This is a genomic window from Brevibacterium sp. UMB1308A, assembly GCF_030230605.1.
Taxonomy (GTDB): Bacteria; Actinomycetota; Actinomycetes; order Actinomycetales; family Brevibacteriaceae; genus Brevibacterium.
The window spans coordinates 1-41,957 of record NZ_JASPDO010000023.1; the positions used below are offsets into that span (position 1 = coordinate 1).

At 58.1% G+C, this 41,957-nt stretch carries 40 protein-coding genes, 3 tRNA genes and 1 pseudogene; 21 read left to right on the top strand and 23 right to left on the bottom strand.

Annotated elements, in window-relative coordinates:
- Positions 1-32: 32 nt before the first annotated feature.
- The 3 genes from QP868_RS09630 to QP868_RS09640 all read right to left on the bottom strand — a co-directional run bounded on the left by QP868_RS09630 (position 33) and on the right by QP868_RS09640 (position 1,202).
- A tRNA-Ser gene (locus tag QP868_RS09630) sits at positions 33-120 on the bottom strand.
- Positions 121-187: 67 nt separating this feature from the next.
- Positions 188-646, bottom strand: a complete 459-nt coding sequence (gene tadA / locus QP868_RS09635) for a tRNA adenosine(34) deaminase TadA (RefSeq protein WP_284926384.1) — start codon at positions 644-646, stop codon at positions 188-190.
- Between the two features lie 16 nt (positions 647-662).
- Positions 663-1,202, bottom strand: coding sequence for a tRNA adenosine deaminase-associated protein (locus QP868_RS09640; protein WP_284926347.1), 540 nt, complete (start codon positions 1,200-1,202; stop codon positions 663-665).
- Positions 1,203-1,287: 85 nt separating this feature from the next.
- Here QP868_RS09640 and upp point away from each other — a divergent pair, with 85 nt between their 5' ends.
- From upp to QP868_RS09655, 3 genes are all read left to right on the top strand, one after another.
- On the top strand, positions 1,288-1,923 hold the full coding sequence (gene upp / locus QP868_RS09645) for a uracil phosphoribosyltransferase (protein WP_102239588.1): 636 nt from the start codon (positions 1,288-1,290) through the stop codon (positions 1,921-1,923).
- Positions 1,924-2,060: 137 nt separating this feature from the next.
- Positions 2,061-2,858 carry a winged helix-turn-helix domain-containing protein gene (locus QP868_RS09650; protein ID WP_284926348.1) on the top strand — a complete coding sequence of 266 codons (798 nt, stop codon included), beginning with the start codon at positions 2,061-2,063 and terminating at the stop codon, positions 2,856-2,858.
- 109 nt (positions 2,859-2,967) lie between these two features.
- Complete coding sequence (locus QP868_RS09655; protein WP_284926349.1) at positions 2,968-3,873, top strand: endonuclease/exonuclease/phosphatase family protein; 906 nt, start codon at positions 2,968-2,970, stop codon at positions 3,871-3,873.
- Positions 3,874-3,947: 74 nt separating this feature from the next.
- Here QP868_RS09655 and QP868_RS09660 read toward each other — a convergent pair whose 3' ends face one another.
- From QP868_RS09660 to QP868_RS09670, 3 genes are all read right to left on the bottom strand, one after another.
- On the bottom strand, positions 3,948-5,147 hold the full coding sequence (locus QP868_RS09660) for a MarP family serine protease (protein WP_284926350.1): 1,200 nt from the start codon (positions 5,145-5,147) through the stop codon (positions 3,948-3,950).
- Between the two features lie 2 nt (positions 5,148-5,149).
- Entirely contained in the window at positions 5,150-6,787 is a 1,638-nt protein-coding gene (locus QP868_RS09665; RefSeq protein ID WP_284926351.1) for a PrsW family glutamic-type intramembrane protease, read from the bottom strand.
- 162 nt (positions 6,788-6,949) lie between these two features.
- Positions 6,950-8,440 (bottom strand): malate:quinone oxidoreductase, encoded by a 1,491-nt coding sequence (locus tag QP868_RS09670; RefSeq protein WP_284926352.1) that lies wholly within the window; start codon positions 8,438-8,440, stop codon positions 6,950-6,952.
- Positions 8,441-8,622: 182 nt separating this feature from the next.
- Here QP868_RS09670 and QP868_RS09675 point away from each other — a divergent pair, with 182 nt between their 5' ends.
- A complete protein-coding gene (locus tag QP868_RS09675) occupies positions 8,623-9,390 on the top strand; it encodes a nuclear transport factor 2 family protein (RefSeq protein WP_284926353.1) in 768 nt (255 codons plus the stop codon).
- A gap of 104 nt (positions 9,391-9,494) precedes the next feature.
- On the opposite strand, the gene QP868_RS09680 is transcribed toward QP868_RS09675, so the two are convergent.
- The 3 genes from QP868_RS09680 to QP868_RS09690 form a co-directional block, all read right to left on the bottom strand.
- Positions 9,495-10,877, bottom strand: coding sequence for an NAD-dependent succinate-semialdehyde dehydrogenase (locus tag QP868_RS09680; RefSeq protein ID WP_284926354.1), 1,383 nt, complete (start codon positions 10,875-10,877; stop codon positions 9,495-9,497).
- A gap of 133 nt (positions 10,878-11,010) precedes the next feature.
- Positions 11,011-12,705: an ABC transporter ATP-binding protein gene (locus tag QP868_RS09685; RefSeq protein ID WP_284926355.1), complete on the bottom strand. Its 1,695-nt coding sequence runs from the start codon at positions 12,703-12,705 to the stop codon at positions 11,011-11,013.
- Complete coding sequence (locus QP868_RS09690; RefSeq protein WP_284926356.1) at positions 12,702-14,390, bottom strand: ABC transporter ATP-binding protein; 1,689 nt, start codon at positions 14,388-14,390, stop codon at positions 12,702-12,704. Before QP868_RS09690 ends, QP868_RS09685 begins: the two co-directional genes overlap by 4 nt.
- 648 nt (positions 14,391-15,038) lie before the next feature.
- Between QP868_RS09690 and QP868_RS09695 the strand changes: the two are divergent.
- Positions 15,039-16,266, top strand: a pseudogene (locus QP868_RS09695) (IS481 family transposase).
- 74 nt (positions 16,267-16,340) lie between these two features.
- Here QP868_RS09695 and QP868_RS09700 read toward each other — a convergent pair.
- Together QP868_RS09700 and bcp are read right to left on the bottom strand one after the other, a co-directional pair.
- Positions 16,341-16,422 (bottom strand) — tRNA-Leu (locus QP868_RS09700).
- 118 nt (positions 16,423-16,540) lie between these two features.
- Positions 16,541-17,011: a thioredoxin-dependent thiol peroxidase gene (gene bcp / locus QP868_RS09705; protein ID WP_284926358.1), complete on the bottom strand. Its 471-nt coding sequence runs from the start codon at positions 17,009-17,011 to the stop codon at positions 16,541-16,543.
- 74 nt (positions 17,012-17,085) lie between these two features.
- Here bcp and QP868_RS09710 point away from each other — a divergent pair, with 74 nt between their 5' ends.
- The 4 genes from QP868_RS09710 (at position 17,086) to QP868_RS09725 (ending at position 18,240) form a co-directional block, all read left to right on the top strand.
- The gene (locus QP868_RS09710; protein WP_284926359.1) at positions 17,086-17,364 is read left to right on the top strand and encodes a DUF3618 domain-containing protein; all 279 of its coding nucleotides are present in this window, start codon (positions 17,086-17,088) and stop codon (positions 17,362-17,364) included.
- 4 nt (positions 17,365-17,368) lie between these two features.
- A complete protein-coding gene (locus QP868_RS09715; RefSeq protein WP_284926360.1) occupies positions 17,369-17,713 on the top strand; it encodes a GroES family chaperonin in 345 nt (114 codons plus the stop codon).
- A gap of 121 nt (positions 17,714-17,834) precedes the next feature.
- Positions 17,835-17,907, top strand: a tRNA-Lys gene (locus QP868_RS09720).
- Positions 17,908-18,018: 111 nt separating this feature from the next.
- On the top strand, positions 18,019-18,240 hold the full coding sequence (locus QP868_RS09725; protein ID WP_284926361.1) for a hypothetical protein: 222 nt from the start codon (positions 18,019-18,021) through the stop codon (positions 18,238-18,240).
- 143 nt (positions 18,241-18,383) lie between these two features.
- Here QP868_RS09725 and QP868_RS09730 read toward each other — a convergent pair whose 3' ends face one another.
- Entirely contained in the window at positions 18,384-19,196 is an 813-nt protein-coding gene (locus QP868_RS09730; RefSeq protein ID WP_284926362.1) for an SDR family oxidoreductase, read from the bottom strand.
- A gap of 128 nt (positions 19,197-19,324) precedes the next feature.
- Between QP868_RS09730 and QP868_RS09735 the strand changes: the two genes are divergently transcribed.
- Positions 19,325-19,726 carry a universal stress protein gene (locus tag QP868_RS09735; RefSeq protein ID WP_284926363.1) on the top strand — a complete coding sequence of 134 codons (402 nt, stop codon included), beginning with the start codon at positions 19,325-19,327 and terminating at the stop codon, positions 19,724-19,726.
- A gap of 95 nt (positions 19,727-19,821) precedes the next feature.
- Here QP868_RS09735 and sucD read toward each other — a convergent pair whose 3' ends face one another.
- Together sucD and sucC are read right to left on the bottom strand one after the other, a co-directional pair.
- Positions 19,822-20,721, bottom strand: coding sequence for a succinate--CoA ligase subunit alpha (sucD, locus tag QP868_RS09740; RefSeq protein ID WP_284926364.1), 900 nt, complete (start codon positions 20,719-20,721; stop codon positions 19,822-19,824).
- Between the two features lie 20 nt (positions 20,722-20,741).
- On the bottom strand, positions 20,742-21,908 hold the full coding sequence (sucC, locus tag QP868_RS09745) for an ADP-forming succinate--CoA ligase subunit beta (RefSeq protein WP_284926365.1): 1,167 nt from the start codon (positions 21,906-21,908) through the stop codon (positions 20,742-20,744).
- A gap of 326 nt (positions 21,909-22,234) precedes the next feature.
- Here sucC and QP868_RS09750 point away from each other — a divergent pair, with 326 nt between their 5' ends.
- Both QP868_RS09750 and QP868_RS09755 read left to right on the top strand, forming a co-directional pair.
- Positions 22,235-22,723, top strand: coding sequence for a MarR family winged helix-turn-helix transcriptional regulator (locus QP868_RS09750; protein ID WP_284926366.1), 489 nt, complete (start codon positions 22,235-22,237; stop codon positions 22,721-22,723).
- Positions 22,724-22,803: 80 nt separating this feature from the next.
- Entirely contained in the window at positions 22,804-23,520 is a 717-nt protein-coding gene (locus QP868_RS09755; protein WP_284926367.1) for a hypothetical protein, read from the top strand.
- Positions 23,521-23,551: 31 nt separating this feature from the next.
- Here QP868_RS09755 and QP868_RS09760 read toward each other — a convergent pair whose 3' ends face one another.
- From QP868_RS09760 to QP868_RS09775, 4 genes are all read right to left on the bottom strand, one after another.
- Positions 23,552-24,013 carry a hypothetical protein gene (locus tag QP868_RS09760; RefSeq protein WP_284926368.1) on the bottom strand — a complete coding sequence of 154 codons (462 nt, stop codon included), beginning with the start codon at positions 24,011-24,013 and terminating at the stop codon, positions 23,552-23,554.
- On the bottom strand, positions 24,010-25,116 hold the full coding sequence (locus QP868_RS09765) for an adenosine deaminase (protein WP_284926369.1): 1,107 nt from the start codon (positions 25,114-25,116) through the stop codon (positions 24,010-24,012). The genes QP868_RS09760 and QP868_RS09765 overlap by 4 nt, the downstream gene beginning before the upstream one ends.
- Before the next feature lie 17 nt (positions 25,117-25,133).
- Positions 25,134-26,285 (bottom strand): amidohydrolase, encoded by a 1,152-nt coding sequence (locus tag QP868_RS09770; RefSeq protein ID WP_473964644.1) that lies wholly within the window; start codon positions 26,283-26,285, stop codon positions 25,134-25,136.
- 140 nt (positions 26,286-26,425) lie between these two features.
- Positions 26,426-27,532: a mannose-1-phosphate guanylyltransferase gene (locus tag QP868_RS09775; protein WP_284926371.1), complete on the bottom strand. Its 1,107-nt coding sequence runs from the start codon at positions 27,530-27,532 to the stop codon at positions 26,426-26,428.
- 234 nt (positions 27,533-27,766) lie between these two features.
- Here QP868_RS09775 and sdhC point away from each other — a divergent pair, with 234 nt between their 5' ends.
- From sdhC to mobA, 6 genes are read left to right on the top strand one after another with little or no spacing between them, the layout of a single operon-like run.
- Entirely contained in the window at positions 27,767-28,144 is a 378-nt protein-coding gene (gene sdhC, locus QP868_RS09780) for a succinate dehydrogenase, cytochrome b556 subunit (protein WP_284926372.1), read from the top strand.
- A 5-nt stretch (positions 28,145-28,149) separates the two neighbouring features.
- Positions 28,150-28,599 (top strand): succinate dehydrogenase hydrophobic membrane anchor subunit, encoded by a 450-nt coding sequence (locus QP868_RS09785; protein ID WP_284926373.1) that lies wholly within the window; start codon positions 28,150-28,152, stop codon positions 28,597-28,599.
- Positions 28,600-28,630: 31 nt separating this feature from the next.
- The gene (gene sdhA, locus QP868_RS09790; RefSeq protein ID WP_284926374.1) at positions 28,631-30,391 is read left to right on the top strand and encodes a succinate dehydrogenase flavoprotein subunit; all 1,761 of its coding nucleotides are present in this window, start codon (positions 28,631-28,633) and stop codon (positions 30,389-30,391) included.
- Positions 30,391-31,185, top strand: a complete 795-nt coding sequence (locus tag QP868_RS09795) for a succinate dehydrogenase iron-sulfur subunit (protein ID WP_284926375.1) — start codon at positions 30,391-30,393, stop codon at positions 31,183-31,185. The genes sdhA and QP868_RS09795 overlap by 1 nt, the downstream gene beginning before the upstream one ends.
- A 1-nt stretch (position 31,186) precedes the next feature.
- Positions 31,187-32,461 carry a D-alanyl-D-alanine carboxypeptidase family protein gene (locus tag QP868_RS09800; RefSeq protein ID WP_284926376.1) on the top strand — a complete coding sequence of 425 codons (1,275 nt, stop codon included), beginning with the start codon at positions 31,187-31,189 and terminating at the stop codon, positions 32,459-32,461.
- Positions 32,458-33,078: a molybdenum cofactor guanylyltransferase gene (gene mobA, locus QP868_RS09805; protein ID WP_284926377.1), complete on the top strand. Its 621-nt coding sequence runs from the start codon at positions 32,458-32,460 to the stop codon at positions 33,076-33,078. The genes QP868_RS09800 and mobA overlap by 4 nt, the downstream gene beginning before the upstream one ends.
- On the opposite strand, the gene QP868_RS09810 is transcribed toward mobA, so the two are convergent.
- Together QP868_RS09810 and trpS are read right to left on the bottom strand one after the other, a co-directional pair.
- On the bottom strand, positions 33,068-34,102 hold the full coding sequence (locus QP868_RS09810; protein ID WP_284926378.1) for an App1 family protein: 1,035 nt from the start codon (positions 34,100-34,102) through the stop codon (positions 33,068-33,070). The two genes, mobA and QP868_RS09810, sit on opposite strands and share 11 nt — an antisense overlap.
- 32 nt (positions 34,103-34,134) lie before the next feature.
- On the bottom strand, positions 34,135-35,148 hold the full coding sequence (gene trpS, locus QP868_RS09815; RefSeq protein WP_284926379.1) for a tryptophan--tRNA ligase: 1,014 nt from the start codon (positions 35,146-35,148) through the stop codon (positions 34,135-34,137).
- 185 nt (positions 35,149-35,333) lie between these two features.
- Between trpS and QP868_RS09820 the strand changes: the two genes are divergently transcribed.
- Positions 35,334-37,571 carry a carbon starvation CstA family protein gene (locus QP868_RS09820; protein ID WP_284926380.1) on the top strand — a complete coding sequence of 746 codons (2,238 nt, stop codon included), beginning with the start codon at positions 35,334-35,336 and terminating at the stop codon, positions 37,569-37,571.
- A complete protein-coding gene (locus tag QP868_RS09825; RefSeq protein WP_005885770.1) occupies positions 37,564-37,767 on the top strand; it encodes a CstA-like transporter-associated (seleno)protein in 204 nt (67 codons plus the stop codon). Before QP868_RS09820 ends, QP868_RS09825 begins: the two co-directional genes overlap by 8 nt.
- Positions 37,768-37,875: 108 nt before the next feature.
- On the opposite strand, the gene QP868_RS09830 is transcribed toward QP868_RS09825, so the two are convergent.
- Positions 37,876-38,694 (bottom strand): exodeoxyribonuclease III, encoded by an 819-nt coding sequence (locus QP868_RS09830; protein ID WP_284926381.1) that lies wholly within the window; start codon positions 38,692-38,694, stop codon positions 37,876-37,878.
- Between the two features lie 104 nt (positions 38,695-38,798).
- On the opposite strand from QP868_RS09830, the gene QP868_RS09835 reads away from it, so the two are divergent.
- Positions 38,799-39,284 carry a GNAT family N-acetyltransferase gene (locus tag QP868_RS09835; protein WP_005885773.1) on the top strand — a complete coding sequence of 162 codons (486 nt, stop codon included), beginning with the start codon at positions 38,799-38,801 and terminating at the stop codon, positions 39,282-39,284.
- A gap of 140 nt (positions 39,285-39,424) precedes the next feature.
- Here the strand turns inward: QP868_RS09835 and QP868_RS09840 are convergent, their stop codons facing one another.
- Together QP868_RS09840 and glyA are read right to left on the bottom strand one after the other, a co-directional pair.
- Entirely contained in the window at positions 39,425-40,303 is an 879-nt protein-coding gene (locus QP868_RS09840) for a bifunctional methylenetetrahydrofolate dehydrogenase/methenyltetrahydrofolate cyclohydrolase (protein ID WP_284926382.1), read from the bottom strand.
- The gene (gene glyA, locus QP868_RS09845; protein WP_284926383.1) at positions 40,303-41,586 is read right to left on the bottom strand and encodes a serine hydroxymethyltransferase; all 1,284 of its coding nucleotides are present in this window, start codon (positions 41,584-41,586) and stop codon (positions 40,303-40,305) included. The genes QP868_RS09840 and glyA overlap by 1 nt, the downstream gene beginning before the upstream one ends.
- Between the last annotated feature and the right edge of the window lie 371 nt (positions 41,587-41,957).

A 41,957-nucleotide genomic window follows, 5' to 3' on the forward strand; every position in this document is an offset into this window, starting at 1 on the left:
CAGACTGATCTGTGTCGCGCGATTTTCTAACGCGGTAGCGGTGGGATTTGAACCCACGGTAGGGGGTTGCCCTACACAACATTTCGAGTGTTGCACCTTCGGCCGCTCGGACACGCTACCGCGGAATACTCTATTGTGAGCGCGGCATTCAAGTCAAACTAGGGCGATCAGGCACACATGCGCACCCTCACCTGCGAGTAGCGAAGAACTCCTCCAACACGTAAGCGGTTTCATCCGCCATGACCCCCGCATAGACCTGGGGCCGGTGAAGGGAACCCCGGTCACGTGGCAGATCCCACTGGGACCCACAGGCTCCCGCTTTATCGTCGAACGCCCCAAAAACAATCGCGTCTACCCGCGCACCTACGGCTGCACCTGCACACATTGCACACGGTTCAAGCGTGGCCACCAGGGTCGCGCCGTCCAACCGCCACCTTCCCAACCGGGAGGCGGCTGCGCGAAGAGCAACGACCTCGGCGTGGGCGGTGGGGTCCCCGTCAGCTTCACGGCGGTTTCTCCCCCGCCCTACAACTTCACCGTCCACCACAACGACCGCACCCACCGGAACATCGCCACTGGTGGCACATGCGCGGGCTTCATCGAGCGCGAGCTGCATCCACGCACGGTGATCAGACCGACTCTGCAGGGGGCTCACCTGAGTCTTAGCGGGTGGCCTCGAGAGCCTCAGCGAACCCCACGATTTCACCTACGTGCGCAACAATCCGAGCTGGATCGGCTGAGTGCTTTTCGCACTGGTCCAGCAGGTCGCTGGCACTGACCCCGAGGTCGTCGAAAATGTCGGAGTCGCCGCCCCACGTGGAGTCTTCGTCCGGGAACATGGCGGACTCAGCATCGTCATCGTCACTAGGCTCTTCGTAGTCGTCGTCGAAGTCGTCACCGTCTTCGAGTTCGTACTCGTCAAGAGGCGAGTCGAGGTAGTCCTCAAAGAGGTCTGCATATGGGCTGGCTTGGGCGGCATCGATGTCAGAAATAAACACTTTGATGGTGTCGACTTCGGTGAGGCGTACGAGGCCGAACCATTCGTCTTCGCGTTCGACGATCGCTACGACTTCGCAATCCTCACCCGCAACGGACCGGAGAGCGTCAGCCAGTTCGTCCAGGTCTGACCATTCTTCAACGTCGATATCTACAGGGCGGTATTCGTCACCGGTCTGAGCAACGGCGGCAGTGAAATATGACATACCTCAATTGTTACCCATGATCCGGCCGTGCGCACCCCCGCGCGTGACGCGAATTACGCAATGCATTTAAGGCATAATTTTTGACATGGAACTTCACGTTGCCGACCACCCTCTGATTGCCCACAAGCTCACCGTTCTACGTGACGAACGAACCGATTCGGCCCGTTTTCGTCAGCTCACCGACGAACTCGTCACCCTTCTTGCATATGAAGCCACCCGCAACATCCGTGTGACGGATAAGCACATCCGCACGCCTGTGAAGGAAACTGTGGGTGTTGAACTGGCCACCCCACGCCCTCTCGTGGTGCCGATCCTGCGTGCCGGGTTGGGAATGCTCGACGGCATGATGCGCATGATCCCTACTGCGGAAGTTGGGTTCTTGGGCATGGTGCGCAACGACGAAACCCTTGAAGTGACCACCTACGCCGAACGGCTGCCCAGCGACCTTAAGAACCGTCAGGTGTACGTTGTTGACCCCATGCTGGCCACCGGAAACACGCTGATCATGGCCATTGAGTACCTGTTGGAACGCGGGGTGTCCGAGGTGACCGCAGTGTGCCTGGTATCGGCACCTGAAGGGGTAAAGGCTGTCAGCGACCGCTTTGAGGGACGCGCCAACATTTCGGTTCACACGGCCGCTTACGACGAAGGCCTGAATGAAGACGCATACATCGTTCCCGGGCTGGGCGACGCGGGCGACCGCTTGTACGGCGTGGTGTAAACACCTGCACCCCTACCGCTAACGCACGTCAGGACGCGTTCCAGACCTACCCGTTGACACCTCGGCGTGTCACATAATGTCATAATTCTTCACATTGACGTCTTTTATGACATGGTGAATGAGCCCAGCCTCCTCGTATGAAGAACAATGACGATATGACACAGCAACGGAACGGTGGACCAATCCCCCAGCGTCGTCCCTCATCAGCAAGCGCCGCACACCCTCGTAGCGCGGTCGCGATGCGCCGCCAGGGGGCGCGTCTTGCACCGGTCGACGCCGAACAAGCACCCCGCACGTTCGGTCCCGCTGGCGTCACTCAAACCCCTCACGCTGCCCGTGGCATCGCCATTTACATTGGTCTGGACGAAGAAAAAGCCGCCCAGGACGGCACCAACCTCACCCAGATCGCACAGGCGCTACAGGACTACGCTAAGGAACTCGCCTCCCAGGCAGAGACCTCGGCGGTCATTGCCTTGGCTCCAGAAGGCCGAGGTCGTGACCTGGAAGCGGTCCGCGCCGCCTTGAGCGGTTCCCCAGCCGCAACCGGCGGAACAGCCGGTCAGCACGGGCCGCTTCGCACCCGCATCCCTTCGCGCATCCAACCCCCAGCGATGCGTGAGAACTTGGGCCTCCGAGTAGATATTCCTCGCCGTGAAATCTACGTGGATGGCGCCCCGCAGAAGATCACCGCTAAGGAGTTCGACCTGCTGGCGACGCTGGTGAGCCACCCCGGCGAATCCCTGTCCAGGGAACAGCTCATCGAGAAAGTGTGGGCTGGCCAAGACACCGACGAACGTACTGTTGACGTGCACATTCGCCGGCTCCGCAACCGTTTGGGGTCCTACTCTGGTGTGATCCGCACTCTCCGAGGTGTGGGATACAGGTTCGACGAGCACCCCGATGTTTCCGTGTGGCTCGCAACAGCAGTGAAATAAGCCTCAGGGCAATACAAGCACTGCGCGTTTGGCGCAGTGCTCAACCTTCATAAACCCTGCAAAAGTGCTTATAACCGCGGTCAGAGTATGGCCGTAAAGTTGAGAGGCAATGCGCAAAGGGACTTTTGTTTTTCTCATGGGGGCGGGGCTTACTGCCCTGCTTCTGCTACACCATTTGATTCCGACCACCCGCGGACTCGCTCTCATGGTGGAAAGCGTGCTCCCGTGGACGGGAGTCCTTGTTGTCTTTCTTTTGGTTCTGGGCCTCATCCGGTTCTCCGTGTGGTCCGTGATCGGTGTGGTCATTCCCGCGCTGGTGTGGGGATCAATGTTTGGCACGTATCTCAAGCCCGCCAGTGAACCCGACCACACCGATATTGTGGTCGCTACTCAAAACGTGGGCGCGCGCCTCCCGGAACCCTCAGCCACCGCGTTGAACATCATTGAGCGCAAACCTGACATTGTGACGCTCCAAGAGATCGAGTCCTTGTCTGGCAAGATCATTCGCGAACAGATGGATAAAAACTTTAAACACCACAAGGTGAGCGACACGGTGGGCCTGTGGTCCAAGTGGCCTATTAGCGACACCGAAGAAATCGATTTGGGCCTTTCCTGGCCACGCGCTTTTGCCGCTACTGTCGCAACTGACCACGGGGACGTGCGCGTGTATTCGGTTCACATGCCGTCAGTGCGCCCGGGCAGTGAGTCATTGCGTAACGCTGCTCTGCAAACGGTTGCGCAGAAAGTGTCGGAGGACCCGGCCCAGAGAGTTATTGTTGCCGGAGATTTCAACTCCACGAGCACTGACCGCTACTTTGCTGACCTCAACGATTCGCTCACGGATACTCGGCGCGCAACCGGCGGAGGTTTCGGTTTTACGTGGCCAGCCAAGTTCCCGGTGGCGCGCCTTGATCACATCATGGTCCGTGGCATGGAACCAGTGTCAGACACAGTGTTGCCACGCGGGACGTCTGATCACAGGGCAATCGTTGCGGGCATCAATCTGAACGAATAAAGCCCACCACCTAAAGCACTCATCACGCTAAGTAGCCGGTTGCCTACTTACCTGCCGCCGGCCACCCACTTACCTTATTTACCCGTCAGCATGGGGCATTTCCCTGACGGGAGGGGCCGTTCCGCGTGGCGCCCTTGGCGCAGAACTGATTCTATTTCGCCTATTGTCAACGCGTAACCTGTCTCTTTGTCGTTCAAGGACGTGGCAAAAACCATTCCTACAACTCGACCGTTCTTATCTAGCAAGGGACCGCCAGAGTTTCCTTGACGAATGATTGCGCGCAATGAGTAAACGTTTCGGGTGACTGATTCGTCGTCGTAAATGTCTGCGCCCCGTGCTCTCAGTGTTTCGCGTGTGCGCGCTGGTGAGATCGTGTAACCACCGTTACCGGGGAATCCAACGGCTACTGCGTCAGCACCTGCGTTGAGGTCGGCACCGGTATCCAAAGGTTTGACGGGCAGTCCCGGAACCCGCAGAACAGCGACGTCACGTTTTGGGTCAAACGCCACTAGCTCAGCGTCAAACACTTTCCCTTTTCCGTTGACCTGGACCGTGAGACTGGTCGAACCGGCAACGACGTGTGCGTTCGTAGCGACGTGTTCCGGCGCGAACACCCAACCCGTTCCAGACTGCAGGTTGTCACACACGGTCTCGTCAGTTCTCACTTTGACTACTGACCCACTGACGGACTTGCCCACCTCAACCATTTCAGGGTTTGGCTCGCCAATCCCCCGAATGCGTTCCGGTTGCCCCTTAAAAACAGTGGGAAACCCGTAATCCACAAGAGCCCTATCCAAGGTCCCCACAACCACGTTGGGGTCAGCGGGCATGATCCAGTCGGCGATCGCAACAATGCGCGACTCGGCAACAGCCCGGTTGAGTTGCACAAAAGGTGTTGTCCGAATCCACGTGGCAGCTAACCACACGCACAGCAAAAACGAGACGACACCAACAAACGCCCCTAGACCAGCGTCAATCCACTTCCCAGGGGTCTTGTGCAAAACCCGTCGGAGCCACGTCCCCAACCAGCCACCAAAACCGGCAACCACAAAACCCACAACCAGCGGAGCGAGAGGAACAACCCAGGCGGGAACAACCTCGGCGTTGGCATTTCCATTCACCCAGCCAACAACCGGACCGGCCAAAACCCGTCCCAGTGCAAACCCCGCAACGAACCCCACAAAAGAGGACAAGGACACGATCAGACCGCGTCTCCACCCTGCAAAGGCCGTGGAGATCCCCACGATTGCGAGGACCAGGTCAGGGACGGGCAATATCAGAAACCTCCAGGTTGCCCGGCAGCGTGCATGAGCGCCGAACGTTCCTGAGTGAACTGATCCAGCAAGTAACGTTCACGTTCCTGCTCGCCAGCCCCACCAACTCCGCCAACGATACGCATACGAGTGGTAGCCAAAGCGGTAGAGGTTTTGATCATCTTCTTCATGTGTTGCTTACCCGATGGGTACCGGCCTGCCCAACGCTTACCAGCGCGACGGCCCTTCCACGTGCCAAGCATTTCCACCTCGGCGTGGGTGAGCCAACCAGCGTTCGCGTAGTCACCCAAGTTGGCGCGTGTCTGCTTTGTTTCGTTGAACTGCAGGAAGATCGCCAGACCGAACCAGATCGAGGAAATCAGCAACGACGGAACGATGATCACCACGATCGCCGCGAGGAACGATGAGGGTCGCAAGAACGTGGCCAGACCATTCCACAGGGCGTGGAGGAACATTCCTGCGAGCAAGCCCGGAATCCACATGAGGAGAATCGACCACCACTGGCCACGACGGGCCGCCAAACCAATAGTCACACCTGCACACATGGTGAACGTGGAGTGCAGGAGTGGTGACAGCAAACAACGCACAATGAACGTCATGATGAGGGAGACCGCACCCACGCCGTACTGCGCACCGCTCATGTACGCGCTTGACAGGTACAAAATGTTTTCGGTGAATGCGAATCCGGCTCCAGCGAGTGAGCCGTACACCCATCCGTCCAGAGGCCCTTCGAAGTAGCGACGCGCAGCCAACGCGATAGCCACCAGGATCATACCCTTGGTGATCTCTTCGAAAATCGGCGCCATGACAACCGCACTAATCGCGCCACTTTCGTCGGTAACCCCGGCGCCTGCCATCAAAAACTCCAGCGGGAACCGGAAAATCAACGTCAGGATGACCGCGGCAACGCCACCCCATAGGATGCACAAGCCCATTGCGACTTTAGGTTGGGGTTTCCAGCGGTCAAACCACAACACCATACCGATGATGAGGAGAAGCGGGAAGAACGACAGAAACATCGCCACGAAAGTCACGAGACCCGACGACAGGGTCATGAACAAGAAAAGGATGGCGAAGCCCAGCAGCAGCAGGCCACCCAAAGCTAGAGCGATGACCAGGCGGACAATGTCGCCGGTGTCGCTGGGTTTCTGTGCAACGCTCGGGGTGACACTGATCGCCTGCGTGGTCCACGGAGCCTGAGCAGGTGCCCCCTGGTGGGTCTCAACGCGGTTTTGGATACGGAGAGCCTGCGTGTGTGAAGGTGCGAAGCGTCCTTCGTCGTATGTGCGTTGGTGTACCTGGTCCGAGGTGTGATCCTGGAACCCGTACTGGTAACCGCCGTACTGGTTGAAGTTGGCCGGCTGCTGTTGCTGCGCGCCGGGGCTGAACCGTTGGTGGTCGGCCTGCTGGCTAGCAGGTTGGGAGCCGTACTGCTGGTTGGCAGGCTGGGAGCCGTAGGGCTGTGCCCCTGGCTGACTACCGTACTGCTGGTTGGCAGGCTGTTGGCCTCCGAACGGCTGGCTACCGTACTGCTGGTTGCCAGGTTGAGAACCGTATGGCTGTGCGCCCGGTTGACTACCGAACTGGTTATTACCGTGGCCTTGGTTGCCCTGACCGTAAGGATCGTACTGGTTCGACATTCGCTTCCTTCACGTTGTTTGCTAAAACAAGCATAAGCGCTTTGGCCCTACACGCTTTTGCGCGAAAAGTAACAGGTCCGCTACTTCTCTCTCCACACGAACGCCGAGGTCGTAGCGATAGTCACTACGACCTCGGCGTGATCTGTAAGGAGTGCCTACAAATTAGTCGTTGTCAGGCGCCTGGATCTGCAGGGTACGGGCACTGTATTCCGACACTTCGTTGAGCAGGGTTTCGTCCTGGTGCAGCTTGCGGCCCAGCGATGGAATCATCTGCTTGAGCTTAGGCTCCCAGCCGGTGTACTGCTGTGGGAAGCAACGCTTGAGCAGTTCCACCATGATGGGGGTCGCGGTGGATGCACCTGGGGACGCGCCCAGAAGTGCGGCGAGTGAGCCGTCGGCAGCTGCCACGGTTTCGGTACCGAAGCCTAGGACGCCACCCTTCTTGGGGTCACGCTTCATCACCTGGACGCGCTGACCTGCCACCAGCATCTCCCAGTCGTCACGGTTGATGTCTGGGGTGAAGTCAGCGAGAGCTTCAAAGCGCCCCTTCTTGGTTTCAGCCAGCTGGGTCACCAAGTACTTGACGAGGTCGAAGTTGTCCTTGGCCACATTGAGCATGACCGGCAGGTTGTTGCCACGCACGCTGAATGGGAGGTCGAAGATCGATCCGCCCTTGAGGAACTTGGGGCTGAAGCCAGCGTAAGGACCGAACATGAGGTACTTCTTGCCGCCAACCACGCGAGCATCCAGGTGAGGAACCGACATGGGTGGGGCGCCAACGGAAGCCTGGCCGTACACCTTGGCGTGGTGACGTTCAACCAGGTCTGGGTTTGCGGTGCGCAGGAACAAACCGGAAACAGGGAATCCGCCGTAGCCGCGGGCTTCCGCGATGCCGGACTTCTGGAGCAGTGGAAGTGCCCCACCACCAGCACCAATGAAGACGAACTTGGCGTTAACGTCGAACGACTCTGCACCCGTGTGGTCGTGAACACTGACCTTCCAGCCGTCAGCCGTGCGGTTGAGGTCGGATACAGAGTGGCCGGTGCGGATCTGTGCGCCGCGCGTACCCATGTGGGTCAGAAGCTGGCGGGTGAGTGATCCGAAGTCAACGTCGGTGCCTTCCTTGATGCGGGAAAGGCCGTTGACCTGGCCCGGGCCACGGTTTTCAAACATGAGTGGAAGCCATTCGGCCTGTTCAGCAGGGTCGTCGGTGAATTCCATGTCCCGGAACAGCGGGTTCTTCACCAGGGTTTCACGGCGAGCGCGAATGTAGTCCCGGCCCTTTTCGCCGCGCCCGTAGGACACGTGTGGAACCGCGTTGATGAACGACGACGGGTTGGTCAGAACACCTTCGTCAACAAGGTACGACCAGAACTGGCGTGACACGTGGAACTGTTCATTAATGTTGACGGCTTTGGTGATGTCGATGTCACCGTTTGCCAGCTGTGGCGTGTAGTTGAGTTCGCACAGAGCAGCGTGACCGGTGCCTGCGTTGTTCCATGGGTCTGAGCTTTCGCGCGCAACGTAGTCGAGGCGTTCATAAACACGAATGGACCATTCGGGCTGGAGTTCGGCAAGCATTGTGCCCAAGGTGGCGCTCATGATGCCACCGCCGATCAGCACAACGTCGACGTTTTCTTTCGTGTAGGACATGTTTACCCTTCTCAAGCCTGGTGACCCTTTATATAGGGCTTGCTTCCTCTACAAACTCTACTCCTTTCATGCCATGGGCTAAACACCGGCTCCCGTCCAGGGGTTCCGCCACGCTTCTTGATGTGTTTAGACTGCAAGAACAGGCAGTTCACTCTGCACCGCTACGTGGAAGGACGTCAGTCATGGCAGATCATGGACAGTTCGTACTCAACGCTCACACTCGGTTGTTTCATCAGCACGACACCTCAGTTTTAGACACGGATTTCACGGACGATTTCGTCGAACACTCACCGCTTGTGGCCGGTGACCGCGCGGGCCTGAAGAAGCTGGTGGAAGACGCCGGTGAGGGACTGAAATACGAAAACTCGCGCGTCATTTCAGACGGCGACTTGGTTGCTTTGCACGGCAAGTTCACGGGACTCGATGACGATGTTCTGGTGGGCTTCGACATTTACCGGGTGAAAGACGGCAAGATCACTGAACACTGGGACAGCCTGGTTCCTGAAGCTGCCCCCAACGAATCGGGACGTACACAGCTGGACGGCCCAACCGACCCAGATACGTCAGCTGACACTGAGGCGAACCGCGCCCTGGTGGTCGAGTTCTTCGAAAAGACCCTGGTGGGCGGTGACTACTCTGGCTTTGAGTCGTACAGCAAGGACGGGCGCTTCGACCAGCACAGCCCCGACATCGCCGACGGCATCCCAGCCGTCATCGACTTTTTGGAGAAGCTCCGCGACGCTGGCGAAGGTTTGGAGTACCAGAAGATCCACCGCACGGTAGCTCAGGGCGACTTCGTGCTCACGCACTCTGAAGGCAGCATCGCCGGAACCCGCCACGCGTACTGCGAACTGTGGCGCGTTGAAGACGGCGCGATCGTCGAACTGTGGGACGCAATCAGCGAGGTCCCTGCAGACGACCAAGCTGTTCACAACCACGGGGTTTTCTAACCCAGTCCCACGCAAACTAAGACGGGCCCGAGGTCGGAGCAACGACCTCGGGCCCGTTCTTTTATGCGCGGTGTTGGTTGGGGCGGCTGGAAGCCGGTGCGCTGTTAGGCGCCTTCTTCGCCAACCCAGTACAGGCGCTTGTTGACGAATTCGTCCATTCCAACGGGTCCCAGTTCACGGCCGTAACCGGAGCGCTTCACACCACCGAATGGGATGCTTTCGCCTTCCGCGGCGTGGGTGTTGATCTTGGCCATACCAACTTCGAGCTGCGAGCCGACTTTCTCTGCTCGTTCCTTATCCTGCGAGAACACGGAACCACCAAGGCCGAACTGCGAGTCGTTAGCGAGTTCGAGCGCCTCTTCGTCGCTGGACACCTTGTAGACCACGGCGATTGGGCCAAAGAACTCTTCGTAGTACACGTCGGAGCCGCGTGGGATGTCGGTGACGACAGCGGGGCTGATGTACGCGCCCTTGTCGGAGAGTTCACCGCCCACGCGAATGTTTCCGCCGGCCTTCTTGACGTCTTCCAGCTGTCCGGCCAAGCGCTCAGCGGCTGAGCGTGAGGACAGAGGTTGGAACACGGTTTCATCGTCCGAGGTGTAACTGCCCGGGGTCATCTTGGAGGCGAGCGCTTCGAGTTCGGCGACGAATTCGTCGTAGATGTCGTCCATGACGATCATGCGCTTGTTCGAGTCGCAGGCCTGTCCGGTGTTGTACATGCGGGTAGCCCACGCGTTGGCGGCTGCTTCCTTGACGTTGTCGGTGTCGAGGATGATGTATGGGTCGGAGCCTCCGAGTTCCAGGACGGCCTTCTTGAGTGCCTTACCGGCCTGTTCAGCGATGATGGCGCCAGCGCGTTCCGAACCGGTGAGCGAAACACCTGCGACACGGTTATCAGCGATCACGGTGGAAATCTGGTCGTGGGTTGCGTACAGGGTTTGGTACACGCCCTTTGGCACGCCGGCGTCGTCCATGATCTGCTGGATGGCGGCGGCTGACTTGGGGCAGATTTCAGCGTGCTTGAGCAGAATGGTGTTACCCAGCACCAGGTTAGGTCCAGCGAAGCGGGCGACCTGGTAGTACGGGAAGTTCCACGGCATGATGCCCAGGATCGTTCCGATTGGGCGACGTTCTAGAACAGCGTGTGCGCCGTCGACTTCGAGGTCAAGGTCGCCGGTGAGCTTTTCTCCGTTGGTGGCGAAGTAGCCGAAGATGGCGGAGCAGAATTCGGCTTCTTCAGCGCCTTCGGCCTTCCGCTTGCCCATTTCTTGGCCGATGATGTCGGCGAGTTCGTCTTTTCGCTCGTCGAACAGGGCGGCGACTTTAGCCACGATGTCAGCTCGTTCTGACATGGGGCGCGCCGACCATTCTTTGTACGCGTCATGCGCGAGGGCGAGAGCTTCTTCAATCTGTGCGTCGGTTGCGTTGTCGAAGGTTTCAACAACGTCACTGGTTTCGGGGTTTTCTACGCGGTAACCGTTGGTCATCACATCTCCTTGAAGGTTGACTCGCATGTACGGTCAGACTAACACCGCTGGTCACGCATGTGGAGGGGGTGAGTCTTGGTTCTGAGGCTTCTTTGAGTGGGGTGGATGGGCGCGACTGCGGCCACTGAGTCCGCTATCGAGCCCACAGACGGGCATACGCCTGCGACGAATTCAGCAGATCCTCATGCGCCCCCGCAGCCACGACACGTCCGCCATCGAGCATGACGACCTGATCGGCAGCGACCACTGTGTGCTCTTGATGCGCAATCACCAGCACGGTCGCCGACCCAGCTAGTTCGCGCAGTGCCTCCTGCACAGCCACGGCGGCGGACGCGTCGAGCGATGAGGTCGCCTCATCCAACAGCAACACCGGCGCCCGTTTCAACACGGCGCGGGCCACCGACACGCGCTGCCGCTCGCCGCCCGAGAGCAGTCTGCCGCCCTCACCGACACGGGTCGCCCAACCCTGAGGCAAGCGATCGACGATCTCGTCGACCCGCGCCAGCTTCGCAGCGGCGTCCACCTCGGCATCCGTGGCTTCGGGACAGCCAAGCAGCACGTTCGCACGCAGGGTGTCGTCGAGGAGGTAGACATCCTGGAACACCAACGACATCGCCCCAAGGACATCGGCGCTGGCCATGTCGCGAACATCCACGCTGTCGAGCCGCACGGCTCCCGCGTCCACGTCATGGAAACGGGCGATCAGGCGAGTGAGTGTGGTCTTGCCCGACCCGGATGGCCCGACGATGGCCGTGACCGATCCCGGCGCGACAGTCAGGTCGAGACCGTCGAGCACCGCAACATCCCCGTAGCCGAAGCGCACCGCGTCGACCGCGATCTCTGGCGGACGTGTCGGCGCTACGACCGGCTGGGCGGGTTCAGGCAGCCCCGGCTCGTCGAGCAGATCGACTACCTGGTCGAGTTCGCGATCCATGCGCCGCAGCGCCGTACCGAGTTCGGAGAGTGTGCGGAGCGGCCCAATCACCTGGGTGACGATCAGGATGAGACCGACCATCATAACCGGATCCGCGCCACCGAGCCCGCGCCACACCGCCACGGTGACCACGGCACCGAAAACCACCTGCACCACGACGCTCTGCACGATCATTGACGCGGCGGAGGCCAGCTGGGCCGCTACACCGAGGCGACGTTGCCGGTCGAGTGATGATGCGAGGGGAGCATAGCCAGAACCCGCGACTCGCGCTCCGCGCAACGCCGTTTGGTGCTTGGCCAGGTCGAGCAACGCGGCGTCGGTGCGGTGTTCGGCAATGGCGAGTCGGGCGTCAGCCCGGGCACTCCATGAGCGAGCCAGCATGGTCGAGGCGTACACCAGCGGAACCCCGACGGCGAGAGCGAGCCCCAGCCTCCAGTCAAAGAAGAAGGTCACAATCACGAGGGTCAACGGGGTCACCACGTAGCCGAGCAACGGGGCGAGCACGTCAGTGATCGCGGTGGCGACGAACATTGTTCCGCGGACCGCGAGTCGTGAGGCGGACGCCGCGGACCCGCCACCGAACCACCCCATCGGCAGACGCATGAGCTGCCGGGCCAGTTGGTGATGCATCGATGACATCAGCGCCATGGTCAGATCGACGCTCCCGCGCGTGACCCGCACGGTGAGCAGGGCATGGACGCCGGCACCGACCACTAGCGCGATCAACCACCAGAGCGCCACACCGACGGTCCCCCGGACCAGGTGGACCAGAACCGGGATCAGACAGGCCAGCGCCAGACCCTGGGCGACTCCTGCCGCCACAGCCATGGCTGCGAAACGCCGAAGTGTGGAGCGACCTTCCTGACCAGCGATCTGTTCGATCTGCGCAATCATCGTGCACCTCCCGAAACGACAGCCTGGTCGTGCCACAGTTCGGCGTAGCGACCACCGGCGGCGAGCAGGGATTTGTGGTGGCCCTGTTCGACGATCCGCCCGTGATCGAGGACGACGATTTGGTCGGCGTGGGCGATCGTTCCCAGGCGGTGGGCGATCATGATGACCGTGCGTCCACGCGTCAGTTCGGCGAGGGCCTGTCCGATCGCAGCCTCGTTCTCGGGGTCGACCGCGGAGGTGGCCTCGTCTAGTACGAGCACTTGGGGGTCGGCGAGAATAGCGCGCGCGATGGCCACGCGCTGGATCTCGCCGCCGGAGAGCCGCGCGTCTTCTCCGACGACGCTGTCGTAGCCACGGGGCAGTTCGCGGATTCGCGCGTCGATCGCCGCTTGGGAGGCCGCGTACTGGATATCCTCGTCGGTCGCTCCCGGACGCCCGAGGGCGATGTTGTCGCGAATGCTCATGGCGGGCAGGCTCGGGCTTTGCAACAGGACGCCGACATGTTGATGGAGCACGTGCGGGTCGATGTCGCGCACGTCGACGTCGCCGATCCGAATCGCACCGGCGTCTACGTCACGGAAGCGGGCGATGAGGGACGCGAGGGTCGACTTGCCCGAACCAGAGGCCCCGACCAGCGCGGTGACCGAGCCTTCTCGTGCTGTGAACGACACGCCGTGCAACACCGGCTGGTCGGGCGCGTAGCCGAAGGTGACATCCTCGATCGTGACATCGGACCCGGCGGGTTCGCGAGGCTGCCCGGCCACGGGGAGTTCGGGCTCGTCGAGGAGGGCGATGAGTCGCCCGGCGGCTTCTTGCCCGTCGTTGACGTGTTGTTGCCCGGCTCCGACCGTGAGCAACGTGGCAGGCAGTGAGAGCGCGATCATGGTGACCACAACGACGTCGGCGACCTCGCTCCACCCGGCGGCGACCATGGCAGCACCGGGAGCGACGATGGTCAGCGCGACGACCGGCAGCCCCAGGGCCGTAAGCGCGATTGCGTGGGCACGCATCTGGGGCGTGACGAGCGTGCGGAACTCCGAGGTGAAGTCGTCGGACGCCCTGGTGAAGCGCGCCGAGCCGGTCTCCCCCGCCCCGAACACGCGTAGCACCGCGATGCCGTCGACAAACTCGATCACTGCGGCCGAGACCTCGGAGAGCGACTCAGCGATCCGGGACATGACCGTGCGCATGTCTCCGGGCGCGAGCACCGAGAACAGGACCATGTAGGCCACCGGGCCGATAAAGCAGCACAGTCCGAGCCGCCAGTCGATGGTCAAGGCGACGATCACTCCGACCGCCGGAGTCAGAGCCGCTGCGGTGATCTCGACCAACGCGTGGGCGACGAGGTGGTGGAGGGTCGCAACATCGTCTTGGACGATGCGTCGGACACGTCCGGAGGAGCTCTGATCGAACCATCCCAGCGGAAGTCGGCTCAGCTTGTCGGCCAGTTGCATGCGCAAACCGGCCTGTACTCGCAGGTCGACCAGATGGGTGATGAGCAACGCCAGAGATCCCAAGCTGAGTGCGCCGCCGAGTCCGCCGATGAACCACCACACCGCTGGCCATACAGCGTCCGTACCGCGGGTAAGTCCATCGACGATCCGGACCAGCGCCAGCAACGGAATGGCACTGGCCAGACTGCTGAGCACCTGCAGCAAAAGGGCGACAGCGATGGGTGCGGCCACTGGTCGGAGGATACGCCAAGACGGGTTCCCCGCGTTCGCGTTGTCCACCGTCTGCCGACTCGGCGACTCGTTCGCCACTGTGGTACTTTCGTCAGTCACGCGCGGCACTGTCCAGCTCCTAAACAAATAGCCGTCGTCCTCAACTTAGGTTACCCTAACACGCCCACCTCCACCCCGATGGCCACAGCGGCCCGCAGGTCGTCGAGGGTGTGGGTGTGGCGGATCGATAATCGTTCCAGGTGTTCGCGGTGCCAGCGTAAGCGGGCTGTGGTGGTCAAAGAGATCTCACCTCGACACCACTGCACCAACCCACGAATGGTCCACATATTGTGCGATCAAGATCACAGTGGGGTGCGCGGGGTATGACCACAGATCACCGAAGTTATTTTTGGGTTTGATCAACGATTTGATCAACGATTCATGGTTATCCACAGGTGTAAAACAAAGACCCCACCAACGCTTGCGCTGGTGGGGCCGGATATTTTGCGCGCCACGAGGTGTCTGGTTTCAGGACATCGTTCACCTTTAAACCCTTAAACCGGCCCGCAGGTGTGTCACGACATCGTTCCGATCATGTGTCGCGTCATCGTTCACTGATGTGTCACGACATCGTTCACCTCAAAGACGCCCGAACAGTCAAGCTGGGGTATGACATACTCACGCAACCGCGCAGTCGTTCTAGCCATCGTCAACAGCGGCATGAGCGTCAAAGACGCAGCAACACACTTCGGCATCAGCACCCGATGGGCCAAAACCCTACTCCAACGCTTCCGCACCGGCGGACTCGAAGCACTCCAACCACGCTCCACACGCCCCCTGACCAACCCCAACAAAACCCCAGAACACATCCGAGAAACAATCGTGGAACTACGCCACCAACTCCTCCGCGACGGCCTAGACGCCGGAGCCGAATCCATCTACGACCGACTACCCGAAAACACCCGCCCATCAACCAGCACAATCTGGCGAATCCTTAAAACCACCAACGAAATCACCCCGCAACCACAAAAACGACCCCGCTCATCCTGGCACCGCTTCCAAGCACCTGCCCCCAACAGCCTGTGGCAATCCGACTTCACACACTGGCCCTTAGCCGACAACACCGACACCGAAATCATTTCCTGGCTCGATGACCACTCCCGCTACCTCACACACATCAGTGCCCACCCACGAATCACCGGCCACATCGTCGTAGACACCTTCCTAGAAGCCACAGACCAACACGGACTACCCGCCGCAACCCTGACCGACAACGGACTGGTCTACACCACCCGCCTTGCCGGCGGACGCACCAACAACCAACAACCAAACCCGTTCGAACAGCTCCTAGCAGACCTCAACATCGAACAGAAAAACGGCCACCCCGGAAAACCAACCACCCAAGGAAAAATCGAACGCCTCCACAGCACCCTCAAAAAATGGCTACAAGCCCAACCACCCGCACTCACCATCGAGGACCTACAACAACAACTGCACGACTTCCGCACGATATACAACACCAAACGAAAACACCGCGCCATCAACAGACAAACACCCCACCAGACCTACACCGCCACACCCAAAGACCAACCAACCATGCACCTACACAACACCCACTGGCGAGTACGCTTCGACCGCGTCGACAGCTACGGAAAAATCACCCTCCGCTACGCCGGAAAACTCAAACACCTCGGCATCGGACGCGCACACAACCGACAACGAATCATCCTCCTCGTCAACGGACCCAACGCCATCGCAATCAACAAAACAACCGGAGAAATCATCGCCGAATACACAATCGACCCGACCAAAAACTACCAACCAAAAACAAGAACCCCACACACAAAAAAAGGGGAACGATGACCCGACACACCCACACACAAAAAGGGAACGATGACGCGACACATCAACGCCCCTGAACACAAAAAATCTCGGGACATCGAGTGAACGATGTCCCGAGACTTCACACCGTACGCGAGGAGGGACTTGAACCCTCACGTCAAAAGACACTGGAACCTAAATCCAGCGCGTCTACCAATTCCGCCACTCGCGCGCGCCTATCCAGCATAGTGCAAACCCAGCGCAAGAAAAAATTCCACTACCGCCTCGGCGCGCAAACCCGCCGACCCTCAGCCAACCTATGCCGAAACCAGCACCCGTCAGCCCGCTTCCTACGAAGCCAGGCCAACATCCTTCAGGATCCGCACCACGTGCCCCGTGGCCTTCACGTTGTACTTGGCCAACTCAACCTTGCCGGACTCATCAACCACAACCGTGGACCTAATCACACCCTGCACGACTTTGCCGTAGTTGTTCTTCTCACCGAACGCACCCCACTCTTCAAGCACCTTCTTGTCGGGGTCGCTCAGTAGCGTGAAGTTCAGCCCTTCTTTGTCAGCGAACTTCTGCAGCGATTCAGGCTTGTCAGGAGAGATTCCCACCACCTGATACCCAGCACCCTTCAGAACCTCAAAGTTGTCACGGAAGTCGCACGCTTGAGTCGTGCAACCGGGCGTCATCGCCTTGGGGTAGAAATACACGATAACTTTCGACCCAGCGAAGTCCGACAGCTTCACCGTCTCCCCCTGCGCGTTGAGCAGTTCAAACTCTGGCGCAACGTCACCGATTTCTAAACGTGGCATGGCACATCTCCCCTTGTAGGTATTGTGAAGAACACATTCCACGATAGTCGGTGACACCAGGTAAACTTCAAAATATGAGCAACGTTTACACGTCTAACGTCACTGTAGATAACGCAAACAAAGACCAGCTGATTGAATCGATCCGCCTGCGTGAACAGCGACTCGCGGCGAACATTGACGAACTTGTTGGCCGAGTTCACCCCAAAGCCTTGGTCGCACAAGCAACGGACTCTGCTAAAGGAATTGTCGTCAACCGCGACGGCTCCCCCAAGGTCGACCGCTTGGCATTGGCCGGTGGTATCGTCCTGGGCACCGCCGCACTGATCACGTTCCTAGCTACCCGCAAAAAGTAGCACCGTGACTGACACTCAGGCACGCAGTTCCAACCTGGACTCGGTCCCCGTGCGCATGTTGCACGACCGTCTCCTGGTGGAACCGGATAAGGAATCAGGCGAACGCAAGTCATCTGCTGGGATCGTCATTCCGGCTACGGCTCGGGTTGGGCGCCGGCTCGCGTGGGGCACGGTAGTTGCCGCGGGGCCTCTGGTTCGGCAGGTTTCGTTGGGTGATTCGGTTTTGTTTGACCCTGAAGAACAGGCCGAGGTGGAATTGGACGCGCGTACGTTCACTCTCCTGCGCGAGAGGGACGTCCATGGCATCGCCGATCAACCAGACGACAGCTCGACAGGGCTTTACCTGTAAAAAGCCACCCAACCGCTCCACTCAAACACCATACAAATGTGACTTCTCACACAAAAGACGAAAATCTGCTTCTTTCAATTTCCCTTCTGGGGATCAGGCATGTAAAGTAGTTTTTCGTTGCGCACCTCTAGCTCAATTGGTAGAGCAACTGACTCTTAATCAGTGGGTTCCGGGTTCGAGTCCCGGGGGGTGTACGGTTCAGGAAATTTCCTCGAAAGCCTCGCTAATCTAGCTACAAGCTTCATTAGCGAGGCTTTTGCGTTAACACCAACTTCCAACCCAACTTCCAGCCCAGGGAGCCGCCGATGACACTCTCCAACACACCTCGACTGCTCAAGGTAGTCATTGGCAGCGCGTTGCTGTTTCTCACAGCCGGGTTCGGTTTCGTCGTATGGTCGCGCAATTCAGAAGCCGGATGGATCAGCCTGGGTGCCGTCGCCATCTTTGCTTTGATCCTAGGCGCCGGGCTTGCACTGTGGGCCTCCACCTGGCTCATTTCCCTAGCGCTGAAACATCGAAACAACTAACCTAGAGCTTTAACCCAGCAACTTCACCACAAAACACACGTGGTGCGAGCGCATCAGCACCCGCACCACTCGTTATCTCATCACTCAGGACGCTTCACACGCCTTGTGCAACACGCCCTGCACAGCACACTCAGAACACCGCATCACACGTTGTCAATGTGGCGAGGTTCGTGCCAGATGTCAGCACCGCGGCCCTGTTCAGTGGAGTCAAAACCGCCGTCCACATACAGAATCTGCCCCGTCATGGAACGGTTCTGAGCTGAAACCGTGAACGCAAGCACATGCGCAATGCTTTCGGGCTTCACGGGACCGTTCAGCGGTGCAGGCATTGTGCCAAGCGCCAGCTTCCGACCTTCTTCCGAAGCCAGCAACTCCTTAGTCATTGGGGTCTCAACCACACCGGGTGCCACTGCGTTGATCGCAATTCCACGACCAGCAAATTCCTCAGTAGGAGCCATCTTACGCACCCACGTGGCGATCGCGCGCTTGGAAGCCGAGTAGTTGGTGTATCCCACCTGCGGCCCCGACTCCGCCAGCTTGTCACCGTACGCCACTGCCTTTTCGCGGTCTCCGGCAAGGAGGAGTTCCACCAGTGAGTAGTCGGTGGGCTGGAGGGACGCGCCCGAGGCGGTAACGGCAACGCGCGGGTTGTCCGACTTTGCGAGGAGTGGTGCGAGTGCCTTGATCGTGTCGACTGCGCCAAAGTAGTTCACTTTGAGGTCGAGCGAGGTGTTTGACTGGGTTCCAGCGTTTGCTATAACTGCATCAACCCGGTCGTGGGTTTCGCTGATCTGCTCAACCATGCGAGCAATCGCATCTGGGTCAGACAGGTCTACGTCAAGGTCTGCGCCTTTGAGGTCTACACCAACAACGGTGTGGCCTTGTCCGCGCAGTACTTCAGCAGTTGATTTACCAATTCCGGACCCTGCACCGGTTACTACAACAATTCGTGACATGTTCTCAACCCCTACCAGTCGCTGTGTTGGTCACTTTGAGGCTAACACGCGCGTTTTTAGAGCCGAACACCGAGTACCGGACACACGTAAGGGCACGCTAAGCTGGGAGGACTGAAAGGAGAAATGCCGTGACGATCATTGTGGGTTACGTCCCCAAACCACAAGGGCGTTCTGCCGTCGACACGGCAGTTCAGCTCGCTAAGGACACCGGTGACACACTCTTCGTTGTCAACGCTGGAGTGGGTGAAGCTGTTGACGATCCACTGGTTGCTTCGCCTCAACATTTACAAGAACTGCGCGACCACCTCGGAACTACGGGAGTACCCCATGAAGTCCACCAGTTCTTGCGTGGCAACGACCCCGTTGAAGAGATCCTCGCACTTGAAGAAACGCTCCCCGACGTTCGCATGATCGTGATTGGAACACCTCGGCGGTCACGAGTGGGCAAGTTACTCCTTGGCTCAATTGCACAGAGCATCATTTCGCAAGCCACTGCCCCAGTTCTGTGCGTCAAAGCACCTCGGAAGTAAAACCTCGCCCACCCCACTCACAACACAACAAAAGCGCGCCACCCACAACAGGGTGACGCGCTTTCACGGCCCACATCCGAGCCGTTAAGAAGAACTTATGCGCCCAGAATTTCGCGCATGAGGTTAGCGGTTTCAGATGGGGTCTTACCCACCTTCACACCAGCAGCTTCAAGAGCCTTCTTCTTGGCTTCAGCGGTTCCCGATGAACCGGACACGATCGCACCAGCGTGACCCATGGTCTTTCCTTCTGGAGCGGTGAAGCCTGCAACATAACCAACAACTGGCTTGGTCACGTTCTCCTTGATGAACTCGGCTGCACGCTCTTCAGCGTCACCACCGATTTCACCAATCATCACGATTGCTTCCGTGTCAGGGTCTTCCTGGAACGCTGCAATAGCGTCGATGTGAGTGGTACCAATCACTGGGTCACCACCAATACCGATGCAGGTGGAGAACCCGATGTCACGCAGTTCGTACATGAGCTGGTAGGTCAGCGTACCCGACTTGGACACCAGACCAATCTTTCCGCGCTTGGTGATGTTCGCGGGGATAATTCCAGCAAGCGACTGTTCAGGGGAGATGATTCCCGGGCAGTTAGGACCAATGATGCGGGTCTTGTTGCCCTTCGCAGTTGCGTGCGCCCAGATTTCAGCCGAGTCCTGAACCGGGATGCCTTCAGTGATGATCACCAGCAGGCCAATTCCTGCGTCGATCGCTTCGAACGCAGCGTCCTTGGAAAACGCAGGAGGAACGAACGCGACCGAAACGTCGGCTCCAGTTTCCTTCATGGCTTCTTCAACCGAAGCAAATACTGGAAGCTCTACATCGTTTCCGTCTTTGTCCTTGTGGGACACCTTGGTGCCAGCCTTGCGCGCGTTCACACCACCCACAACCTGGGTGCCGGCAGCCAGCATACGTGCGGTGTGCTTGGTTCCTTCACCACCGGTAATACCCTGGACAATGACCTTTGATTCACTGTTGAGGAAAATCGACATGAGTGTAAGTCCTTTCCGGGTTACTTAGCTGCCAGTTCGGCGGCCTTGTCGGCTCCACCGTCCATGGAGTCGACAGTGGTGACGAGTGGGTGGTTGGCTTTAGCCAGGATTTCGCGGCCTTCTTCAACGGCGTTTCCGTCCAGGCGCACAACCAGAGGCTTGGTGGCGTTGTCACCCAGGATTTCCAGGGCCTTAACAATTCCGTTTGCAACCTGGTCACATGCGGTGATTCCACCGAACACGTTCACGAACACGCTCTTGACCTGGTCGTCACCAAGGATGACGTCCAAACCGTTGGCCATGACTTCAGCGGAAGCTCCACCACCAATGTCCAGGAAGTTCGCTGGCTTTACACCACCGTGGTTTTCACCGGCGTAGGCAACAACGTCGAGAGTGGACATCACCAGTCCAGCACCGTTACCAATGACACCGACCTCACCGTCGAGCTTGACGTAGTTGAGGTCGAGCTTCTTTGCCTTCAGTTCCAGCGGGTCTTCAGCCTGGATATCACGAAGTTCTTCGTGCTCTTCGTGGCGGAATGACGCGTTGTCGTCCAGCGACACCTTTCCGTCCAACGCAAGAATCGTGTTGTCCCCGGTCTTGACCAGCGGGTTAACCTCGACCAGCGTTGCGTCTTCTTCCTTGAATACTGTCCACAGCTGCTGCAGAACAGGAGCAACCAGGCCAGCGGTTTCAGCGTCGAAGCCTGCTTCTTCAGCGATCTGCTTAGCTTTAGCTTCGTCGATACCTTCGATCGCGTCTACAGGAACCTTAGCCAGGGCTTCTGGACGTTCAGCCGCGAGCGTTTCAATGTCCATTCCGCCTTCCTTGGAGCACATAGCAAGGAAGGTACGGTTCGCGCGGTCCAAGAGCACTGAGAAGTAGTATTCTTCAGCGATGTCGGCACCTTCGGCGATCATAACCTTGTGAGTAATGTGGCCTTTGATGTCGAGCCCCAGGATTTCTTCTGCGCGCTCTTTTGCTTCAGCAGGGTTATGAGCCAGTTTCACACCGCCGGCCTTACCACGGCCACCGATCTTCACCTGAGCTTTTACGACGACCGTGCCGCCGCCTAGTTCTTCAGCTGCCTTCTGTGCTTCTTCCGGGGTTGATGCGACCTTGGCCTTGAGCACGGGCACACCGTGCTTTTCGAAAAGGTCGCGGGCCTGATACTCGAAAAGATCCACGTCTATTTCCTTTAGTTGTAGATTTGGGCCACTTCCTTGCGGAAGTTGTTCTCCTACGCATATCCCAGCTCATTCCTCGCTGTGCAACCCGCCCACACGAACATGTGAACCGCGCACACCAGGCGAACAATAAGTTGGTTCTACGCCCAATTCATCACTCTAGTCGTTTTAGCGCGCATGTCAGGTGCTGAGCGAATATTTGATCGCAAATGTGACAGGGCGCACGTGAAACGCGGGCTGCACACACAGGACGCAACCCCACACGCATCAAATATCTTGGCGACAAAGATTCTTGATGCCAACCTAAAATGTCTTAGAATTGCAGTATGGATGAGGTTGATCTCATTGTCAGTGCGTGGGAACGCGAACGGCCAGACTTAGATGTCACACCCATGGAAGTTTTGTCGCGCGTCTCCCGCTTGGCACGACAGCTGGACCTAGCACGCAAAGAAACGTTCGCAGCCCACGGGCTTGAAGTGTGGGCATTCGATGTCCTGTCTGCCCTACGTCGCGCAGGGGAACCCTACCAACTCAGTCCGTCGACCCTGGTCAACGAAATGATGGTCACCTCTGGCACCATGACCAACCGCATTGACCGCCTCGTTTCCCGCGGGCTCGTCAGCCGCCACCCCGACCCACACGACCGTCGCGGGGTCCACGTTCGCTTAACCACCTCGGGACGCACAAAAGTAGACACCGCGCTTGCCGAACTTCTGGAACACGAACACGCCTTACTGTCGAACTTGAGCGCAGCTCAAAAACGAAAACTGGCAGAATTGCTACGCTCGTTATCAACAGGGTTCAGCCCCGCGTAGGTTCAACCCCGCACAACTTCACATAACCGAATCAGCTCAAACGGCCCAGTCCGGCCCCTTCCCACTCTTTAGGAGTAGCCGTGATCCGACCACAAACTCTTGCAACCTCGGCGTTGGTAGCCACCGTGGTGGCCACCCTGTCCGCCTGCGCAGTCAGCCCAACCGAACGCCCGGGCGCCAGCTACGCAACCGGTAGCCCCGAACCCGTGCCGTCCATCTCTGCCCCTGCCGACACCCCCGAACTCACCGTGGTTGACGCCTCCCCCGGCGGGTCGAGGGAAAACGATCCGCTGTGGGACTCGCTCGCAAAGGCAGCTGGCGACAAGAAGCCGGTTTACGTGGATGTGGTTGTGCATACCGGCGCCGAGGTGGCTGACAGTGACCGTGTGACGCTGACTCCCGACACCCCGGATTCGGTGAGTGTCACGGTGGATCGCGATGTGGTGTCGGAGAGTTCGCCTGGGTTCCACCGGATCCGCGGCACGTTCGAAGCCGAGCAGTTGGGTGACAGCGCGTTCGAGCTGAGCACTAAGAGCACGGACGAAATCTCGGGGCTGATCCCTAAGAACAAGGAACTGAAAAAGGAGTGCTCAGACCCGGAAGGTGCCGACCGGATTGGTGCAGCAGCTGAGAAGCTGGCGGGCGATCCTGATGCGCGCGAAGACCTGCGCAAAACCTGGATTTCAGCACCAGAACTGTGGTGGGCGATTCAGCAGAGCGCCGTACTCATGCGCGAAACTGACGGCGAAACCGAAGGTGACTTCTTCTTCCAAGCGTGCGAGTCAGTTCAGTCATAGGTGAAGCCATAGGTGCGGCGGGGCTAACCCATTACCGTCGCTTCTTCAACGACTCCTGCTGAAGCCCCTTCAGGCGTTCTTCCTCACGAGCCTCGTGCTCAAGCAAGCGCGCTTCATACCAGGTCAGAGTAGGTGGCGCGAACAGCCCCACCAGCGTCGCCACGGCCAGCACAATCGCCGGCCCGCCGACCCGAAGATCCTGCCCCACAATCGCGAACCCAGAAATCAACTGCAACACCTGCCACGCCACACTTGCAGGGCGAGCCCAGCGGACACCTCGGGAAACCCCGAACATCACGCCCACCATCAACGCGCCAAACACCACAAACATGGTCCCCAACGCCAACAGCGACGTCACTTCTTCCTGAGCGGAAACCGCTAGGGCAACCGCCCACACACCTGCCCCTACCAGGGCAAGCGCCTCCAGGGAAAGTGCCCCCAAGGCAATCCACAGGGTTGATGGCCGAGGTGGAACAGAGTTTGTCTGGGTCACAGCTCGATCCTGGCGAACCCTGGGATCACAAGCTCGTCGAGCAGACGCTCGCGCACGTCCAAAGGCAGGAACGCCGCGTTCAACGCGTTGACGGTGACCCATTCGAGGTCGGTCTGATCCCATCCGGCACGGTCAACCAGCAAACGCATCTCCTTGGACACCGACGTTCCTGACATCAACCGGTTGTCCGGGTTGACCGTCACCGCAAAGCCCAGGTCTTTCAGTCCCGTGATGGGGTGCGTTTCAATCGAGTCGGCCGCACCCGTGTGAACGTTCGAGGTGGGCGACAGTTCCAGCGGAATCTGCCGGTCCAAGATCCACGAGGACAACTCCCCTAAGGTCCCCTGACCGTCGACAATGTCCATGTCTTCAACGATCCGCACACCGTGCCCAATGCGCTGCGTGTGGCATACCTGGACCGCTTCAAAAATCGAGTCGACCCCAGCGCCTTCACCAGCGTGGATCGTCAGAGGGAAACACGCCGCGCGCAGAGTTTCACACGCAGACAGATGCTTACTTGGCGGGTTGCCATCTTCAGCTCCAGCCAGGTCAAATCCAACAACCCCGCTATCGCGGTGGCGTAACGCCAGCTCCGCTACCGCAACAGAATTCTTTGCGTGTCGCATGGCCGTGAGGATCTGCCCCACACGAATGAACTTTCCAGCTTCAGCGACAATCGCAGTTCCTTCATCCAGCCCCGCTTGCACAGCTGCAACAGCCGCATCCATGTCAAGGTCACCCTGCACGTGTTGTTCTGGAGCCCACCTGGCTTCTGCGTAGAACACTCCGTCCGCAGCCTGATCAAGCACCCATTCACGGGCAACACGGGTCAGTGCATCGGCCGTCTGCATGACAGAAACTGTCAACGCGAAGGACTCCAAATAACGTTCCAAGCTCCCCGAATTGGACGCGCCCAAAATACGCGCCCGCATATCGCTGGGGTCACCTGAAGGGATCTCAACGCCGGCTTCCTGGGCCAGTTCAATCAGGGTTGAAGCACGCAAACCACCGTCGAGGTGGTCGTGCAGTGAAACCTTGGGAAGCTCCAAGATAGGGTCACGGTCGTCAACGCCAACAGGTGTAGGAAAAAGGTTAGTATCCACACTTCCACCCTAGCGGATCACGCGCGGTTCAGAACCTCCAGCGCCACGGCACAGTTCACCCGCGTTGCAATTCCCACAGCGCGCTCGTCAACCAAAAAATCACCCTGGTGAATGTCATACGTGTGTCCGCCAGGCGTGCGTGTTCCCAAACGAATGAGAGCACCCGGCACCCTGGTGAGATACCACGCAAAGTCTTCCCCACCCATCGACTGTGGGGTCAGCTCCACCGAATCCGGCCCTAACTCCTGCCGGATTGCGTGCTCTGCCAACGTCACTTCTTCTTCGGTGTTGACAACCGGCGGGACACCTCGGCGGTGTTCCAACTCAACTTCCACACCGTACGGGCCCGCAATCCTGTCAACCAAGTCCGGCAAAACCTGGGCAACCTTATTCCAACCGTCGACGTCCAGGCACCTCAACGTCCCCATAAGGGAACCCTCATTGGGAACTACGTTCGGCGCATGGCCAGCTTCGATCGCACCCCACACCAAGGAAAACGCATGGCGTGGGTCAATCAGCCGCGACAGAGTTGACGGCAAATCAACGGCCAAGCGGCCAAGTGCGTACACCAAGTCCTCAGTCAAGTGTGGACGTGACGTGTGGCCACCGTGTCCGCGCAAGCGCAGAATAACCGTGTCACCTGCCGCCGTGATGGGCCCAATACGCGAACCCACCTTGCCCACATCCACGTTCGGGTCACAGTGCAAGGCGTAGCACAAAGGAACACCCGTGAGCGCACCCTGCTGAATAATCTGCAGCGCCCCACCTGGAGTCACTTCTTCAGCTGGCTGGAAAATACAGCGGATCGTGCCACCCAAACCACCCTTGGTTTCGTGGATACGCGACAAGGCGAGCGCAGCACCCATCGCAGCAGTGAGGTGAACATCGTGGCCACACGAATGGCTCACACCGGGCACGGTCGAAGCGAACTCGGTCCGGGTTAAATCATCTAGCGGAAGGGCGTCGATGTCAGCGCGCAGACCACCCACGATGGGGCCTTCGCCCACATCCACATACAAGCCGGTACCTTCGAACAGCACGGGCTCAAGACCAGCGTCCCTCAGGCGTTGCGCGATCTTCTCAGTTGTGCGGTGCTCAACATTAGACAGTTCAGGGTGGGCATGAATATCACGACGGAACTCGATGAGCTCATCCACTAGCTCGTTCACAACTGACTGAATCAACGCGCCCTCTTCCTATTCACTGTGTGCCAATAATGTAGTCGCTCACCGCCACGTGAGCCAGTTCATGACACGGAATGACACATAAACGGGCACACAACAGGGCGCCAGCGCGAGGCCACCACAGCCTACAGAATCTGCGTGAGCCCCTGATCCTTCAGACGCGCAACCACGCTCTTCACTTTCTGCGCACTGTTCCGGCTCGTGACAAGCAACGCGTCCTCCGTATCCACGACCACTACGTCGTCAAGACCCACAAGAGCTACAGGCCGGCCACCGGTTGAAATCACCACACCAGACGAGTCCTCCGCAACCACTGGCGAATCACCGATCACCTTCACCGCGCACCGCTCCCCTGGCGCCGGCTGCCTTAGCTTGGCCACCGCGTCGAAGTCTCCCACGTCATCCCAACCGAAGTCGCCAGGAACAACCACAACACGTCCAGCGCGCGCGGCCGGTTCGGCGATCACATAGTCGATCGCCACTTTCTCCAATTGCGGCCACACTTCAGCCAAAACAGAATCTTGACGGTCGGTTCCCCACACCTCGGCGATTTTCATAAGCCCCGCATACAAATCAGGGGCGTGCTGCGCGAACAACTCCAACATCGCGTCAGTGCGCGCAATAAACATTCCCGCGTTCCACCGATAGCGCCCCGAAAACGTGTACTTGCGAGCCGTCGTCGCATCTGGTTTTTCAACAAAGTTCAGCGCGCGCCGGGCAGTGGGAGCGGCACGCCACCCCAAGTTCGCTCCGGTTTCTATGTATCCGTACGCCGTCGACGCGTAAGTGGGCGTGATCCCCACCGTGACAATGTCGCCGCCAGATGCCGCCGCCACCGCCTGCGTGACCACCGCACGGAAATCTTCCGCGTTGGTAATCGAATGGTCGGCAGAAAACGACCCAATGACGGCATCCGGGTCAGTGCGGTGAATGAGCGCGGCGGCCAGCCCAATGGCTGCCGCAGAGTCCCGAGGTGAAGGCTCCCTAACCAACCGATCCCCACGTAAGTCTGGGAGCTGCTGCGAGACCTCCTCAGCGTGAGCCTGCCCCGTTACCACCCACATGTGCTCCGGGTCCACTAACGGGACCGTCCGCGACCACGTGGACTGCAACAGGGTTGACCCCACCCCCAGAATGTCGTGCAAGAACTTTGGCCGGTCACGACGAGACAAAGGCCACAGCCTGGTCCCCGCTCCACCGGCCGGGATCACCACATGAAAGTTGGGAATCATTGCATCATTGTTGCTGGCATAACGTCCACACTTCCACCAGACACGCGCCACGATATGAAACCCGAGAGATACCCCACGCTTATATGGCGTTATTATGTGTAATGTCTGCGAATCTCATAAAGATCGCGGTAACTCGCGGGATTTAGTGGATACAGATTCGCTCGATTGGCTAAAGCAACGCCCCAGGCGTAGCTTTTATATGTTATTAAAACTGTCTCAACTGGAGGATGCCCCGTGGCTAAAGCCTCAACGGGCACGCTGTACCGCGGACACGAAGGAATGTGGTCCTGGGTCGCTCACCGCGTCACAGGTGTTGGTATTTTCTTCTTCCTGCTGGTCCACGTGCTTGACACAGCCCTTGTACGCGTATCGCCCGCAGCCTACGACGCTGTTATCGGAACCTATAAGACACCCATCATGGCAATTGCCGAAATCGGTTTGGTTGCCGGGATCGTTTTCCACGCATTCAACGGTGTGCGCGTGATCCTTGTTGACTTCTGGAAGGGTGGCCCCAAGAACCAGCGCAAGATGTTCTGGGCTGTCATGGTCCTGTGGCTCATCGTCTTGATCGCTTTTGTGCCCCGCCACCTCATGCACACGTTCGGAGGTTGAGAAAAGTGACGGCAACTTCATTTCCCGCTCCTCGTAGCGAATACACCCGCCACAAGAACACCCGTTCCAAGTTCGAGCTTGCGGCCTGGCTGTTCATGCGTGTTTCAGGTCTGATCCTTGTCATCCTGATTTTTGGTCACCTGTTCGTCAACCTGTGGCAGGGCGAAGGTGTGCAGGGACTCGACTTCGGTTTCGTCGCCGGTAAGTGGGCGAGCCCCTTCTGGCAGATCTGGGACCTGGCTATGCTGTGGCTTGCCATGCTCCACGGAACAAACGGTATGCGTACCATCATCAACGACTACGCAGAAAAGCCAGGCACCAACGTTGTCCTGCAACTTGTTCTGTACATCGCATCAGCCATCATTGTGGTCCTGGGAACCCTGGTGATCTTCACCTTTGACCCATGCCCAGTGAACACCTCGGCTGAACTTTTGCCCACATTCTGCACCGCTTAGTGACAGTCGTTTGAAGGAGAATTGAGTATCTATGCAGGTACATGAGTACGACGTTGTCATCGTCGGCGCAGGTGGCGCCGGCATGCGCGCAGCCATCGAATCTGGGCAGCGCGCACGCACAGCTGTTCTTACCAAGCTGTACCCAACCCGTTCGCACACCGGTGCGGCTCAGGGTGGTATGTGTGCAGCTCTTGCCAACGTTGAAGAAGACAACTGGGAATGGCACACGTTCGACACCATTAAGGGTGGCGACTACTTGGTCGACCAGGACGCCGCTGAAGTCATGGCAAAAGAAGCCATCGACGCGGTTCTTGACCTGGAAAAGATGGGTCTGCCGTTCAACCGTACGCCTGAAGGCAAGATTGACCAGCGTCGCTTTGGTGGACACACCCGCGACCACGGTAAGTCGCCTGTTCGTCGCGCGTGCTACGCCGCTGACCGTACGGGTCACATGATTCTTCAGACCCTTTACCAAAACTGTGTGAAGCACGGTGTTGAGTTCTACAACGAGTTCTACGTTCTGGACCTCGTAATGACCGAGGTCGACGGCCAGCGCCGTCCGGCAGGTGTCGTTGCGTACGAACTAGCAACCGGCGAAATCCACGTGTTCCGTGCTAAGGCCGTAGTTTTTGCAACCGGTGGTTTCGGAAAGGTCTTCAAGACCACCTCCAACGCACACACGCTCACCGGTGACGGTGTTGCTGTGACCTACCGCAACGGGCTTCCGCTTGAAGACATGGAGTTCTTCCAGTTCCACCCAACCGGTTTGGCTGGCTTGGGAATCCTCCTGTCGGAGGCCGCCCGAGGTGAAGGTGCAGTTCTGCGTAACTCCGATGGTGAGCGCTTCATGGAGCGTTACGCTCCGACCATTAAGGACTTGGCTCCACGTGACATCGTGGCCCGTTCCATGGCGAACGAAGTGCGTGAAGGTCGTGGCTGTGGACCAAACAAGGACTACGTTCTTCTGGACCTCACCCACCTGGAACCAGCACACATTGACGCGAAGCTTCCAGACATTACCGAATTCGCCCGCACCTACCTGGGTGTTGAACCATACACGGAACCCGTTCCAGTGTTCCCAACGGCTCACTACGCGATGGGTGGTATCCCCACCAACGTCGAATCGGAAGTTCTTGCCGACAACGACACGGTAGTTCCTGGCCTTTACGCTGCCGGTGAATGTGCATGTGTTTCGGTCCACGGTTCAAACCGCTTGGGAACCAACTCGCTTCTGGACATCAACGTGTTTGGTAAGCGCGCGGGAATCGCTGCTGCGGAATACTCCAAGACCGCTACGCTTCCTGAACTCCCAGACGGCGCCGCTGACCGCACGGTCGACATGATCGAAACCATGCGTCGTTCAAACGGTTCAGAACTGATCGGTGCGATCCGTAAGGACCTTCAGGAAACCATGGACACCCACGTTCAGGTGTTCCGTACTGAAGAAACCCTGCGCACCGCGCTTAAGGACATCGAAGCTCTGCGTGAACGCTACAAGAACGTGGGTATCCACGACCGCGGAAAGCGTTACAACCTGGATCTCCTCGAAGCAGTCGAGTTGGGCTTCCTTCTTGAAATCGCCGAGGTGGTTACGGTTGCCGCTCTGCACCGTAAGGAATCGCGTGGCGGACACTTCCGTGAAGACTTCCCGAACCGTGACGACGAAAACTTCATGCACCACACCATGACCTACCGCGACGAATCAGCAACCGCTGAAGGTGTCGCAGGAATGCGTTTGGAAACGAAGCCCGTCGTTGTAACGCGGTACCAGCCAATGGAGCGTAAGTACTGATGAGTGAAAAAGAAGTAAAGACAGCTGAGCCAGCCTCCAAGGTTGATCTTCCTGATCACTTGGGTGGCGGTGGCGGAGAAATCCCATCGTTCGATTGCACAATCCGTATTGCACGCTTCAACCCTGAAGCTGATTCCGAGCCACACTGGGAAGACTACACAGTCACCATGTACGGCACGGACCGTATCCTGGACGCTCTGCACAAGATCAAGTGGGAAATCGACGGTAGCCTGTCGTTCCGCCGTTCATGTGCACACGGTATCTGTGGTTCGGACGCAATGCGTATTAACGGGCGTAACCGCCTGGCGTGTAAGACCCTGCTGAAGGACCTGGACACGAACAAGCCCATCACGGTGGAAGCGATCAAGGGCCTGCCTCTTGAAAAAGACCTCATCGTGGACATGGAACCGTTCTTCCAGTCCTACCGCGAGATCATGCCGTTCTTGATCACGTCTGGTCACGAACCAACTCGCGAACGTCTGCAGTCACCTGAAGACCGCGCCATCTTCGACGACACCACTAAGTGCATTCTGTGTGCTTCGTGTACTTCGTCCTGCCCAGTATTCTGGACCGATGGCCAGTACTTTGGACCTGCAGCAATTGTGAACGCACACCGCTTCATCTTCGACTCACGTGACGAAGGTGGCGACATGCGCCTCGAGGTTCTCAACGACAAGGAAGGTGTGTGGCGTTGCCGCACCACCTTCAACTGCACGGAAGCTTGCCCGCGTGGAATTGAAGTCACTAAGGCAATTGCAGAAGTCAAGCAGGCGTTGCTGACCCGAGCGTTCTAACGTGGCTTTATACCCTCTAACTTGTGGCCGTCGCTTTTTAGCGGCGGCCACTGTTGCCCTCGCAACTTTTACAGTTGTGGTTGCCCCGAATGTTGCAGAGACAGAGCCGGCGAGCGCGCACACGGCTGTCGCACAGCCGGCCGAACCCACCTCGGCGACCTATACCAGCCCCACCGACTTAGGTGACGGCACTCCCCCACCCAAGCCAGCAGCCGACGCGTGGCTCGTAGCCAACCTGGATACCGGCGAAGTGCTGGTATCCCATGGCGAGGACGTGGTCTCATCGCCGGCGTCCGTACAGAAACTTCTCACAGCTCTGGCCCTGGTCGACGAACTCCCCGACGTCAAGAAAAAGCAACGCATCACCGAAGAGACCACAAACGTCGACGGCACCCGCGTAGGATTACTGCGCGACAACGAGTATTCGATCGACCTGCTGTTCCACTCAATGCTCATGTCGAGCGCCAACGACTCCGCGTACGCGCTTGGCGAAGCAGTGGGCGGGCAAGACAAAGCCCTGGAGCTCATGCACCGCAAAGCTCAGCAACTGGGAATGGACTCAACCGTTGTGGGCACCACCAGCGGCCTTGACGCCCCTGGGCAAGGCACCACCATCGATGATTTGCTGAAGCTCGCACACGAGTTCACCAAGAACAAGTACCTCATGAAGGTTGTCCAAACTCAGACCTTGGATTTCCCCGGTGGTTATGACCACGACAAGAAGAAAAAGGTCAAGGGATACCAGATCCAGAACCACACGCGGTTAATTGGGCTGGTTGAGGGGGCTATTGGCCTGAAAAATGGGTACACGCAAGAAGCCCGCGGTTCGTTTTTAGGGGCCGCCACCCGAGGTGACACCACGTACGCCGCGGTGGTCTTGCGCGCGCAGACGCAGAGCCGCCAAGCAGCCGCAGATCTTCTCAACTGGGCATTCAACCAGACAGACCCCAAAGTCACGCGCACTGTGGCGTTCGAAGATCTCAGCACACCCTCACCTGTTGCGTCAGTTGAGGCTAGTGATTCTGGGGCTGAGGATAGCTCGTCCGATGCACGCAGTAGGACAGCGTCAGATGTATCAGACGAAGAGATGCGTGAGTCTCAACCCGCCGGAGCTGCGATCCCTGCCAACATCGGGCTCGCACTTGGCCTTCCCGTCGCCGTTTTTGCTGTTGCGGGTGGCATTCTCATGTACCGTTCGCGCCGCAGTCGTTCCGGCCATAGCCATTCCAGTCGAGGCGAAGGGACGCGCAAAGACCAGGAAGGTACCAGCACATGAGTCAGGGCTCACGCACTGAGGAGCCTTCGCTCACTGCCCTTCTGGTGTCCGGAGGCAAGGCAACGCGGCTGGGCGGTATCACCAAGACCGCACTCATAGCTAACGGTGTTCCGCTGATCAAACGCGCCCTCTTAGCCGTCCGTGGCGTATCCCCGCACTGCCCCGCCGTCGTGGTGGGAGACACGGACGGGTTGGACGACCTCGGGCACGTGACCCATCTACGTGAAAACCCACCGTTTTCCGGCCCTGCCGCGGCGATTGCGGCCGGGGTGGAGCACGTGACAACTGACCTTGTTGCGGTCCTTGCCGCCGATCTCCCCCTCATCGACGCGCACACCATTCGCACGCTCATTGACGCGGTAGGTCAAGCGGATTGCGCAGTGGCCGTTGACCCTACCGGGCGGGTGCAATATCTGACGGCCGTGTGGCGTACGCGGGCGCTGGCTCAAGTGGTTTCCTCCGCCGAGGTGGCCCACCGTCCCGCTCGCATCCTTTACGATCGCTGTGAGTGGGTGCCCGTTCACCTTGAGCAGGCGACCACCGCAGACATCGACACATATGCGGATGCTCAAAGATTTGGGGTGGACTTAAGAGGTGCGTCCACGCCTAGACAATGATTCCGCGGTCGTTCATCTTCTCCATGAGACCTGCTCCATCTGACGCGTAGATCCACGGAACACCCTGGCCGCGTCCCGAATTCTTCGAACGCCCACCGGCCCACACTGCTTCACCGACCGTGAGCTGACGGATACACACGGCGACAACATTGTTGGGGTGGTTCTCGACGAACTCACCATAAATCTCTTCATCGTGCTGGCCGTCGTCTCCCACCAGCAACCATTTGATATTGGGGAACTCCCGGGCCAAACGTTCTAACTGGATACGTTTGTGTTCTTGACCAGAGCGGAACGCTCGCGTAGCTGTTGGGCCCCAGTCAGTGAGCAAGAACGGCCCGTCCGGATACAGGTTCCGGGACAAGAAATGTTTCAGAGTCAGCGCCACATTCCAAGCGCCCGTAGACAGGTAGATGATGGGCGCGTGCGGACGCAAATAGGTCAGACGGTCATACAGGACCGACATACCCGCGACCGGCGAACGCGCGTGCTCATCCAGCACGAACGTGTTCCACGCAGCCAAAAACGGACGTGGCAACGCAGTCACCATGACCGTGTCATCGATGTCAGAAATGATGCCGAACTTTTCGTCATCTGCCACAACATACGCTGTAGCCGTGTCGACCAAAGACCTCTGCGTCCAGATCTCCAACTCAACTTTCCCCGGCTTAAAGTCGCCAGGAATCACAGCGTCCACGATGCCACCTCGGTCAGATGTCACCATGTGCTCCTGGCCATTCACACGCACCCACGCGGTCGCCTCATTGAGCGGGATGGACCCAAACGACCTGAAACCGCGAATACTCGCGTGCATATCTGCTGCCGGCTGCCCGGTCTTAGTCAAAACTGTGCGCGCTAGAACGCGGATGAAAGATTCAGTCCCATACGAGTCGTAGGCGATGACTGTGCGTTTCCATCCGCGTTTATTCGCTTGTTTCCGTTGCCAGTCCTGGACCTTGTCTTCGAGACGAGCGGCGGTGTGGATGACTTCGGGGGCAATGTTGTTGGGCTTGTACTTCTTGGCCACCAGGTGGTGCTCCTTAGAGGTGGGTGGGGAGTTTAGAGAAAACCGATTCGGTCATACGCGTTTTTGACCGTAACATCAGCGATCTGTGTAGCCTTGTGAGCTCCGTTCAAGAGGATCCGCTGAAGTTCTGCTCGGTCTTCCAGCAGTTCGTTGGTGCGGGTCCGTACGGGGGTGAGAGCTTCAACAGCGAGATCTGCGAGCGCAACCTTGAGGTGGCCATACATCTTCCCGTCGAATTCGGCAACGATGCTGTCGATGCTCTGGCCCGACAAAGACGAATAAATGGTGAGAAGATTAGACACTCCCGGCTTGTTGTCCGGATCGTACGCAATCACAGTGTCGTTGTCAGTGACGGCAGATTTAAACTTCTTCTGAAGAACCTTTGGCTCGTCCAAAATGTCAATGCGCCCAGCAGGGTTCTTTCCCGACTTCGACATTTTTGCCGACGGGTCTTGCAGATCGTAGATCTTTGCCGTTTGCTTGAGGATTCCTGCTTCAGGAACTTTGAACGTTTCGCCATAGCGGTTGTTAAACCGTTCCGCCAAGTTGCGTGTCAGTTCCAAGTGCTGACGCTGGTCCTCCCCCACGGGCACAACATCTGCCTGGTACAGCAGGATGTCAGCGGCCATGAGTGCCGGGTAGGTTAGCAATCCCAGCGACACGTGTTCGTTCTTTGCCGATTTGTCTTTGAACTGGGTCATGCGCTGAGCTTCACCCAAAGACGTGGTGCATTCCAGGATCCAGCTCAGTTTTGTGTGTGCGTCGACGTGGGACTGCACAAAGATTGTGGACTTTTCAGGGTCGAGTCCCGCGGCAATGAACTGTGCTGCTGTGCGCAAGGTACGTTCACGCAGTTCCTCAGGGTTCTGCTCCACCGTGATCGCGTGCATGTTTGCGATGAAGAAGAACGCGTCATGGGTTTCCTGCTGTGCAACGAACTGTTGCAGAGCACCAATATAGTTACCGAGGTGAAGGGATCCCGACGTCGCTTGAACACCTGAAAGTGAGCGAGGACGGGTGACTGCTGATTGACTCATGCCCTCCATTCTGCCATTTCAGCATCGCAGAACCGTCTCAATCGGCAAAAAACGTGCGGATTGCACGTGTTAAGAGTCACATCAAAGTATTATGCTAATTACCTCCAAAGCCGGAGTGACCCCAAGAACACTTTGTGTGTGCACAACCCAAACTTCGTCGCCTGCGACGAAAGACCCCAAAATAAGGAGCTCGAATGTCGGTTGAGTACATTAAAACCGATGAAGCTCTCCCACCAGTTGCAGTGGAAGAGAAGCCCCGGTGGACACCGGGCAAAATTGTTTTATGGGTAGCCATTGCCCTTATCGCCGGTATCGGCTGGACCATGATTGCAATTGTTCGTGGTGAACAGCTCAGCGCAAGTTGGTTCGTCGCAGCAGCGGTGGGTTCCTACCTCATCGCTTTTAGGTTCTACGCGAAATTCATCGAATGGAAAGTGTGTCGCCCTGACCCCAAGCGCGCCACACCCGCTGAACTTAATGACAACGGAAGGGACTTCACCCCCACCGACCGTCGTGTTCTCTTTGGCCACCACTTCGCCGCCATTTCTGGCGCTGGGCCACTTGTGGGACCGATTCTTGCTGCTCAGATGGGTTACCTTCCCGGCACCCTGTGGATCGTTCTGGGTGTGATTGTTGCTGGAGCCGTGCAGGACTACATGGTTCTTTACTTCTCGACCCGCCGGAACGGACGCTCACTTGGCCAGATGGCCCGCGACGAGCTCGGCAAGGTCGGCGGTATCATCACCTCAATCGGAATCATCCTCATTATGACCATTCTGATTGCGGTTCTGGGTGTTGTCATTATTAACGCCCTTGCAGAATCCCCATGGGGTGTCTTCTCGATTGCGATGACCATCCCAATCGCATTCTTCATGGGCTTCTACATGCGGTACCTGCGCCCAGGTGCAATCGTGGAAACCTCGGTGATCGGTGTTACCCTTCTTGTCCTCTCAATCGTTGCAGGCGGTTGGGTTCACAACGACCCGTTGTGGTCAGAAGTCTTCCACCTCACCAAAGTCCAGCTGGCATGGGGGCTGATGATCTACGGCTTCTTTGCAGCCGTTCTCCCGGTGTGGATGCTTCTTGCACCACGTGACTACCTGTCCACCTTCATGAAGATCGGAACGATCGGCCTGTTGGCAGTCGGAATCATTCTGGTGAACCCAGAAGTGCAGATGCCTGCAGTTACACCGTTCGCGTCTAATGACCAAGGTCCGGCATTCGCAGGTTCCTTGTTCCCATTCCTGTTCATCACGATTGCATGTGGTGCACTTTCTGGATTCCACGCCCTTATTTCCTCTGGAACTACGCCTAAGCTGCTAGAAAAGGAATCACAAGCCCGCCTCATTGGTTACGGCGGAATGCTCATGGAATCGTTCGTGGCAATCATGGCGCTTGTCGCAGCTGTCAGCTTGGACAAGGGAATCTACTTCGCAATGAACGCCGCCGAACCTCTCACTGGTGGAACGCCTCAGGGCGCGGCCGACTTCATTACGAACAAACTTGGTATGCCGGGCATTGACGTTACTCCAGAAGCACTTGAACAAGCCGCGCACGACGTCGGAGAAGCCTCGATCGTGTCCCGTACCGGTGGTGCTCCTACCCTGGCTATGGGGATGGCCCACATTCTGCACAACGTGTTCGGTGGACCGGCCTGGATGAGCTTCTGGTATCACTTCGCGGTGATGTTCGAAGCACTCTTTATCCTCACCACGATTGACGCTGGTACTCGTGTCGCACGTTTCATGCTTTCGGACCTGTTGGGCAACTTCATGCCTAAGTTCCGCGACCCGTCATGGAACCTGGGCGCGTGGCTCACCACTTTGGTCATGGTTGCCGGATGGGGATCGATTCTGGTGATTGGTGTGACTGACCCTCTTGGTGGAATCAACACGTTGTTCCCGCTGTTCGGTATAGCTAACCAGCTTCTTGCGGCGGTAGCCCTTGCGGTGGTTCTAGCGATCGTGGTGAAGTCTGGTTACGCAAAGTACGCGTGGATCCCAGGTATTCCACTTGCATGGGACCTCGCTGTGACCATGACCGCGTCGTACCAGAAGATCTTCTCGACTAACCCCAAGCTCGGATACTGGGCACAGCACTTCGCAGTGCGTGAAAAACTGGCCGCTGGAGAAACGTCCATGGGTAACATCAACGGCGCAGAAGCGATGAACGCGGTTGTTCGCAACACGTTCATCCAAGGAACCCTGTCAATCGTGTTTGCTGTTCTGGTGCTCATGGTCGTCCTTATGGCGCTGTACCAGTGCTTCAAAGCAGTCACCACAGGAAAGGTGAGCACATCAGAAGAGCCAGCAGTGCCCACTAAGATCTTCGCACCAAAGGGACTCATCCCCACTAAGGCAGAACGTGAAGTTCAGGCTCAGTGGGACGCGTTCCAAAAGGAGCATGCACAAAAGGTCAAAGCGAATGACTAAGGTTTCGACACTCCTTAAACCGTTAAAAGCTGTTCATTGGTACATCAAGGAAATCATGGGCGAAAACGCCTACAAGCACTACCTCGAGTCCTATCAACAGCGGCATGGCACCTGCGAAGGCGCCATGGGAGAACGCGAGTTTTGGCGCGATCTCACTGACGAACAGGATCGAAACCCTAAAGCGCGCTGTTGCTGAGCACGCTGTAGCTACGAAACTGGGGGCACACGTTTTCACACGTGTGCCCCCATTTTCGTTTACGCCTGACTACATGTGAGGAGTTACGCTTCGGCCCGCCGTTACCACTTACTTGTTATCCACAAGCTCCGGCAGGTCGTAGTCAATGACTAATGGCGCGTGGTCACTCCACCGTTCACCCCATGACGCGGCCCTGTGTACTTGCGCGTTCGACGCCAATTCAGCAAGGTTGGGCGTGGCCATGTGGTAGTCAATCCGCCAGCCTGCGTCATTGTCGAAGGCTTTTCCTCGCATGGACCACCACGTGTACGGGCCCGGAACCTCACCGGAAAGTTTGCGGTGAACGTCGATCCAGCCGAGGTCGCCAAAGAATTCGTCAAAGTACGCACGTTCTTCCGGAAGGAAACCAGCCTTCTTTTGGTTGGCTTTCCAGTTCTTAATGTCCAGTTCCGTGTGCCCCACATTCAGGTCACCCGTCACAAGCGCATAGTCAGCGTGACGCGCAAGCTGTGGCAAACGCTCTTTCATACGGTCCAAGAACCGATACTTGTCATCCTGTTTAGGCGTCCCCGCTTCTCCTGAGTGCACGTACGCGGAAACAACAGTGAGCGTGGAGCCATCGGCTAAGTCATAGTCACATTCGATCCAACGGCCGGCCCCCGCAAAGTACTCATCGCCGATCCCAATGCGCACCTCACGCGCTGGTGTCTGCGATACAACAGCAACACCTGCCCGCCCTTTTGCTTCAGCATCAGCACTGTAAGCGCTGCCTCCGAATGGCTCCATGACTGAGTAGGCAATGTCATTTGCAGCTCTGACTTCTTGCAACGTCAAGATCTGTGGCGTGTTCTGGTTAAACCAGGGTTCCATTCCTTTCCGCATAGCTGCGCGGATTCCGTTCACATTTACGCTGGCGACAGTAATCATGTGTTCATCCTTTCACGCAAAATATCTTACGAGTGACTCGGCTAACGTCCCTGTCATGAAAATTGGGTACAGTTAGAAGTCCTGAGATGACAAGGAGACGACTCATGGCAACACCGGAATTCGACATTGAACGTCTAACCGTCAGCCCACTCGACGAAGTCGACGCGCAAGACCTGCGCACCTTCTTGGTCGATGAACAACAGAAATTCTGGGGCGAACGCGACCTCAGCGAAGACCATGATCCATACTGGTTCCGCCAGTTGGCTGCGTCTGGCCTGGTCGCTCGATACAAAAACGAAATCGTTGGGTACCTTCTGGGTGTGATTCCCCTGGACGGTCCCGCTTATATTCACCTCGTTGCTGCCCGCGACGACTTCCGCCACCAGGGCATCGGTCGCAGGCTTTACGACTCGTTCATCGAGTTGGCACGAAGCAAAGGCAAAACCGAAGTTCAGGCAACAACAATGCCGGAAAACTCAGCAGCCGTTTCGTTCCACTCATCAATCGGGTTCGAAAGCGTGCTCATGGACAATTACGCAGGCAAAGACAAAGCCCGCATTTTGTTCAAGCTCACGCTTGCTCTGCAGTAGTCGCAGGCACACAAACCAAACACAAAGCGAGGGGATTCACATCCCCTCGCTTTGTGTTTGTGCGAGCAAAACTAGCCAGACAACACTAGCCAGCTAGACAACTCCGGGTTAACCACCTCGGGCAAACCCTGGCAAGCCCACTACGCAAGCGACCGTTCAGCGCTTTCAATGACGTTACGCAACAGTTCAACGCGCGTCATGGGCCCTACTCCCCCAGGGTTAGGCGAGTAGAACGAAGACTTAGCCCGCGCTTCTTCCGAAACGTCGCCCACGACCCGGGACTTGCCGGTTTCGGGGTCGGTTTCGCGCGAAACTCCCACGTCGACCAGCACCACGCCATCCTTGACCGAGTCCCCATCCACAATGTCTTTCACACCTGCGGCGGCGACAACGATATCGGCCTGCTGGAGCAGTTCCTTGAGGTTTGTGGTGCCCGTGTGCGTGAGCGTCACAGTGGCGTTCACGGCGCGACGAGTCAGAATCAACCCGATGGGCCGGCCCACGGTCACTCCGCGTCCCAGCACCACTACGTGTTTACCGTTGAGGTCAACACCGTGGCGTTCCAGAAGCTCAACGATCCCCACCGGCGTGCACGGCAATGACGACTCCACGTCTTCACCCACCCGCAGAACCAGGCGACCCAAGTTCATAGGGTGCAGGCCGTCGGCATCCTTGTCAGGGTCGATCAACTCCAAAACCCGGTTGGTGTCGATTCCTTTAGGCAGTGGCAACTGCACGATGAAGCCCGTGCACGCAGGGTTGTCGTTAAGGCGCTGAACTGCGTCCTCAATTTCCTGCTGGGTCGCGGTTTCAGGAAGGTCTTCTCGAATCGACTCGATGCCCACTTCAGCGCAGTCGCGGTGTTTACCCGCCACGTACCACTGTGACCCGGGGTCCTCACCAACCAGTAGCGTGCCCAGGCCCGGTGTGACACCGTGCTCTTTGAGGCGCGCAACTCGTTCAGCAAATTCCTGTTTGAGTGCTTTTGCGGTCGCTTTTCCGTCGAGAATCTGAGGCATCAGTACTGTTTCAGTCCTTCATAAAGCGGGAATGCTTGGGTCAGGCGGTTAACGCGCTGGCGCTGTTCGTCAAGGTCGCAGCCTGGTTTGAGAACCTGCGCCATGATGTCGGCGACTTCAGTGAATTCTTCGTCACCAAAGCCTCGGGAAGCCAGTGCTGGGGTTCCCACGCGTAGGCCCGAGGTGACCATGGGTGGCCGTGGGTCGAAAGGAACCGCGTTGCGGTTAACAGTGATGCCAACCGAGTGGAGCAGGTCTTCTGCTTCTTGCCCGTTGAGCGCGGAGTTGCGCAGGTCGACGAGCACCAGGTGGACGTCGGTTCCTTCTGTCAGCACGCTGACACCGGCGTCGGTGACGTCGTCCTGCAGGAGGCGTTCAGCCACGATCTTTGCTCCACGAATGGTCCGTTCCTGCTTTTCTTTGAACTCAGCTGACTGTGCGATCTTAAATGCGATCGCTTTAGCTGCAACCACGTGCATGAGCGGTCCACCCTGCTGGCCTGGGAACACAGCCGAGTTGATCTTCTTGGCGATCTCTTCGTCACGGCTCAGGATCAGGCCTGAACGTGGGCCACTGAGGGTCTTGTGCACGGTTGAGGACACCACGTCCGCGTATGGGACGGGGCTGGGGTGCAGACCTGCTGCGACAAGCCCAGCGAAGTGCGCCATGTCTACCCACAGTTTCGCGCCAACTTCGTCAGCGATTTCGCGGAATGCTTCAAAGTCGAGGTGGCGTGGGTAGGCCGACCAGCCGGCCACAATCACTTTTGGCTTGCTTTCCAGTGCGGTCTTGCGCACCTTGTCCATGTCCAGACGGTTGGTTGCTTCGTCCACACCGTATGCGGCGATGTCGTAGAGGCGGCCGGAGAAGTTGATCTTCATACCGTGAGTCAAGTGACCACCGTGGGCCAGGCTCATTCCCATCAGCGTGTCCCCTGGGCGGGCCAGAGCGTGCATGACAGCGGCGTTTGCCTGTGCGCCAGAGTGAGGCTGCACGTTAGCGAAGTTTGCCCCGAAAAGCTCTTTCACACGGTCGATCGCAAGGTTTTCTGCGACGTCAACGTGTTCGCACCCGCCGTAGTAGCGACGCCCGGGGTATCCTTCTGCGTACTTGTTAGTGAGGACTGATCCCTGTGCTTGCAGAATGGCTTTGGGGACGAAGTTCTCCGACGCGATCATCTCTAACGTGTCGCGTTGACGTTGCAGTTCGTCATCCAAAACCTGTGCGATTTCTGGATCGACCTGTTCGAGCGATTCGCTCAAAATGGAGGGCACTGACGACATTAAAACTCTCCTTGCAGAACTCAGATCAGCGCTCACTTCTGTGGCACTGACCACCCTCTTCTATGGGCATATGTTCACCTTAACAGTGACCCCGGACACGGGCCGCTGTTATTCGTCGATTGGGCGGGCGTGACCGTGAAAGCCGCAACCATCTTGGGCGCGGAACGCTTTTCGCTACAGTCGAATCTTTGGACTGTAGCGAAATGACCTCAGATCACCCGTTACATTCATTTGTAGGTCCTCATCAGAGGATCTGGTCGCTGGTCCTGGTATGGCTTTTTTGCCCTGTCATCAATGATCCGGGGGGTGTTGCCGCCAGGAGTCCAGGACGCGCGTTGACTGCTGATAGGGACGTGGCCCGGCTTTGTTCG

Coding starts and splice junctions, on each gene's coding strand:
- trpS (WP_284926379.1), bottom strand. CDS start 35,148: ATGGAGGGCATGAGTCAATCAGCAGTCACCCGTCCTCGCTCACTTTCA.
- QP868_RS09750 (WP_284926366.1), top strand. CDS start 22,235: ATGGATGAGGTTGATCTCATTGTCAGTGCGTGGGAACGCGAACGGCCA.
- QP868_RS09725 (WP_284926361.1), top strand. CDS start 18,019: ATGACACTCTCCAACACACCTCGACTGCTCAAGGTAGTCATTGGCAGC.
- QP868_RS09795 (WP_284926375.1), top strand. CDS start 30,391: ATGAGTGAAAAAGAAGTAAAGACAGCTGAGCCAGCCTCCAAGGTTGAT.
- QP868_RS09835 (WP_005885773.1), top strand. CDS start 38,799: ATGGCAACACCGGAATTCGACATTGAACGTCTAACCGTCAGCCCACTC.
- QP868_RS09640 (WP_284926347.1), bottom strand. CDS start 1,202: ATGTCATATTTCACTGCCGCCGTTGCTCAGACCGGTGACGAATACCGC.
- QP868_RS09840 (WP_284926382.1), bottom strand. CDS start 40,303: ATGCCTCAGATTCTCGACGGAAAAGCGACCGCAAAAGCACTCAAACAG.
- upp (WP_102239588.1), top strand. CDS start 1,288: ATGGAACTTCACGTTGCCGACCACCCTCTGATTGCCCACAAGCTCACC.
- QP868_RS09775 (WP_284926371.1), bottom strand. CDS start 27,532: ATGATTCCCAACTTTCATGTGGTGATCCCGGCCGGTGGAGCGGGGACC.
- mobA (WP_284926377.1), top strand. CDS start 32,458: ATGAGTCAGGGCTCACGCACTGAGGAGCCTTCGCTCACTGCCCTTCTG.
- QP868_RS09680 (WP_284926354.1), bottom strand. CDS start 10,877: ATGACCAACGGTTACCGCGTAGAAAACCCCGAAACCAGTGACGTTGTT.
- sucD (WP_284926364.1), bottom strand. CDS start 20,721: ATGTCGATTTTCCTCAACAGTGAATCAAAGGTCATTGTCCAGGGTATT.
- QP868_RS09675 (WP_284926353.1), top strand. CDS start 8,623: ATGGCAGATCATGGACAGTTCGTACTCAACGCTCACACTCGGTTGTTT.
- QP868_RS09830 (WP_284926381.1), bottom strand. CDS start 38,694: ATGATTACTGTCGCCAGCGTAAATGTGAACGGAATCCGCGCAGCTATG.
- QP868_RS09710 (WP_284926359.1), top strand. CDS start 17,086: ATGAGCAACGTTTACACGTCTAACGTCACTGTAGATAACGCAAACAAA.
- bcp (WP_284926358.1), bottom strand. CDS start 17,011: ATGCCACGTTTAGAAATCGGTGACGTTGCGCCAGAGTTTGAACTGCTC.
- QP868_RS09670 (WP_284926352.1), bottom strand. CDS start 8,440: ATGTCCTACACGAAAGAAAACGTCGACGTTGTGCTGATCGGCGGTGGC.
- sdhA (WP_284926374.1), top strand. CDS start 28,631: ATGCAGGTACATGAGTACGACGTTGTCATCGTCGGCGCAGGTGGCGCC.
- QP868_RS09730 (WP_284926362.1), bottom strand. CDS start 19,196: ATGTCACGAATTGTTGTAGTAACCGGTGCAGGGTCCGGAATTGGTAAA.
- QP868_RS09820 (WP_284926380.1), top strand. CDS start 35,334: ATGTCGGTTGAGTACATTAAAACCGATGAAGCTCTCCCACCAGTTGCA.
- QP868_RS09685 (WP_284926355.1), bottom strand. CDS start 12,705: ATGATTGCGCAGATCGAACAGATCGCTGGTCAGGAAGGTCGCTCCACA.
- QP868_RS09655 (WP_284926349.1), top strand. CDS start 2,968: ATGCGCAAAGGGACTTTTGTTTTTCTCATGGGGGCGGGGCTTACTGCC.
- QP868_RS09665 (WP_284926351.1), bottom strand. CDS start 6,787: ATGTCGAACCAGTACGATCCTTACGGTCAGGGCAACCAAGGCCACGGT.
- QP868_RS09650 (WP_284926348.1), top strand. CDS start 2,061: ATGAAGAACAATGACGATATGACACAGCAACGGAACGGTGGACCAATC.
- glyA (WP_284926383.1), bottom strand. CDS start 41,586: ATGTCGTCAGTGCCCTCCATTTTGAGCGAATCGCTCGAACAGGTCGAT.
- QP868_RS09825 (WP_005885770.1), top strand. CDS start 37,564: ATGACTAAGGTTTCGACACTCCTTAAACCGTTAAAAGCTGTTCATTGG.